Source organism: Phycicoccus sp. Soil748 (assembly GCF_001428025.1).
Taxonomy (GTDB): domain Bacteria; phylum Actinomycetota; class Actinomycetes; order Actinomycetales; family Dermatophilaceae; genus Pedococcus.
In genome coordinates, this window is the sequence record NZ_LMSC01000007.1 from 636,839 (window position 1) to 680,664 (window position 43,826).

A 43,826-nucleotide genomic window follows, 5' to 3' on the forward strand; every position below is an offset into this window, starting at 1 on the left:
CATCGAGGGTGTCGCGGCGGTGGCCCACGAGGCCGGGGTGCCGCTCGTCGTCGACAACACCATCGCGACGCCCTACCTCATCCGCCCGCTCGAGTGGGGCGCCGACGTCGTCGTCCACTCGGCGACGAAGTACCTCGGGGGACACGGCACGTCGATCGCCGGCGTCATCGTCGACGGCGGCACCTTCGACTACGCCGCCGACCGGGAGAAGTTCCCCAACTACAACACCCCCGAGGAGAGCTACCACGGGCTCGTGTTCGCCCGGGACCTCGGCGTCGGCAGCCCGCTCGGGGCGAACCTCGCGTTCATCCTCAAGGCCCGCGTGCAGCTGCTGCGCGACCTCGGGCCCGCGGTCGCGCCGTTCAACGCGTTCCTCATCGCCCAGGGCATCGAGACCCTCAGCCTGCGGCTGGACCGCCACCTCGAGAACACGCACAAGGTCGCCGCGTTCCTCCAGGCGCACGACCAGGTCGAGAAGGTCGTGTGGGCCTCGCTGCCCGACCACGAGTCCTACGAGAAGGCGAAGAAGTACACCCCGCGCGGTGCCGGTGCGGTGCTGGCCTTCGAGATCGCCGGTGGGGTCGAGGCCGGCCGCCGCTTCGTCGAGGCGCTCGACCTGCACAGCCACGTCGCCAACATCGGCGACGTGCGCTCCCTGGCCATCCACCCCGCCTCGACGACGCACTCGCAGGGCCCTGACAGCGACCGCCTGGCGGCGGGGGTCACGCCCGGGCTGGTGCGGCTCGCCGTCGGCATCGAGCACAGTGACGACATCCTCGCCGACCTCGAGCGGGGCTTCATCGCCGCGAAGGGCGCCTGACAGCCCGTCCCGGGGAGTCGCCAGTCCACCTGCGCGGCGCCCGCGGCCCCTACCCGGTCACCCGGAGGAGGCCGTGGGCGCCGCGCTCGGCGTCGACCATGACGTGCGACAGGAAGGGGTAGTGGCCGGCCTGGGAGAACGTCAGCTCCACGAATCCCCCCTGGGCGGGTTGCAGTGCCAGGGCCTGCGCACCACCGACCGTGCCCGGTGAGCCGGGCCGGGTGAGGTAGCTGCCCTCGAGGAACACCGTGTCGAACTGGGATCCCACGACGTGGAACGAGCTCGGCCGGTTGGGTCCTGCGTCGAGGACCCACACGCGCACCCGCTCGCCGACGCGTGCCGGCAGCTGGTCGTGGTCGTACTGGTTCGCGAAACCGTTGAACACCACGGCATCCGGCCGCTCGGCCGCGACCTTTGCCGGGTCGGCGGTCCCGCTCACGAGGAGGAGTCCGCCGACCCCGAGCAGGGCGGGCGCGGCATACCCGTCAGGTCGGCGCAGGGCGACAGCCCGCTCCAGCGCGACCAGGGTGCCCACGAAGCCCAGCACGAGCAACGGTCCGTGCACGACGGGGAGCCGCTGGGAGAGCGGCAGGGCCGGGGCGCCGAGCAGCCGTAGCCCGGCGTCGATCCCCAGGAGCAGGGCCAGGCCCGCCGGGAGGAGGAAGGGCAGCCGGCGCCAGCTCACGGCTGGTCGCCGCCGGTGCGGGCCGTGGCTCCGGTGAGGTGGAGGAGGCAGGCGCCGGGCTCGGCGAACGGCACGAGCGAGGTTTCGTCGCTGTGGGTGTCCCAGGTCTCGAGCGCGCCCCGCACGATGCCGAGATGCACCGAGCAGACCACCTCCGGCTCCTCGCGGGCCGCGGCGATGAGGGGACACTGGCGCAGCCGCACGGTCTGGACGCGGCTGTCGGCGGTGGGGTCGAACCCCAGGCCGGTGAGGAGGTCGACCACCTCGCGTCGCGCGCCGGCGGGGGAGGAGGGTGGAGTGCGCTCGCCGGCCAGCTGCTCGCCCCACACCCGGCCCGCCTCGACGGCGTCGTCGCGCGGGTGGAGGCTCGTGCGGGCCAGCTGCATGGCGAGGGCCGTTGCGAGACCGGCGTACTCGCGCACCACCGGCTGCTGGAGCTCGGTGGCCGCGTAGAGCCACGCGGGCCGTCCCCGGCCCAAGGACTCGGCGCGCTCGCGCGTCGCCAGGCCGGCGTCGACCAGGGCGTCAAGGTGCTCGCGCACCGTGTTGGTGTGCTGGCCCGAGCTCGCCGCCAGGGCAGCCGCCGTGACCGGATCTCGGTGCGCAGCCAGCAGCTCGAGCACCACCCCGGCGGCGCGGCTCGGAGCCGTGCCCGCAGTGGCCGACGCGGAGGCCGGACGTGGACCCAGTCCGGGGGTCGAAGAGCGTTCCTCGAGGGTGGTTGGAATATTCACGGAAATGAGTGTATTAAATAATCAGACGCCCTGCCACAGGGCAGGACCGCACCGGGAGGACATCGTGGACACCCTCGTCATCGCATCGACCGAGCAGGACGCCTCCGCCGTCGAGGCGGTCAGGACCCATCACACCGAGATGGCCGGCACGCTGACGGCGCTGGCTCGCCGGGTGGCCTCGGCCCCGGACCCCGCGACGGCGCTCGCCGCCCGCGACGACCTCGTGCAGTGGTCCGAGCACGACCTCGTGCCGCACGCCCTCGCCGAGGAGAAGGCGATGTACCCGCTGGCCCACCGCGATGAACGGGCCCGCCTGCTCATCGACGCGATGCTCGCCGAGCACCAGCTGATCCTCGGGCTCGTCGAAGGGCTGAAGGCAGCCGGGTCGCAGGTCGACGCCGCCGCCGAGGCCCGCGCGCTGGCGGTGACCTTCGAGAGCCACCTCGCCAAGGAGAACGAGCAGGTGCTGCCGCTGCTGGCCTCCACGCCGGAGGTCTCGCTCGCGGGCGCACTCGAGGGCATGCACGAGCTGCTGGGCGGGCACGACCACCACGACGACACCGGCGACCACGGGCACGGCCACGGCCAGGGGGAGGCCGCGGAGGGTGCCGGCTCGCGCGAGGGCGGCTGTGGTGGAGCGTGCTCCTGCGGCGAGACCGACGGTGCCGAGCTGCCCGAGCTCGACGCCCGGACCGTGCCGCACGCCATCCGCCACGCGACCATCTTCGGCGCCCTCGACGCCGTCCGGACCGGCTCAGGCATGGTGCTCGTCGCGCCCCACGACCCGGTGCCGTTGCTGAAGCAGCTCGAGGACCGCGCGCCGGGGGCCTTCGCCGTGGACTACCTCGAGCGCGGACCGGAGTCCTGGCGCCTGCGGTTCACCCGCGTCGCCTGACGCCTCCTGCCGAGGCCCCCGAACCGGCCGGGCATGGTCACCCCCTGGACCGTGCCCGGCCACTCGCACCCACCTCCGCGTGGGACGGTCGCAGGCGCCAGGCTGGGAAGTGGGCTGAGGCGGAGCGAAGCGAGGACCCCGGGACCGTGTCGGCCCCGGGGTCCTCGCTCTCCCGTGTCAGCGCAGCTTGACGATCGACCCGGTGCCGGTCGGCATGCCCTGGTCGTCCATCGGCGCCATCGTGGCGGCGTACAGGTGGCCGTTGCCGTACTCGACGGCGAGGGCGCCGGGCAGCTCGGCGGCCAGGCTCTTGTGCCCGTTGCGGACCGGGGTGACCTTGCCACCGAAGAGCTCGGCGACGTAGAGCGTGCCGTCCGGTCCCTGGGTCACGCTGGTCGCGCCGGCGAACCCGGTGGCCACGCGGGTGGCGTCGCCGTTCCACGGGTTCACCTTGTAGACCGAGCCGCGCGCGCCGGCCGACGGGTCCTCGGGACCGCCGGGCAGCGTCGAGACGTAGAGCATGCCGTCCCTGCCCACCTCGACGTCGGTCGGCACCGGCTCGAACTTGTAGCGCTGTCCCGCGCAGTCCGGGATGCCGTTGGCGTCGGCGAACTCCGTGCTGACGAGCAGCGGCTGGGGCGGCAGCAGCGACAGCAGCGACATGTGGCCGTTGTCGTCGACCTTGACCAGGTCGTTGCCACCGGCGTCCGCGACGACCCAGGCGCCGTTCCACCGGGTCACCGCGTAGGCGTGCGAGTCCACCCGGCCGGTGTACCCGGCGTCCTCACCGAGCGCGCCGTTGGCGCAGGACGGGTCCTTGAAGCCGTAGTGCACCTTCTGGTCGGGGTTCCGCTTGGCCTCGAAGTCGGACAGCTTGGCTACCATGGTCTTGCTCCCGCGCTTGACGGTCAGCGTGGCCGCGCCGGTGGTGTAGTCGAGCGTGGTGTAGGCCAGCGCGTTGTCGGTCTTGGCCACCCCCGACACCTCGCCGGGCATAGGCCCGGTCGCCATCGTCGTGAGGGAGCCGTCGCCGTTGACCCTCGAGACGGTGCTGGTCCCGCCGTCCGCGACGTAGAGGCGGCCGTCGTTCGTGGCCAGGTGGAACGGTGCGATGACCTCGGAGTTGAGGACCTTGGGGGTCCAGGGGGCGCGGGCTGAGCCCGCGTGGGCGGACGCGGCCGGTGCGGCGACGAGGGCAGCCGCGGACGCGACCGCGACGGCTGTGGACCAACGACTGGAGCGCATGGTGGTGGGTCTCCTCCCAGGATCAGCCCCGTGGTGCGTCACAGGGCACTGTCAGCCACGCTAGGGACGCGTCGATCCGGGCGGGTACAGCAATGGGGTGACCGGGGCACGGGCGTCGGTGGTCCACCCGACGTAGGCACCCGGCCAGGAGCAGCGGGCTCGAGCCGTGCACCCGTCCGAGTTGCGGTGGCGGCGGGGTCAGCCGCGGCCGGGGCGCGTCAGGTCGGCGTACGTCGCCCGGTCCCACGTGTGCTTGAAGTTGGGGTCGGGGTGGCGCCACCCCTCGCCGTACAGGCGCTCGAGGTAGACGAGCGGGTTGCGCGGCAGGGGCACGGGCACCCCGAGCAGGCGGCCCTCGGAGGCCGGGAACATCAGGTCCCGGTCGAGGGCGCCGCGGGTCCCGGGGTACCAGCTGATGGTGTCGCCCTCGAAGAGGCCGACGAAGACGTCGACCTGCTTGGAACCGTTGCGCCGGACCTGGCGGTGCGCGGTGAAGTTGCCGGTGACGGTGTAGCCGAGCGGGCGCAGGCACTGCTCGACCAGCGCCAGGCCCTCGCCGAGCGTCCCCGCCTCGTGCGGGTCGAACCCGATGATGATGTCGAGGTCGTCGTCGTGGGGGATGAGGTCGCCGTCGCGCACGACGCACAGGGCCGCACCGAAGCCGAAGCAGACCTGCGGCGTCAGGGAGGCCAGCGCCTCGGCGACCTTCGCGGCGAACTCGACGTAGGTGACCTTCTCGGTCTCGTCCCAGAACCGGAAGCAGCGCTGCGGGCCGTGCACGGTCCACTCGAGCTCGCGGTCGGCAAGCAGGCCCGAGGTGACGGCCGCCCGGAAGGCGCTGCGGTCCGCCGTGCTGATCTCGGTGTGGGCGTCCAGCGCCTGCCGCGCGTCGGCGTACGCGCCCTCGAAGGTCTGGGCGAGCAGGGGGAGCAGGGCGGTGATGGTGGGGTCGCCGCCGAGCTCGGTACGGTGCGTGAGCAGTCGGCGCAGCTCACCCGCGCGGGCCGCGTGGTCGTAGGCCACGAGCCAGGTGCCGCCGGTCTGCAGGAGCACGCGCAGGCCGCGGGCCCGCACCGCGGTGGGTCCGTCGACGTTGCGCAGGCGCAGGCGCTCGATGTCGATGGGGGAGTCGAAGACCAGCTCGAGCCAGGCCGGCTCGTCGGCACCGGTGTGGACGACGGTCCCGGTCGGGTGCTCGAAGTCGAGCAGCCTCTGCAGCTCGAACCGCTCGCCGTACGACTTGTACCAGGAGCTCACCTCGACGCGGGCGCGGGCAGTGCGCCCGTCGTCGGGGGCGTCGACGCCGATGCCCTGCAGGTGCAGGAACTGGCCGGGCGGCAGCTCGACCCTGATGCGTTCGACCCCGTGCCGGCGCACGGCCAGCTCGAGGACGCCGCCCGGGGCGAGGAACTCGAGGTCGGGGAAGAGGGTGCGCGCGGACAGGATGACGTCGTCCAGCGCGCCGAGGGCGCGGTCGTCGACCATGGGTCAGCGGCGGGTGAACAGCTCGCGGGCGCAGTACGCGTCGTCCTGCTTGTACTTCGCGAAGCCGAAACCCTCCGCGGCGTAGGTGACCTCGAACCCGCTGGCGAGGGCGTTGGCCTGGAAGCTCGACGGGGCGACGAAGCGGCGGTAGTGGGCGTCCGTCACCTTGGCCCCGCTCTGGTCGCGGACCGTGCGGTACTCCACGGCCAGCATGTCGCCGGGGGAGGTCAGCGCCGTCGCGAGGGCGAAGAACTCCTTCTCCTCCTCGTCGGTGATGGCGTGGACGAAGAAGCGGGCGTAGATCATCAGGGGTCGGTCCTGCCCGCCGTCGGCGCGCAGCCGGCCCGGCAGCTCCGGGTCGTCGATGCTCGACTGGAGGAAGCGGGCGTCGACACCGAGGGCCTCGGCGAGGGTCTGGCAGGCCTTGACCGCCGACTCCGACCCGTCGACACCAGTCACGTCGTGGCCGTAGGAGGCGAAGAAGATGGAGTCCCGGCCGTTGCCGCAGCCCAGCTCGACGACGCGGGACGGCCCGGAGAGCTCGCCGGCGACGAAGGTCGCGAACTGGGACGGCAGCGGCCTGGCCACCGACGAGCGCGTGGCGTAGTAGTCGTTCCAGTAGCCCGTGCGGTCGCCGGGGGCCGCTGCTGCGGTGGAGGGGTGGGAAGCAGTCATGTCGAGGAGGACCTGTCTTCGGGTGGCCGAGCGTTCACCGGGAGTTCATGTCCGGGACACCCTAGACGAACCGGCGTCGCGCGCGTGGTATCCGCGTGTCCGCGCGTGAGGGGTCGTCGTGGGCGCACCTGAGGGGACGGCTGTCGGGGTGCGTGAGGGCGGCCCCGGGCGCTCCGGTGCGCCCCCGGCCCGCACGTATGCTGACGTGGTGTCCAGCCCCGCCCCCGACTCCCCGCGGCGGAGGGGGCGCAGGAGCCGCCCCGGAGGCAGGGGCGACCACCGGGCATCCGGTCGGCCGACGAGTCGTCCCCCCAGGCGGCCGGACATCCCGGTGCCCCCGCTCAACTACCCCGAGCAGCTGCCGGTCGTCGCGCGCAAGGACGACATCGCTGCCGCCATCCGCGACCACCAGGTCGTCATCGTCGCGGGCGAGACGGGCTCGGGGAAGACCACCCAGCTGCCGAAGATCTGCCTCGAGGTCGGGCGCGGCCGGGAGGGGCTGGTCGGCCACACCCAGCCCCGGCGCATCGCGGCCCGGTCGGTAGCCGAGCGCATCGCCGAGGAGCTCGAGGTCGACCTCGGCACGGCGGTCGGCTACCAGGTGCGGTTCACCGACGAGAGCAGCGACGACACCCTCGTCAAGGTGATGACCGACGGCATCCTGCTCAACGAGATGCAGCGCGACCGGCTGCTGCGCAAGTACGACACGATCATCATCGACGAGGCGCACGAGCGCAGCCTCAACATCGACTTCATCCTCGGCTACCTCAAGCAGCTGCTCCCGCGCCGCCCCGACCTCAAGGTCGTCATCACCTCGGCCACCATCGACCCCGAGCGCTTCGCCGAGCACTTCGCCGACGCACGCACGGGGGAGCCGGCGCCGATCATCGAGGTGTCGGGGCGCACCTACCCGGTCGAGCTGCGCTACCGGCCGCTCGTCGACCCGGACCGTCCCGACGACACCGAGCGGGACCAGGTGACCGGCGTCTGCGAGGCGGTCGAGGAGCTGTGGACCGAGAACCGCGAGGGCGACATCCTCGTGTTCCTCTCCGGGGAGCGGGAGATCCGCGACACCGCCGACGCGCTGTCGTCGATGGGCCTGCCGCAGACCGAGGTCCTGCCGCTCTACGCGCGCCTGTCCGCCGCCGAGCAGCACCGCGTCTTCGGCCGAGCCACGGGCCGGCGCATCGTCCTGGCCACCAACGTCGCCGAGACGTCGCTGACCGTGCCCGGCATCCGGTACGTCGTCGACGCGGGCACGGCACGCATCTCCCGATACAGCCAGCGCACCAAGGTGCAGCGGCTGCCCATCGAGCCGGTGTCGCAGGCCAGCGCCAACCAGCGGGCCGGCCGGTGCGGGCGCGTGGCCGACGGCATCTGCATCCGCCTCTACTCGGAGGAGGACTACGACAGCCGTCCCGAGTTCACGGAGCCGGAGATCCAGCGCACGAGCCTCGCCGCCGTCATCCTGCAGATGACGTCGCTGGGGCTGGGCGACGTGTCGCGCTTCCCGTTCGTCGACGCCCCCGACCCGCGCCAGGTGGCCGACGGTGTACGGCTGCTCGAGGAGCTCCAGGCGTTCGACAGCGAGGACGGCGCCGGCGAAGGGGCGGACGGGGCCACGCGCGACCGGCCGCGGAGGGGACGTGGGCGCGGCCGTCAGCTGACGCCGTACGGCCGCTCGCTCGCCCGGCTGCCCGTGGACCCGCGGCTCGGCCGCATGCTCATCGAGGCGGGCCGCCTCGGGTGCACCCGCGAGGTGCTCGTCGTCGTCGCCGCCCTGTCGATGCAGGACCCGCGCGAGCGGCCGGCCGACAAGCAGACGCAGGCCGACCAGTCGCACGCGAGGTTCAAGGACGAGCACTCAGACTTCGTGTCGCTGCTCAACCTCTGGGGCTACCTCAAGGAGCAGCAGAAGGCGTTGTCGCACAGTGCCTTCCGCCGCATGTGCCGCACGGAGTTCCTGCACTACCTGCGGGTGCGCGAGTGGCAGGACCTGCACAGCCAGCTGCGCAAGGCGTGCCAGGACGTCGGCATCGACCCCAGGCAGGCGACGGCCGCGCCGGGGGAGGCCCCGAACGCCGACCTCGTCCACCAGGCCCTGCTCGCCGGCCTGCTGTCACACATCGGGTTGCGCGACGAGGCCAAGCGCGACTACCTGGGCGCTCGGGGCGCCCGGTTCTCCATCTCGCCGGGGTCGACCCTGTTCCGGCGGCAGCCGGCGTTCGTCATGTCGGCCGAGCTCGTGGAGACCACACGACTGTGGGCCCGCACCAACGCGCGCATCGACCCCGTGTGGGCCGAGCGGCTGGCCCCGCACCTGGTCAAGCGCACCTACTCGGAGCCGCGCTGGTCACGCAAGCAGGGGGCCGCGCAGGCGACCGAGCGCGTCACCCTGTACGGCGTGCCGCTGGTCGCTGCGCGCACCGTCAGCTACGCGCGCATCAACCCCGAGGAGTCGCGCGAGCTGTTCATCCGCCACGCGCTCGTCGAGGGCGACTGGGACACCCACCACGCCTTCTTCCGCGCCAACCAGGCTCTCCTGCAACGGTTGTCGGAGCTGGAGGAGCGCGCCCGGCGCCGCGACATCGTCGTCGACGACGAGGACCTCGTCACGTTCTACGAGCAGCGCGTGCCGGCCGAGGTCGTCTCGCAGCGGCACTTCGACCGTTGGTGGAAGGACGCCCGCAAGCAGACGCCCGACCTGCTCACCTTCACCGAGGAGCTGCTGACCCGCGACAGCGCCGACGAGGTGTCGGCCAGCGACTACCCGCGGGTGTGGCGCCAGGGCGGCCTCGAGCTCGCCGTGACCTACCAGTTCGAGCCGGGCGCAGCCGCCGACGGCGTCACCGTGCACATCCCGCTGCAGGTCCTCAACCAGGTCGTCGACGAGGGGTTCGACTGGCAGGTGCCGGGCCTGCGGGCCGACCTCGCGACGGCGCTCATCCGCGCGCTGCCCAAGGCGACCCGTCGCCACTTCGTCCCCGCGCCCGACCATGCGGCGACCGCCCTGGCCGACGTCCAGCCCGGGGGAGGGCGACGCCTCGACGAGGAGCTGGCCCGGGTGCTGCACGCGCAGACCGGCACCCGCATCCCGCCGGAGGACTGGGGCGTCGAGCGGGTCGCCGACCACCTGCGCATCACCTTCAGCGTCGAGGACGACCGCGGACGCGTCGTCGGCAGTGGCAAGGACCTAGCTGTCCTGCAGGAGCAGCTCGCCGGCCAGGTGCAGCGTCGCATGTCACGAGCCAGCGCCTCCGTGGAGCGAAAAGGGTTGGTGCGGTGGGACTTCGGGCACCTGCCGGAGACCTTCGAGGCGCGGTCCGGGGGCCAGGTCGTGCACGGCTACCCCGCGCTCGTGGACCGCGGGACGTCCGTCGACCTGCAGGTGCTGGCGGGGGAGCGGGAGGCCCACGCCGCGACGGTCCTCGGGGTGCGGCGGCTGCTGCTGCTCAACACGACCGCGCCGTGGAAGCGAGTCCTTGCCCGGCTCTCGAACACCCAGAAGCTGGTGCTCGCCGACAACCCGCACGGATCGGTGTCGGCGCTGCTCGAGGACTGCCTCGCCTGTGCCGTCGACGCGATCGTCGCCCAGCACCCAGGAGGCGCCACCGCTGTCCGCGACGAGGCGCCCTTCGAGGAGGTGCTCGCGGCGGTGCGCACCCACGTCGCCACCCGGGTGCTGCAGGTCGTGGACGAGGTGGAGCCCGTGCTCGCCGCTGCCCGCGAGGTCAGGGCCGAGCTCGCCCGGCTCACGGCACCCGCGACCACCGCGCTCACTGCGGACGTCCGGGCCCAGCTCGACAGCCTCGTCTACCCGGGCTTCGTCGCCGACACGGGCCTGGACCACCTCGGGCACCTGCGCCGCTACCTGCGCGCCATGGTGCAGCGCCTGCAGAAGTCGACGTCCTCGCCCGCGGCGCTGGCGCGCGACGCCGCCAGCCAGGAGGTCGTGGACCGCGTGGAGGTCGCGTACGCCGACCTGCTCGACTCCCTGCCGCCGGTGGACCGCCGCTCCGGCCCCGTGCGCGCCGTGGGGTGGATGGTGGAGGAGCTGCGGGTGAGTCTGTTCGCCAACGGGCTCGGCACCGCATACCCCGTGTCGGAGAAGCGGATCCGCGCCGCCATCGCGGCCCTCGACGCCTGACTCGACCCTCACAACGCGTTTGGGGGCGCCGGGGTGACGTATGGGTCACTCCGGCGCCCCCAAAGCGGGTAGGGCAGCTCGGTCAGGCGAGGTGCACGTTCTCGTGGCCCTCGGTCGACAGCTTCGCGTGCTTGACGTTGAGGAACGCGAAGGTGATCGCGGCCGCGACGAGGATCATCGAGGCGCCGACGAGGTAGGCGCGGCCCGACCCGTAGGTCTGCGCCTGCAGGCCGATGAGGGCCTTGGCCTGGCCGATCTGCTCGGGCGTCATACCACCCGCAGCGGCCTTGGCCTGCAGGGCACCGCCGAGCTCGCCGGCCCGGTCGGCCAGCGCGCTGGCGAAGACGGTGCTGAGCGTGGCCAGGCCGAGCGAGCCACCCACCTGCTGCATGGTGTTGAGCACCGCTGAGGCGACACCGGAGTCCTCCTGCGCGACTCCCGCCACCGCGGTGAGCGTCATGGGCACGAACACCAGGCCCATGCCGAACGCCATGACGACGATGAACGGCAGCAGGTGACCCGCGTAGGAGCTGTCGACCTGGAGGCGCGAGAACCCGAACATCGCGGCCGAGGCGAGCACTGCACCAGTGCCGGAGATCCAGCGGGGGTCGACGCGCGTCATCAGGGCAGAGGCGACCTGCGCGGCGATGACGATGCCGAAGGAGAACGGCAGGAACGCGAACCCGGCCTTGAGCGGCGAGTACCCGAGGACCTGCTGGATGTAGAGGCCGAGGAAGTAGAACATCGAGAACATCGCCGCGCCGACGACCAGCATGACGACGAACGACGTGCCGCGGGTGCGGTCCTGGAGGATGCGGACCGGCAGCAGCGGGTGCTCCGAGCGCGACTCGACGAGCATGAAGACCCCGAGCAGGACGACACCGGCGATGAGCGTGCCGACGGTGACCGCGTCGCTCCACGAGGTGCTCGCGGCGTGGGTCAGGCCGTAGACGAGGGAGGCGAGGCCCAGGGTGCCGGTGACGGCGCCGGGGACGTCGAGGGTGCCGCGTCCGCGCTCGGACTCCTTCAGCACGCGCGGGGCGAGGAAGACCACGAGCAGGCCGATCGGGACGTTGATGAAGAACGTCCAGCGCCAGGAGGCCTCGGTCAGGGCGCCACCGAGGATGAGGCCGATCGCGGCACCGGCACCGGACATCGCGGCATACACGCCCATGGCGCGGTTGCGCGCCTGGCCGGCCGGGAAGGTCGTGGTGATCAGGGCCAGCGCGGTCGGCGACGCGAGGGCTGCGCCGACTCCCTGGAGGGCGCGGGCGCCGAGCAGGATGGCCTCGGTCTGGGCGATGCCGCCGAGCAGGGAGGCGAGGGCGAAGACGATGACGCCGGTCATGAAGACCTTGCGACGGCCGAAGAGGTCGCCGAGGCGCCCGCCGAGCAGCAGCAGCCCGCCGAACGCGAGGGTGTAGGCGTTGACGACCCAGGACAGGTTGTCCGGGGTGAAGCCGAGGTCCTTCTGCAGGTGCGGCAGGGCGATGTTCACGATGGTGCCGTCGAGCACGACCATGAGCTGGGCGGCGCTGATGACCGTCAGGGCCAGGCCGAGGCGCTGCGGTGCCTTCGACGGCGCCGGCACGCTCTCGGGCGTCGAGGCGTGCTCGAGCGCAGAGGTGGAAGACATGGGTGTCCTAGGTGTGTGGGTGGAGCGGGATGAGTGGGGTTGGGGCCGGGTCGGGTCGTGCGGGCCCCGTACGGGTCGGGTGGTTCAGTCGCGCTGCACCGTGGCCGCGCATGCCGGGAGGACGACGCTGTCCACCAGGGTGACGAGGCGGTCCTGCGACGGGTGCGACCCCGTGAGCATCGCCTCGTGGATCGAGATGGCCGGCAGCAGGCGCGCCAGCAGGTCGAGGTCGGCCCCGGGGCCGACCTCACCGCGCTGCTGGGCAGCGCGGAAGACGTGGACGGCCGCAGCCATCTTGGGGGCGATGAGCCGCGTCATGATCGCGTCGTGGAGCTCGCGGTCGCGGTGCATCGCGTTCATCAGCGACCCGAAGACCTTGACCGGCTGGTCGTCGGCGAGACCACCCTTGGCGCAGGCCTGGGAGATGAGGTCGCCGCGCAGGGTCCCGGTGTCGGGGAAGCGGTCGGCCTCGACGCCGAGCATGAGCTCGAGGGCGTCGACGACCAGGTCGACCTTCGCAGGCCAGCGGCGGTACAGGGTCGCCTTGGACGCCTTGGCGGCACCGGCCACCGCGTCGAAGCTGAGCTTGTCGTAGCCGAGCTCGACGAGGGTCTCCAGCGTCGCCTCGAGGATCTCGCGCTCCCGCTCGCCCTCGACGCGTGGCCGAGAGCGCACGGGCTCCTCGGTCGCGGAGGAGGTGGTGGCGGAGGGGGGAGTCACGGGAGGCCTTCTGTCGATGGTACGAAACTGTTTCGTTTCATCCGAACCATACGACGCGGCCCGGCATTCCCGCAACGCAGTTCGGGACCTACCGTCCCCGGTGGATCCGGCCGCAGGAATCCCCTGTCATGCTGAGGCGTTGGGACTGTGGAACGACCGAGAACCACCACCGCTGGAGTCATCGTGCTGAACCCATCCGAGCTCTACCACTTCGAGACCGACACCGACCCGCAGGAGCTGCGCGCGTCCGTCATGCTCGTCGCGCTGGGCGGCTTCATGGACGCCGGCCACACCCAGCGCCTCCTCACCGACCACCTCCTGGCCTCGGGGGAGTCCACCGTGGTGGCGTCCTTCGACGCGGACCAGCTCGTCGACTACCGCGCCCGCCGCCCCGCGATGGTGTTCGACGCCAACCGGTGGATCAGCTACGACGACCCGTGCCTCGCCCTGCACCGGCTCACCGACCGTGACGGCACGCCGTACCTGCTCCTCACCGGTCCCGAGCCCGACTTCCAGTGGGAGCGCGTGGTCGAGGCGGTCCGCCAGCTCGTCGTGCTCCTCGGCGTCGACCTGGTCGTGTCGGCCCACGGCATCCCCATGGCCGTGCCCCACACGCGCCCCATCGGGCTCACCTCGCACGCCACCGACCCGCGGCTGGTTCCCTTCCAGGACAACCCGTTCGGCCGCGTCGAGGTCCCCGGCAGCCTGGCCTCGCTGCTGGAGCTGCGGCTCGGCGAGTCGGGTCACGACGCCCTCGGCTTCGCGGTGCACGTGCCCCACTACCTCGCCCAGGCGGAGTTCGCGGACGGTGCCGTCACCGCGCTCAACGCGGTCGTGGCGGCCACCGGCCTCGACCTGCCGACCGACGACCTCGTGGCCCAGGCGGGGCTCAACCGGGCCGAGATCGCGCGCGAGATCGAGGGGTCGGAGGAGGTCTCGCAGGTGATCGCCGCCCTCGAGCGCCAGTACGACACCTTCAGCGAGGGACGTCAGAAGCCGAGCCTGCTGGCCACCGACGTGAGCGAGCTGCCGTCGGCCGAGGAGATCGGCGCCGAGTTCGAGCAGTTCCTGCGCGACGTGTCCGACGAGGGCCCGTCGGCCGGTCCGGCTGGTCCCACCGCCTGACCCCGTCCGCACACACCGGAGCCGGGCCGCCCTGACGGGTGGCCCGGCTCCGTGTCGTGGTGGTCCCGGCTCAGACCTTGGCGTGCCTCGCCCGGGCGAAGCTGTAGAGGCCGAACGCGGCGAAGCCGAGCGCCATCACGACGAGCAGCGTCGTGCCGAACGGCTGGTCGCGCAGCGACTTCAGGGCGCCGTCGAGGCCGCTGGCCTCCTTGGCCTTCTTGTGCAGGCCCGCGGCGACGAACAGGATGCCGACGATGGCGAGGGCGACGCCCTTGGCGATGTAGCCGACCTGTCCGGCCCGGGTGGCCCAGGTGCCGGGGTGGCTCTCCAGGTCCTGCAGGAACTTCTTCTTCGCGCCCTTGTAGACGTGGTACGCACCGACACCGATGACGACGAGCCCGACGATGACCACGAGGATCCGGCCGCCCGGCTTCTGCAGCAGGCTTGCGGTGAAGTCGATGCTCTGGCTGCGGCTGTTGCTGCTCGACTTGCCGCGGGCGAAGCCGAACGCCGACCAGGCCAGCGCGAGGTAGACGACGGCCTTGCCGCCGGCCTTGGCCCGACCGCCCCAGGCGTCCGCGTCGTCACCGGGGTGGCCGACGATGGCGTCCGCGACCTGCCACAGGGCCAGCCCGACGAACCCGACGACGCCGATCCACAGGAGCGCCTTGCCGAGGCCGTTGCCCGCCAGCGAGGCCAGGGCGCCGCTCTGGTCGGCGTTCTTCCCACCCCCGCCGAACGCGACCTGCAGCGCGATCCACCCGATCAGCAGGTGGAGCAGGCCGCTCGTGGCGTAGCCGACCCGGGCGAGGCCCTCGATGGCCGGGTGGTCCGAGGCCTCCGAGGCCGCCTGCTTGACGTCGTTGCCATCCATGGGGGACACCTAACCACCAAACGGCGCAGGTCACGGCCGCTCGGCCGAAGGTCCGCACAATCCTTGCCGCCAGTCCGGCCAGCGGTGCGGCCGCCGGTCCAGGCCGTCCGGTCCAGGCCGTCCGGTCCAGGTCGTCCGGTCCAGGTCGTCAGTCCTTGGCCTCGGACCACCGGTGGATGACCGAGGCGTCGGCGACGAACCGGACCTGCGTCGAACCCGTCCACCGGCGGGCGCTGTCCTCCAGGGCGGTCGCCACCCGCCGCATNGCGTGCTCCTGCGGCACGTGGACGAGCAGCTCGTCGTGCAGGCACAGCACGATCTGCGCGCCGAGGTCGCGGGTCGTCGCGCGGACCGTCGCAGCCCAGGCCTTGAACAGCTCGGCCGCGCTGCCCTGGATGACCGCGTTGCGCGCGAACCTGCCCCGCGCCGCGTCGTACGCCGCTGCGCCCTCGGCCGGCACGTCGGCCAGGACCGTGTCGAGCCGGATGAGGCGGCCGCCATAGGTGCGCAACGGTTCTCGACGCACCCCTGCGGCATACGCCTGGTCGAGGAAGCCCATCGCGACCGGGTACGCGCGCTCGAGCCCCTTGAGCGCCTCGCCCGCGGCGCCGCTGCGCTGGCCGTACATCGCCGCGAGGACGGCGACCTTCGCGACGGGGCGCTCGACGCCGAGGGTGGCGGCCACCGGGGCGTAGAGGTCGTCGGCGCGGGTCGCGGCGGCGAACGCGCGGTCGCCGGCGACGACGGCGAGCACCCGTGGCTCGATCTGGCCGAGGTCGGCGCGGACGAGGACGTGACCCGGGTGGGCGGCCACCGCCGGCCGCAGCGCCGTAGGGAGGTTGTGCAGCCCGTTCTGCGCCGTCATGCGTCCGGCGGCACCGTCGCAGGCCGACCAGCCGCCGCGGAGCCGGTCGTCGGGACCGACGTGGGCGTCGAGCCAGTGGTGGCCGTAGGTCGTCGCGATGCGCTCGGCCTTGCGCCACTCGAGCAGGGCCCCGACGACGGGGTGGGTGTCGCGGAACGGCTCGAGCACCCACTTGCGCGTGTTGGGGACGACGACGCCGACCGAGGCCAGGAGCTCGCGGACCTGCACCGGGTTGCGCAGGTCGGTGGACCCTCGTCCCGGCGTGTGCGCCAGGACGGCGGCGTCACGCTCGGCGCGGATCCGCCTGGCGTCCGCCTCGTCGACGGGGCGGCGCCCCGCGCTCGCGGTGATGAGCTGCTCGGCTGCCGCCCGGTCGATGGGCAGCCCGTCCCTCTCCAGCTCCACGCAGAGGTAGGCCGCGGCGGACTCCGAGTGGGCCGCGGCGAGGCTGCGCGGCCCCACGTCCGAGAGTGCGGCCGCCTGCGCCACGGCACAGTCGAGGGCCGCCTGTCCCCAGGCCAGGAGCGCGTCGTCGGTGGGGCGCCAGGACGTGGTGCCGGCGTCCGCGACGAGGTAGCCGTCCGGCCGGACGACGGCGTCGCCGGGCGCGTCGTCCGCGGCGTGGAAGTCGAAGAGGTCGCCCCGCGACGGAGCCGGTATCCCGCCGGGGTCGAGCCCCTGCGCCGTGGCCCACGCGAGCGGCGGGGCAGCCTCCCACCCGCCGGCGAGCAGGCGGTGGGCCTCGGCGACGTCCCAGCACCGGGCGACCGGCACCCCCGCGGCGACCAGGGCCACCGCGTCCCGCGCCGCCGCCCACCACACCAGCCGCGCACCGGAGGCGGCGAGCGCGCCCGCCCTCGCGACGGCCTGCTGCGTCGGCAGGCACTCGCGGACCCCGTCACCCACGACGGCGGTCCGGCCGTCCGGGGCCGCGACGACGGCGACAAGGGGCTGTGGCATGGCAGGGCCATCCTGTCAGGCGGTCCCGACGGGCCGCCGTCCCGTACGCGGTCATGACGGCTCGCCGTCCGCGTCCCGGCGCGTCCCGGGCCCCGGCGCGGGCAGTGAACAAGTGAAGGGTCGCCAAGGCCCCCTTGGCCGACGGGATCGGGCACAGTGCCAAGACGTGCCCCACCGCAGGGTACTGGCAGCAAACCCCCACACCAGGAGGACAAACCATGACCTATCGCCCCCACCGCCTGCGCGGCGTGGCGTTCGCCGCGTCGGGCGCCCTGCTCGCGGCCACGATGATGGTCGCCGGGACGGCGGCCGCGTCGACGACCGCCCAGGACGCCTCGACCCCCGTGCCGGTGTCGACCCCCGACGGCTACCTCGTGAGCTACGTCGTCAACGCCAAGGTCGCCAACCCCGGCCAGACCCGCCTCGTCGAGCGCGCCGTGCAGGCCTCCGGTGGGGTGGTGGTGCAGTCGTGGCCCGAGATCGGCGTGGTCGTGGCCCACTCCGACCGCCAGGCCTTCCGCGCCGACGTGGTCAGGAACGGCGGCAACGCCGTCGAGTCCGTGGGAGCGACCCGCACCGCCGCCGTCAGCGAGGGCACGCCCACCGACCTCAGCTCGTCCTGGGGCAGGGGCGCCTCCGGCTACCAGAAGGGGCACGCCAAGCCCGCGAACGGTGACCTCTCCACCGGCGACGCCCGCCTCGACGCCGTGGTCGCCGACCCGCGCGAGGGCGAGCAGTGGGACAACGCCCAGATCAAGGCCGACCAGGCCCACCGCGTCACCGACGGGTCGCGGGACGTCCTCGTCGGCGTGCTCGACAGCGGCATCGAGGCCAGCCACCCCGACCTCGCCGCCAACGTCGACGCCGCCGACTCGGTCAACTGCACCGCCGCCGGCCGTCCCGACCTGACGGCGGGCGCCTGGTACCCCACCACCTCGGGGCACGGCACCCACGTCGCCGGCACCATCGCCGCGGCCCGCAACGGCGTCGGCATCGTCGGGGTCGCCCCGAACGTGCGCCTCGCCTCGGTCAAGGTCGTCAACGACAACGGCTTCATCTACCCGGAGTACGCCATCTGCGGCTTCGTGTGGGCCGGCCTGCACAAGATGGACGTGACCAACAACAGCTACTACATCGACCCGATGGAGTTCTGGTGCGACGACCAGCCCGACCAGGCTGCGGTGCGCACCTCGGTCGAGCGGGCCGTGAGCTGGTCCACCAAGCAGGGTGTCGTGCACGCCGCGGCCGCCGGCAACTCCGCCAAGGACCTGGCCAACAAGGCGACCGACACCGCGAGCCCCAACGACACCACGCCGATCGCGCGCTCGATCAACAACGGCTGCAAGGACATCCCGACCGAGCTGCCGGGTGTCGTGACGGTCTCGGCCACGACGCAGTCCACCTCGTTGGCGTCGTTCTCCAACCGCGGTCTCGGCGTGATCGACGTGGCTGCCCCGGGCCGGTCGATCCTGTCGACCTACCCGGGCGGCACCTACGCCAAGCTCAGCGGGACCTCGATGGCCTCGCCGCACGTCGCGGGGGTCCTGGCCCTGATGAAGTCGTCGCACCCGTCGTGGACGCCGGCCCAGCTCATCGACGCCCTGCGCGCCCAGGCCGACGACCACGCCTGCGCACCGGCCGAGAACAACGGCGGCCCGGCCTGCACCGGCCCCGTCACGGACAACAGCTACTACGGCGAGGGCATCGTCGACGCCCTCGACGCGGTGGGCTGAGCTCCCGGATCGTCACCCCGTAGGACGCGAAGCCGCGGTCCCCGAGAGGGGGCCGCGGCTTCGTGGTGCCCGGGCGCCGTATCCATAAGTGGGAGCGGTCAGCGAGCGAGAAGTGTTGCTACGACTGCGACTTCAGCGCAACCTGGCGCTTGATCCGGTTGAGCATCCCCACCATGCCGCGCAGACGCAGCGGCGAGACCGCCTCGCCGAGGGAGAACTGGTACGGCGCGACCTCGGGTACCGCGAGCACCTCCTCGACGGTCAGCCCGTCGAGCCCCTCGTGCAGGATGCCCGCGAAGCCGCGCGTGGTGGGTGCCTCCGGCGGCGCGGAGAAGAAGAGGTGCACCGGGCGTCGACCCGGCTCGTCGGCGGGCTCGTCGGCGACCTCGACGGCCAGGAAGATGGGCGACTGGCACTCGTGCACCTGCTCCATCGCGTCGAGCGACCCGGCATACCGCTCCGGCAGCTCGGGGAGGCCCTCGCTGAACTCGAGCAGCAGCTGCAGCCGCTCGGGGGCGGTCAGCTCGGCGAAGTCGTCGGCGATCTCGCGCAGCGCGGCCGGCAGCTCGACGGTGTCGGTCACTTCGGGGCTCCCTGCTCGACCGGCACGCGCACCGAGTTGCCCCACTCGGTCCACGACCCGTCGTAGTTGCGGACGTCCTTGAACCCGAGCAGGTGGGTGAGGACGAACCAGGTGTGCGACGAGCGCTCACCGATGCGGCAGTAGGCGATCGTGGCGTCAGAGGGGGTCAGGCCCTGCTCGGTGAGGTAGATGGCCTCGAGGTCCTCGCGGGACTTGAAGGTGCCGTCGTCGTTGGCCGCGCGGGCCCACGGGACCGACCGGGCGCCGGGGATGTGGCCGCCACGCATCGCCCCCTCCTGCGGGTAGTCGGGCATGTGCAGCAGCTCACCGCTGTACTCGCCGGGGGAGCGGACGTCGACGAGCGCGCCGCCGAGGTGGGCGAGGACGTCCTCCTTGAAGGCCCGGATGGGGGCGTCGTCGCGCTCGACGACCGGGTAGGGAGCGCGGGCGGAGGTGTCGACCGCCGGCACCTCCCTGGTCAGCTCGCGGCCCTCGGCGACCCACTTGGCGCGGCCGCCGTCGAGCAGGCGCACGTCCTCGTGGCCGAACAGGCTCATCACCCACAGGGCGTAGGCGGCCCACCAGTTGTTCTTGTCGCCGTAGATGACCACGGTGGTGTCGCGGCCGACGCCGCGGGCGGTCATCACGGCGGCGAACTGCTCGGGGTCGGCGTAGTCGCGGACCACCGCGTCGTTGAGGTCCTGGTGCCAGTCGAGCTTGAGGGCCCCGGGGATGTGCCCGGTGTCGTAGAGCAGGACGTCCTCGTCGGACTCGAGCACGACGATGCCGTCGGGGGCACCGACACGGTCCGCCTCGATCTGGCCCGCGAGCCACTCGGTCGACACCAGGCGCTCGGGGTGCGCGTAGCCGTCGGAGGAGCTGGTGGTCGGGTCGGTGTGCTCAGCCATGCACCCAAGGCTAAACCTGCTGGTCACGCCCCCCTCTGGCAGGATGGCGCGGGAGGGTGGCCGGCCGGTCGCCCCGGGCGACGACGGCAGGGAGAGACGCGTGGGTTTCCTCGGGTTGGGCACGGACGACGCGCAGGTCAAGCCGGCCTCGGCGCTCGAGCAGGCCAGGGCGGGACGCGAGGACACCGGCGTGATCTCCGGCGCCGTCACGGGCCTCGTGGAGCAGCTGCTCGACCTCGGGATCGACGGCAAGGGCCCCTTCGACTCGGCCCAGAAGGTCGCCGACGTCAAGCGCGCCGAGCGGCCCGACGCGGAGAACGCCGTCGATGCCGTCGTCCAGGCCCACCTCAAGCTCGCTGCCGCCGGTGGCTTCGTCACAGGGCTCGGCGGGTTCATCACGCTGCCGGTCGCGCTGCCGGTCAACGTCCTCGAGTTCTACGTCGTCGCGACGCGCACGGTGGCGGCGATCGCCTCGTTGCGCGGCTACGACATCAAGCAGCCCGAGATCCGCTCGGCGGTCCTGCTCACCCTCGTCGGCGCCGACGCCGACGACCTGCTCAAGAAGGCCGGGGTGATGAGCACGGGGCGGTTGTCCAACCTCGCGGCCCAGCGCCTGCCCGGGCCGGCGCTCATGGTCGTCAACAAGGCCGTCGGCTTCCGGCTGCTGTCGACCGCGGGCAAGAAGACGCTCACGCGGTTCGGCAAGGGCGTGCCGGTCATCGGCGGTGTCGTCGGTGCAGGCCTCGACACCTACCTGCTCAAGCGGATCGCCGACCACGCCCGGCACGAGTTCCCGCCCCGCGCGACCGGGTACTGACCCGCCGGGCGAACGGAGACCCGCGGCCGGACCGCTCGCGCCGCGGTGGGAACCCGGCAACCGGGCAACCGGGGAACCGGGGAACCGCGGGAATCGCCGGGACGTCCACGTCGTTGGAACCCTGTTCGGGTGCACCCGCACCCGCACCACCGGAACTGAGGAGACGACCATGGCCGTGAACCGCTGGGGAGCCCTGCGCACCATCGCCTCGGCCCTGCGCACCGCGCTGCGCCCGGGCACCCCGTCGATGGGGGAGCGCGCGGCCAGCGTGCCGCGCCTGCTGCGCGCCACCTTCCGCGGCGAGTACACAGGGACCACCCGCGGGCGCCTGCTGATGATCGCCGCCGCCGTCGCGTACGTGGTGTCGCCCATCGACGTCGTGCCCGAGGCGTTCCTGTCCGTGCTCGGCCTGGCCGATGACGCGGTCGTGGCTTCGTGGATCGCCGCCGCCCTCGTCAACGAGACCGAGTCGTTCCTGCGCTGGGAGCGGACCGGAAGCCCCCTCTCCTCCGATTCCTTCGGCGGCTCGAGGGGCCGGCGGCGTGGGGCCGGGCGCACCGTGCCCGGCCACGTCGTGCGCTGAGTCCAGCCGCGTCCCTGAGTCCAGCCGCGTCGTGCGCTGAGTCCAGCCGCGTCGTGCGCTGACAGCATGCGCGGGTTGTCCACAGAGGCGCCGGCTCGCTGGGCTGGTCCACAGCCCTGAGCCAGGGGTCTCGTCCACCGCCACCGGAGTCGCGACGGTGGCTGCATGGAACCCATCAGGCTCGCTGGCCCCGCCGACGTCCTCGCCGTGCTGCCCTACCAGCTCGGCTACCACCCGAGCGACTCGTTGGTCCTCTGCGCACTGAGGGGCGGGCGCTTCGGGATGATCGAGCGGATCGACCTGCCGCCTCCCGAGCACCTCGACGAGGCGTGCACCTCGGTGGTGGCGCCCATGGTCCGCGAGGACCCGGACGGCGTGCTGCTGGTGGGCTACGAGACCGAGCATGGTGCCTCGAGGGCGTTGTCCGACGCGGTGCGTGACGCCTTGGGCGACGCCGGCATCAGCGTCATCGACCGGATGGTGGTCCGCGACGGGTGCTGGTCCGCGCCGGACTGCCGTTCGGGGTGCTGCCCCGGGGACGACGAGGCGCAGCCGGTGCCGCGCGACGTCCCGGCGCTCGCGGACTTCGTGGGACTGGAGGTGGCGCCGTTGAGCGCCCGGGACGACCTGGCGGCCCTGGTGCGCGGCGACGGCCACCTCGTGCCCGAGGTCGCAGCCCTGGTCGCTGACGCGGAGGGTGAGCGCGCCGCGGCCAGGCCGGACGGGCTCGGGCCGCGGGCAGTGGCCGTGCACCGACTTCGCCGACTCTCCACCTGGGCGGTCGTCCTCGACGTCGGGGTGGGAGCCAGAGCGGTGGAGTCGCTCACGGCGCGGGAGGTCGCCGACCTCGTCGACAGCCTGCTCGACGTCGGGCTGAGGGATGCCGTCATCGCCTGGCTCTGTCCGGGGACCCTCCCGCTCGAGCTGCTCCCGGACGACCTCGCCGACGCGGTGGCCACCAGCCTTCCTGCGCCGGTGTGGGCCGACCGTGCGGGCGGCGACGGCGCGTCGGTGGTCGCGGGCCGGCGGCTGCTGGCGCGGCTGCAGTGGGTGGTGCGATCGGTGCCCGACGACCTCGCCGCGCCGGTGCTGACGGTCCTGGCCAACTACGCGTGGTGGCTCGGCGACGGCGCGCTGACCCGGGTGGCGCTCGACCGGGCGCTGGAGCACGAGCCCGGCTACCGTCTCGCGCGGCTGCTCGAACGGATGGTCGACCTCGGGCTGCGCTCGCCGACGGAACCGGTGGGGCCGTCGACGGGCGTGCCCGCCTGACGGGGTGGTCCGGGTCTCGGTCGGCGTCCAGGGGGGCCACCAGGGGGTGTCCTGAGGTGGGCCTCAGGACAGGTCAGAGAGAGGCGCTCCAGAGGAGCGGTCCAGTGTCCGGACGCGCCGGACGCCCGGGGGAGCGGCTCGTATGATGGGCCCAGGTGATGAGTCCCAGTGCCAAGCCCCGGCTTGCTGGGCGGCAACCCTCCTCGCGGTGGGGTGCCCCGGGTGAGGACCTGGCCGACCCTGTTCTGGGCGGCAAGCGCGATGCCCCAGGAGCACCACCATGACGACGACCTCCCGTCCGCCGACGACCTCTGGCGCCTGGCGACAGGGCGACCCTCCGGGACGGCGCCAGTTCGTCGGCCTGGGGGCGGTCGAGCTCGAGCGCGGCGGGGTGCTGCCCGACGTCACCGTGGCCTACGAGACGTGGGGCGAGCTCAACGCCGCCGGTGACAACGCCATCCTCGTCGAGCACGCGCTCACCGGCGACGCGCACGTCGTCGGCGAGGCGGGTCCGGGCCACCCGACGCCGGGGTGGTGGGACGGCCTGGTCGGGCCGGGGCGCCCGCTCGACACCGACCGGTGGTTCGTCGTCGCCTCCAACGTCCTCGGCGGCTGCCAGGGCACGACGGGTCCGTCGTCCGCGGCGCCGGACGGCCGGGCGTGGGGGAGCAGGTTCCCGTTCGTCACCGTCCGCGACCAGGTGCAGGTCGAGACCCTCCTCGCCGACCGGCTGGGTATCGAGCGGTGGCACCTCGTGCTGGGCGGATCGATGGGCGGCATGAGGGCCCTGGAGTGGGCCGTCACCCACCCCTCGCGGGTGGACCGGGCCGTGGTGCTCGCCAGCACAGCCTACGCGACTGCGGAGCAGATCGCCTGGTGCCAGGCCCAGCTGCTGGCCATCCGGTCCGACCCGCACTACCGGGGGGGCGACTACTACGACGAGCTCGCGGGCCCGGACGCCGGCCTGGGCATCGCGCGCCGGATCGCCCACGTGACCTACCGCAGCGAGCTCGAGCTGCACGAGCGGTTCGGTCGCGAGCCCCAGGGTGAGGAGGAGCCGCTGGGCGGGAGCGGGCGCTATGCCGTCGAGTCCTACCTCGACCACCACGCGGGCAAGCTCGCGGGCCGTTTCGACGCCAACTCCTACCTCGTCCTCACCGAGGCGATGAACTCACACGACGTCGGCCGTGGGCGCGGCGGCGTGGACGCCGCCCTGGCCCGCGTGACCGCCGACGTGGTCGTGGTGGCCGTCGACTCCGACCGGCTCTACCCACCGCGGCTCTCCCGGGAGATCAGCGACGGCGTCGCCGGGGCCACGCTGCACACCGTGCGGTCCGACTACGGCCACGACGGGTTCCTCATCGAGCTCGACCAGGTGGGCGCCGTCATCGAGCGCGTGCTCACCTCTCCTGCCTGACCTCGGGTTTTCCGATAGCGTCTGTGCCGCGCGGCCCCTGCCGCGGACGTCGACGAACGAGGAGGTTCCCGTGGCCATCGTTGTGGGGTATGTCCCGACGAAGGAAGGGCGTGCGGCGCTGCGGCGCGCGGCGGACGAGTCGCTGTTGCGCAAGTCCAAGCTCATCGTCATCAACTCCCAGCGTGGTGGGCGGGACTTCGACGCGCAGGAGGCGCAGCGCTTCGAGACCGAGCTGACGCGCATCCAGTCCGAGCTCGACGGCGAGGGTCTCGAGCACGAGGTGCGCCAGCTGGTGCGCGGCAACGAGCCCGCCGAGGACCTCATCGCCGTCGCCGAGGAAGAGCAGGCGGAGTTCATCGTCATCGGCCTGCGCCGGCGCACGCCGGTCGGCAAGCTCATCCTGGGCTCCAACGCGCAGCGCATCCTGCTCGACGCGTCGTGCCCCGTGCTGGCGGTCAAGGCCGACGCCTGAGCGGTTCCGCGCCGATTTCGAGCACGGATGCAAGTTTGCGGGGCATCTCGTTTTACAATGTCCGGAACGAGGTCGCGCAAGGGTCAGCAACGCGCGGTCCCGGCAATACTTCCGCTCCCGCAGTTGTTGTCCCAGGCGTGTCCGATCACGCCTGTGATGGCGTGCGCCGTGCCGCGATCCCGCGACGAAAGGTAGTCCGTGTCGCCTGTGTCCAAGAAGGCTGCGAGCCCCGCTCCGTCTCTCCCCGCCGAGTTCTCCCACCCTGCGCTGCAGCAGCTGCTCATGCAGGGCCGCACCAACGGCTCTGTCGACAGTGGTGCGCTGCGTGAGGCCCTCGAGGGCGCCGAGGTGGCTCCCAAGCGGATGAAGGCGGTCCTGCGCTCCCTGGACGAGCAGGGCATCACGGTCACCCTCGACGCCGCCACCGCCAGCCGCGCCGTCGCAGCGACCACCACGCGGCGTACCGCCACGGCCACGGCCAAGAAGGCCGCCAAGCCGGCTGCGAAGAAGGCCGCTGCGGGCACCCCGGCCGCCAACGCCGACGCGCCGACAGCCAAGACCGCTGCGAAGTCCGCCGCCAAGCCGGCCACCAAGACCGTGGCCAAGGCGACCACGACGAAGAAGGCGGCAGCTGCCGCGGCCGAGCCCGCCAAGCCCGCCACGAAGAAGGCTGCGGCCAAGGCGACCGCGGCCAAGGCCGGCCCCCAGGACGACCAGGTCAAGGGTGGGGCCGACGACGCCGACGAGGAGGACGCCGAGCCCACCGACGTCGTCGAGTCCGAGCTCGAGGACGTCGTGGTCGAGGACGAGACCGAGGACGCCACCAAGAAGGACACCGAGGAGGACGAGTCCTCCTCCGGGTTCGTGCTGCGCGACGACGACGAGGACGACGCCCCGGTCCAGCAGGTCGTGACCGCCGGCGCCACCGCCGACCCGGTCAAGGACTACCTCAAGCAGATCGGCAAGGTCGCCCTCCTCAACGCCGAGCAGGAGGTCGAGCTCGCCAAGCGCATCGAGGCCGGCCTGTTCGCCGAGGAGCGCCTCAACTCCGGCGACAAGATCGACATGAAGCTCAAGCGCGAGCTGTGGTGGATCGCCCAGGACGGCAAGAAGGCCAAGAACCACCTGCTCGAGGCCAACCTGCGCCTCGTGGTCTCCCTCGCCAAGCGCTACACCGGTCGCGGCATGCTCTTCCTCGACCTCATCCAGGAGGGCAACCTCGGCCTGATCCGTGCGGTCGAGAAGTTCGACTACACCAAGGGCTACAAGTTCTCGACGTACGCGACGTGGTGGATCCGCCAGGCGATCACCCGCGCCATGGCCGACCAGGCCCGCACCATCCGCATCCCGGTGCACATGGTCGAGGTCATCAACAAGCTGGCCCGCGTGCAGCGCCAGATGCTGCAGGACCTCGGGCGCGAGCCCACGCCGGAGGAGCTCGCCAAGGAGCTCGACATGACCCCGGAGAAGGTCGTCGAGGTCCAGAAGTACGGTCGCGAGCCCATCTCCCTGCACACGCCCCTCGGCGAGGACGGCGACAGCGAGTTCGGTGACCTCATCGAGGACTCCGAGGCCGTCGTGCCCGCCGACGCCGTGAGCTTCACGCTCCTGCAGGAGCAGCTGCACTCGGTGCTCGACACCCTCTCCGAGCGTGAGGCCGGTGTGGTCTCGATGCGCTTCGGCCTCACCGACGGACAGCCGAAGACCCTCGACGAGATCGGCAAGGTCTACGGCGTGACCCGCGAGCGGATCCGCCAGATCGAGTCCAAGACGATGAGCAAGCTGCGCCACCCGAGCCGCTCGCAGGTGCTGCGCGACTACCTCGACTGAGCCGGTCGCGCCGGGTGCCCGGCGCAGCGAAGCCAGCAGAACAGGTCAGGCGCCCCTCGGGGCGCCTGACCTGTTCCACGTCCAGCCGCAGCCACGGTCGCGGCCGCAGTCACGGTCGCGGCCGCAGTCACGGTCGCAGTCGCCGGCCGGTCTAGAGGTCGCGGCGGGTGACCAGGCCCAGGGCGAAGGCACGCTCGACGAGCTTCGCCCGCTTCTGGTTCTGGGGGAGGTCCTCGATGTGGAACTTCTGGAAGAGCGTGCGCAGCTGGGTCTTGACCGCGTCGACGCTCAGGAAGAGCTCGCCGGCGATCTGCAGGTTGGACGCCGGCGTGGCATACGCGCCCTCCTGCTTGTAGGGCCGGCACAGCGAGGTGAGGATGTTGCGCTGGGTGGGTGACAGCGACGCGGTCGTGAGGACCTCGGCCTGGACGCTGGTGAGCTGGGAGGTGCCGGCGCGGATGTCGCGGAAGCTGAACGAGGTGTCGCCCACCACGAAGGTGTCGCCGTCGTGCAGCCGTCGCCGACCGCTGACCCGCTCACCGTTGAGGAACGTGCCGTTGCGGGAGAGGCCGTCGTCCACGACCGTCCAGTGCTGTCCCACCCGGACCAGCTCGGCGTGCACGCGCGAGACGCTCTCGTCCCAGGGCACGCGCAGGTCGCACCCCGACCCGCGGCCGATGGTCACCGAGGTCACCGGCTCGAGGGAGACCACCTGCAGCGACCCCTCGTCGTCGCGGTAGAACAGGGCACAGCCCTGCGCCCACCCGACGTCGCCCAACCCCTGGGCCGGTGCGCCTGCGGTGGTTCCCCTGTCCGGTTCCGGCTCGTGCTCCATGAGACACCTCCCACGCCGTCCACGGTAGACCGCGGCTCCCGCCTCAGCACGCGGTTCCTCCAACCATCCCCAAGGCGGTCACCGGCGTGGAGCGGTCCAGCACGGTGCGCGCCGCGGCGACGTCGTCGGTGATCAGGGCGTCCACACCGAGGGACGCCACCTCGGCGAGCTCGGCACCGTTGACGGTCCACGCCGTGACGGAGATGCCGCGGTGGTGCGCCATCCGGACGACGTGCGGGGACTGGCGCAGCATGCGCAGGCTCAGGTGGGCCTCGTCGTGCCCCGCGTCGACGACCCGGCGCAGGACCGCCACCGCGGACTCGCCCTCGTGGCCCAGCAGCGCGGTGCGCAGCCGGCTGCCGAACACGGTCCGGCGGACGGCCCCGAGCAGGAGCGCGTCGAACGACGAGACCGTCACCCCCATCGACGTGCTGAGCGGGACGAGCAGGGCCGCCAGCGCGCGGGCGGTCCGGAACGCAGCCACCTGGTCGTCGACCGGCTTGGCCTCGACGACCACGTCGGTGGTGCCCCGGTCTGCGAGGGCGGACAGCACCTCGGACAGGGTGGCGAGCCGGCCGTGTGGGGTCGCGGCCCGGGCCACCAGCTCGGCTGCGGTGGTCCGGGCCACGACGAGCTCGCGACCGAGCGCCGTGGCGACCACCGCGTCGTGGCTGCAGACCAGGACACCGTCGGCGCTCAGGCGCACGTCGACCTCCACGCCGTCCGCGCCGTGGGCCATCGCACCCAGCACCGCGCCGACCGAGTTCTCGCGGCAGGTGGGGGAGCTGCTGCCGCGGTGACCGAGGACCAGCGGTGGTGCTCCCGGCGTCCGGCGCCGGTGCAGCGACGTGGTCCGGACCTGCGAGCGACCCCGCCCGCGCACCCCGGTCGACCAGGCCGACGTCCAGGCCGTCGACAAGGCCGACGACCGGGCCCGCGATCCGGCCAGCGATCCGGCCGGCGACCCGGCCGGCGACGGAGCCCCGCGACGTACGGCGTCACGGGAGGGAGCCGGCGAGGGCCGGGAGGCCACCACGCTGAGACCGGGCCTTCGCGGTGCTGTGTCCACGCTGCTCACCACTTCCTCGTCCGAGCGGCCGGCTGGCCGCACCACCGACCTTGCCCCGGGGTGCGGGCACCCGGAACGCACCGCAGGGGTGGCCCGGCCACGACGCAGGGGTGGGCCGGCCACACCCAGGGTGGACGCCGCCGGGCCTGTCGACCAGGCCACCCACCAGGCCGCCCATCAGGCCGCCCACCAGGCCGCCCACCAAGGGGTGGGAGCAGGCACACCTGCAGCGGCGGCGGCCCAGCCCTGGGGTGTCTGGGGAGGCGCGCTCGCAGGGGCCAGAGTCGGAGCACAGGCCAGCAAGGCCGACCCGACCACCCGGAGAAAGAGGCTCAGATGTCTGGTTCAGGCAGGAGCAGCACGGCAGTGCGAGGCAGCGTGTCCTCGGTCATGCAGACCGTCAAGGGACCGGCGCTCACCTCCCCGGCCCGGCTCTGCTTCATCGTCGAGGAGAAGTACGAGAACGACGTGATGCCGTCCGTCGTCGCTGACGTGCTCTCCAGCTGGGGACACGAGGTGGACGTCCTGCGTCCCCACGCGATGCTCGCCGACATCTCCGGCCTCACCGCGAGCCACGGCGCCTACGACGCCTACGTGCTCAAGACCGTGTCCTCGGGCCCCGGGCTGAGCATCCTCGAGGCCGTCGGTGCGGCCGGGCTGCGCACGGTGAACGACTACCGGGCCATCCGCCTCGCCCGCGACAAGGTCGTGGCGGCGAGCGTGGCCCGTGCTGCTGGAATCCCTTTCCCCGCAACGTTCTTCGCCTCACGGTCGGACCTGCTGCACCAGGTGCCCCGTGGACTGTTCCCGCTGGTGGTCAAGCCGAACAACGGGAGCTCGTGCGAGCGGATCGTGCGGGTCGACAGCCCCGAGCAGCTCGACGAGGTCGACCTCGACGACAGCGGCTACCTGCTGGTCCAGCCCTACCTGCCCAACCCGGGGCACGACGTCAAGCTCTACAACACCGGTGACGAGGTCTTCGCCGCCGTCCGCCAGTCGCCGCTGCACCGCTCGACGGAGGTGGTCGAGGAGCTGGTCCCCGTCACCCCCGAGCTGCGTGCCCTGACCCTGGCCGTCGGCGAGGCGTTCGGCCTCGACATCTACGGCCTCGACGTCGTGCAGACCCGCCACGGCTGGGTCGTCCTGGACGTCAACGACTTCCCGAGCTTCGGCGGCGTCCCGGACGTGGCCCGCAAGCTCGCGCGCACCGTACTGCGCCTGGCTCGCCGCTCCGCGGCCGCAGCCCAGGACTCCGCACCCGTGTCGAACCTGATGGAGGCGTCAGCATGAGGATCTGCCTGTTGGCCGGGCCGAGCACCAGCCCGGTCCTCACCTCGGTGATGGAGGTGCTCGCCGAGCGCCACACCGTCACCACGAAGGACGTCGAGTCGTCCGCCCCGGTGGCGGACGACGAGCCCGGCGGCGTCGCCGACCTGTACCTGCTGAAGTCGCGGTCGGCGCGGGCGAGGACGATCGCCCGCCGAGCGCAGCAGCGGGGAGCGCTGGTGGTCAACAGCCCGGAGGCCACCGAGGCAGCGCTCGACCGGTGGGAGATGGCCGACCGGCTCGAGGCCCACGGCGTGCCCTCCCCAAGGTCGTGGCGCTGTGCCACGCTGGAGGAGATGTCCCTGGAGGCCGAGGCCGGCACGCTGCCGTGGCCGCTGGTCGTCAAGAGCCGCACCAGCCGCCGAGGTGACCTCGTGCGCCTCGTGCGCGACGTGCAGGAGCTGCGTGCACTGCTGCCCCAGTGGGGCCAGGAGCCCGTCATCGCCCAGGAGTACATCGACAACGACGGCTACGACGTCAAGTTCTGGTTCATCGGCGGACACCTCTCGGCAGCGCGACGCGCCGCGGCGCTGGAGGTGTGCGACAAGTCCCAGGACGTCGCGCTCGGCGCGTCCGACCTCCCGGCAGCCTGGTCCCACGCGGCCTCTGCGGCAGGAGCAGCCCTCGGCCTCGACCTCTTCGGCGCAGACGTCGTGGTCAAGGACGGCCGGCCCTTTGTCATCGACGTCAACGCCTTCCCGGGCTTCCAGGGGGCGCACCGCCCCGTGGAGAGCCTGGTCGCCCACCTCGAGTCCCTCGACACCACCAGGAGGATCGCGTCATGACCACCACCACCAACACCTCGTGGCCCACGCCGGTCGGCGTCGCCGCCCTGCTCGACGACGTGCTGCACACCGACCCGGCCCACCCGCGTCCGGCACTGCGCTACCTGCGGCGCAAGCCGGGGCGAGGGCTGGTGGCGGTGTACGGCGACGCCAGGGAGGAGATGTACACGGTCACCGTCGACGAGACCGCCGCAGCGGGGCACCAGGCCGCGGCGGGGCACCAGGCGGCCGCACCAGGACACGAAAAGGCCACGACAGGAAGGGTTTCCGCGGTGAGTGTCACCGCCGATCCCACCTACCTCGCCGACGCGGACGGCAGCGTCGTGCACATCGACCGGCTGGGCGTGACGATCCAGCGCTTCCCCCACGACGAGCGCCTGCCCGGTCTGGAAGCGGCCGTGCACCCGGTCCCCGGAGATCCGGTGTGGACGGCCCTGGCCGCAGTGCTCAGCGCCGACGGATCCGAGGAGGTCGAGCTGCGAGCGGTGTCGGCAGTTCCGTTGCGCTACAAGCCGGGCGACCGTTGCGTGCTCCGCTACCGGCTGGAGGGACAGGGCTCCGCCGGAGGGCGGGTCACGGGCTCGGTCATCGGCAAGCTCTACCGCACCGTCGAGCAGGCCCACGACGCCACGACCCTGGCGGAGCGGCTGTGGTCGCTGCAGGGCGACCGGCCGTGGGCCCCGCGCCCGCTGGGGTCGGTCGACCCGCTGCCGCTGGTGCTGACCGAGGACCTCGGCAGTGCCTCGGACACGCCACCCACGGTGATGGGCACCGAGGTGGTCCGGATGGGGGCGGTCTCGGCCCACGCGGCGGTCGAGGCTGCTGCCGCGGCGCTCGCCGACCTCCACCTCGGTGGCACCGCCCAGCCCGAGACCCCGCAGCGCACCGGCGCCCAGGAGGCGGTCAAGGCCGTCAACCGAGCGGCCACCATCGGGCGGTACGTGCCCGAGCTCGCGGACCGGGCGGCAGCTCTGGGGCGCGCCGTCGGCGCCGCGCTGGAGAGCTCGACACCGCAAGGGTTCCGGCCCTCCCACGGCTCCTACAAGCCGAGCCAGCTGCTCCACCGCGACGGTGCGGTGCTCCTCGTCGACTTCGACCAGTTCTGCCTGGCCGACCCGGCCCTGGACCTCGGCTACTTCCTGGCCTACCTGCGTCCTCCCGGCCTCTGGTACCACCGCGCGGGCACCCGCGCGTGGTTCGAGGACGCCGCGGCGACCTTCCTGACGGGCTACGCGTCGGCGGCGCGGGCTCGGGGGATGGGCCAGGACGAGCTCGACGGGGCCCTGCGTCGCAGCCACGTCTACGAGGCGGCCCTGCTGCTCAAGATCGCGGCGCGGCGGCCCAACCGGCTGCACAGCGCCCGTCCGGGGGAGGTCCGTGCGCTGCTCGAGGAGGTCGCCGCCTGCCTCGATGAGGGCGCGGCGGTCGACAAGGCTTCGGCAGGCCGGCAGGGGTGACTGCAGGTCGGTATGGGGCAGGGCCCCTCAGCCGAGCAGCTTCACCGTGCCGAGCATGCGGTCGAAGAGCTGTCGTTGCTTGTCGACCTGCTGTGGCGGCGCGAGGAACGTCAGGACCAGCGTGCCCTTCGACGGCACCACCACGACGTCGAAGATCGCGTGGAGCGTGGTGTCGGGAGCCTGGACGTCCTTCAGGTCGCCCTCCAGCACGTAGCCGCGCAGCGTCCCGATCGTGGTGGGGGTCGGCGACGACAGCCCGCTGACGCTCGAGTTCTGCAGGCTCTGGCCGATCCAGTCCTGCAGGACGGTGCCGGTCGGTTCCAGCGGCGTCGTGCTGGATGTGGCGTAGAGGCCGATGGCGTCGGAGGGCGAGCTCCTGATGACATCGCGCGCGGCGCCCCAGCCGCCCTGTCCGGTGAACACGTCGGCGAGCTGGCTGGCCCTCGGCGCGAGCATGAACTCGTTGCCACTCGACGCCTTGCCCCAGGTGTCCGGGTGGTCGATGGAGAACCCGACGGCGGAGTCCTGGCTCGAGGCCGTGAACGTGATGAGCGCCTCCGGCTGCCTGGACCGCACGAGGTATGCCGCCGACGCGGCCACGAGCGCGAGCACCACGAGCAGCGCGGCGGGGAGCAGCCACCGGCGCCGCCCCCCGGTTGACCTCGCCGCTGACCCCCCGGCGGATCGGCGGGGACGCTGGGTGGCCGGCTCCGTGACAACTGCCTCGGCCGGGTCGCGCTCGGGTGCCTCGGCGTACGAGTCGTCGTAGGCGTCATGGTCCCCGTCCTGGTCCCCGTCCTGGTCGCCGTACTGGTCGCCGTACTGGTTCGCTTCCTGGGCCACGTCCTGGTCCACGGCGTCGTACCCCGGGAGGCCGCCGGTCTCGTCCGGGGCCTCCGGCGCCGCATACGCGTCGTCGCCGGGTCGGGGCCAGCGAGGTGGCTCCATCGCCCCGGGCGGCAGCGACGGGTGGGAGACCCAGCCCCGGGTGGCATCAGGGTCGACCGGGGGCGGGGGCGCCGTCTCGACGGGGAGCGGGGAGCCCGCCCGCTCCCTGGGCAGGCCGGCGAGGTCGGCGCCGGTGGCGCGGCGGTGCCGGGCCGCGGGGCGGGCCGAGGCGCTGTCGAGGCCGGCGAAGTCGGTGCCGGCCTCCAGCGCCTGCTCGAGGTCGCGCATGAGGTCGCTGCAGGAGTCGTAGCGGTCCTCGGGCGCCTTGGCCATGGCCCGGTTCACCACGTCGTCGACGGCGGGGGACAGGTCGGGGCGGGCGGCCGTGACGGGCGGAGGAGCCTCCACGAGGTGGGCCCACAGGACCGCGGCGTCGTCGTCACGGTTGAACGGCAGCTGGCCGGTGAGGCACTCGTACAGCACGCACCCGAGCGCGTAGGTGTCGGTCGCCGGGCTGAGCGGGCCGCCCTGGATCTGCTCCGGTGACACGTAGTCGACGGTCCCGAGGAAGTGCCCGGTGTCGGTGAGCGACCCCGACAGAGACGACGTGCGCTTCGTGAGGCCGAAGTCCGTCAGGTAGACGTGGTCGGGGCGGGCGTGGCCCGAGTGCTCGACCACCGAGCTCACGAGGATGTTGCCGGGCTTCACGTCCCGGTGGACGAGTCCGAGGAGGTGGGCGGCGTCCAGGGCGTCCCCGATCTGCACGAACAGCCGCAGCAGGCGGGCCTGGGACAGGCGCTGTTCGTGCGCGAGCACCGCCTTGAGGTCGCTGCCCGGGACGTAGCGCATGGCGATGAACAGGTGCCCGTCCGACTCGCCGGCCTCGTAGATGGGCACGATGTTGGGGTGGTCGAGCGAGGCCGCCAACCGGGACTCGCGGATGAACCGCTGCTGGAAGTGCTGGTTCTGGGCCAGGACCGGCGCGAGGAGCTTGAGCGCCACCTTGCGACCCAGGCGACTGTCCTCGGCCCGGTAGACGACGGCCATGCCTCCGCGGCCGATGACGGACTCGATGCGGTAGCCGGCGATCTCGGCGCCCGGCGCGAACTCCATCACGGGCTTCCCTGGCCCCCGGCCGGCGCGCCGCAGCGGCCGCAGAATCGGTGCCCTGCCGCGAGCCGTGCCCCGCAGGACGTGCAGAACCTCGCCGCCTGCGACGCTGCGGCCCCGGCGGCCGGGGCCCCACCCGTGAGCTGGTGGCCGGCCGAGGGGTTGCTGTTCACGGCCCGTTGGGCGGTCGACGGCTGGTCCGTCGTGACCCGGCTCGGTGCGGGACGCTGCCTCGGGGAGCCGGTGGCCGTGGAGGGCGAGGGCGCGGGGGAGACCGAGGCGGAGACCGACGGGGTATGGCGCGCGGCCCCCGGGCCCGGCGCGGTGCTCGTCCCGGCAGGTGCACCGGGTGCACCGGGTGTGCCGGGTGCCCCGGGCGCGACGCCGGCGCGGGAGGCGGCTGCGGGGCCACGGTCGTCGGTGTGCCGGCCGTGGGGTGAGGCGGCCCGCCCGGGCGCCACCCCGCCGGCGACGGGGGGCGCCGGGGGAGCGGCACCGGAGCGCGCCGGCGCGGCCTGGGGTTCGTCACCGCGCCCCCTCCGACGTTGCCGCAGGGCCACGCCGACGACGATCAGGGCCAGGAGGGCTGCCGCCACGAGTGCGGCCACCACGAGCGGGGTCCGCGACGACCCGGCCGAGCTCGACGTGGTGCTCGGCGTCGCGACGGTCGCCGGCGGGCTGCCGTGCCCCTTGGCGACCATGTCGTTGGCGATGGCCAGGTCTGCCGTGGCCAGGGCATGGCCGCGGAACTGCTTGAGGGTGTTCTTCAGGCCGGGGATCGAGGCGGCGTACTCCTTGTTCTTGAAGTGGTGCATCGCCGCCTCGAACTGGGCGTCGGTGAGGCCGGGCCGGTTCTCCACCCCGGCGTTGGCCAGGACCTTGAGGATGGTGGTGGCACCGACCAGGGTCGGCACAGCCTGGCCGGGGGCCGCGGGCCCGGGGATCAGGCCGATGACCTGGCCGCCGGAGGTGCCGCCGTCGACCACCGGCCCGCCCTCGATGCCGTGGCCCAGCTGCTGCTTGAGCATGACCGAGCCCTCGGCCTCGTCGGGCTTGAGGCCGACGGACTTCAGGACGGGGCCACCCGGCTGGGCGAAGTGCTGGGGGATGTCGTGCTGGCCCGTGGGGTTGGTGTTCTTCGGGTCGGGGGTCGCCGACACCGGCCCCGGGACGCCGACGAAGCCCAGCACGTCCATGGCGTAGTCCGTGGGCAGTGGCGGGGCGAGCCGCACGGTGGGGACGCCGTTGGAGCGCACGCGCAGGAGGCCGACCTCCTTGGTGGACTGGGCGAGGAGCGGGTCGGCGGAGAGGTTGCCGTCCTTGGCCTGCGAGACGACGTACGGGTGGACGGTGAACTGCAGGCTGGTGCGGAAGACGCAGCCCCCGGCGTCCTGCAGGCTGACGTGGGGCGGGTAGCAGGCCTGCAGGCGTTGCTCGATCCGGTTGGTCCTCGGGCCGATGTGGCGCCGGGCGAAGGGGTCGCCGGTCAGCCGCGCCTGCCTCGGGTAGCGCCTGGCGAACGCCTGGTTGACCGCGTACACCTCACCGCGGACCAGGTTCTGGGAGAGCAGCGCCCCGGTGGTGACCACGGTGCCGTTCGGGTCGACGAAGAAGCCGCTGGCCGTGTCCAGCACGGGGGCCGAGGTGGACTCGAAGACGTGGACGTGGACGCCGTGCTTGTCCGGGAACTGGTCGTGCTCGATCAGGGTCACCTCGGCGTGGGCCCGGGCCTCGATGAACACCACCGCAGGGGCCGCGCGCTCGATGGGCGTGGGGTGCGTGTGCGCCTGGGCGGCAGGAACGCTGAGCGCCAGCAGCCCGAGCGAGCAGGCAAGGGCCATCGGCAGCAGCCGGTGACGTTGGTGAGAAGACATACTTGCTCCGCACGACCGAGACGACGGGCAGTCGTTGTGCGCGGCAACCCCTTTGCCATCCATGGAAGACCTCCCTGTCTGCGCCTGTCAATCGCCTGTGAGTGCGTGCCGACCCCGTCGGTCCGCATTTGTCCGGGTCTGGGCCGCGGGCCTCCGGGAGCCCGCAGCGGCCTCGTCCAGAAGGTCGAGGGCCAGCGCGACCCGGTCCGGCTTGAGCTGCAGCCAGCTGCGCAGCGCGAGGTCGGCCAGGAAGGCGGCGTGGTAGAGGTCCACCCGTCGCGCGAGCGCCTCTCCGTCGAGGTCGGGGCGCGCTGCGGCGTAGTCGGCGAGGAAACCCTGCTGCAGCTCACGGACCAGCGGGGCGCCGCGAGAGCCGTCGAGCCCGAGGGCCCTGCGGGCCGCCAGGGCCAGGTGTGCGGTGAGGTGGCCGAGGTCCAGGGCGGGCTCGGCGACGCAGGCCGAGTCGAGGTCGAAGAGGCTGTGGATCGGGCCGTCCAGCAGGACCTCGGACGGAGTGAGGTCGCCGTGCGCGAGGACCGGCGGCAGGCCCGACGACCCGGCGGCCGCGGAGCGCAGCGACGCGAGGTGAGATGCCAGTGTGCCCGCCAGTTCCGGGGCGACCTGCGCGAGCGTCTCCGTGCCTGCTGCGAGCCGGTCGACCTCCCCCGAGAGCGTCCGCGGGCGCGACGCGCCGACCTCGCGCGGGTCGACGGCGCCCGGTACGGGGCGGTGCAGGGCGGCGGCCACGCGGGCCAGGCCGCGCAGCGCCTCCGGTGCACCCTGTTCAGCAGCCGCCTGGCCCTGGGCGTGGGCTCGGACCAGGCCGGGGAGCCGTGGGCTGCCGGGGAGGGCCTCCGACACGAGGAGCCTGCTGTCGGGCAGGTATCCGAGCACGCGAGGGAGCAGGAACGGCTGGGTCCGCAGGCCCATGCCGTCCATGCCGCCCACCCCGCCGAGGCTCCGCTGCAGTGCCGCCACCGTCGGGCCGACGGCACCACCCCGGTCGTCGTCGAAGACCTTGCCGTAGGCGACCTGGCGCAGCGTGCGGCCACTCGGCTGCACCCGCCACCACAGCTCGTAGCGCAGGACCGCCTGCCGCCCGACCGTGTGCTTGACGACCTCGGTGCGGAGGCCCGCCATCTCCAGGCCGGACGCAGCCTTGGGGAGGACGGGTTCGAGGACCGCACGAGCCAGCTCCTCGTCGGCTGCCACCAGAAGCCCCGGCAGCTCGGGGTCGACGGGAAAGGCGTGCAGCACCAGTCCCGCCCGAGGCAGGACGTGGACCGCGTCGCCGAACGGTCCCAGGCGGCCGAGCCGGGGTGCCGACCGCGCCAGGGCAGCGGCCCTGTCGCCGTACTCGACCGCGCGGTCGGCGGAGGCGAAGACGCGCCCGCCCACCAGCACCTCCTGGTCGGCGGACGAGCGCTCCGACCGCACCGCCGCGCGGTACCGCACGGTGGCTCCGTGGGGGAGGCCCAGCACCACCTTGTCCACCACGCACGACTGCAGGACCCAGCCCTCGCGCAACATCCGGCCGAGGTGACGGGCCACGGCGGCCGCGTCGACGGCTTCACCCAGCCCGGGGAGCCGCGCGGAGAGCGCGGGGGTCCGCAGCGGGTCCAGCTCGGGGTGCACCGGCCGCACGACGGAGGGCACCGGACGACGCCAGCCGGTGAGCTCCTGGTACTCCTGCGGTGACGCGGGGCGAGGCACGGCGTCGAGCAGGCTGGCGTCGAACGCGGCGCGGGTGACCTCGTCCTCGCGTGCCGGTCCCCGCCCGACCGCCAGGACGGCGGCCTCGCGATGGAGCTCGACGGGCGCCGCGGGCTCGAGCCGCTCGAGCCGCTCGACGGGTCCGACGGGTTCGGCGCCGCCGGGCGCCGCCTCCGCCATGGCGACCCCGAACTGGCTGGCGTAGAGCTCGGCGTACAGGCCCCCACCGGCCAGCAGGTCAGCCGGTGTGCCCTCCTCCAGGACGCGCCCGCCGGAGAGCACGATGATGCGGTCGACGCCACGGATCAGGTTGAGGTCGTGCGACACGATCAACGCCGAGCGCCCTTGCAGCAGCGTGCTGAGCGCCTCGGCGACGCCGGCCGAGGCCTTGGCGTCCAGCCCGGTCGTCGGTTCGTCGAGGATGAGGATCGGGGTGTCGCGGATGAAGGCGCGCGCGATGGCCAGCCGCTGCCGCTGGCCGCCCGACAGCGTGCCCGCCCTCTCGCCGAGCACCGTGTCGTAGCCCTGCGGGAGCGTCCTGATGAAGTCGTCGGCCTGCGCCTGGACCGCGGCCCGCACGACGTCGCGCATCGTGGCGCCGTCCCGCCCGTAGGCGATGTTCTCCGCCACCGTGCCGCGCAGCAGGATCGTCTCCTGCAGCACCATGCTGATCTGTGCCCGCAACGAGTCGATGGTGAACTGACGGATGTCGTGGCCGTCGAGCAGCACCGCCCCGGCCTGGGGGTCGTACAGCCTGGGCAGCAGCTGGGCGATGGTGCTCTTGCCGGCACCGCTGTGACCCACGAGCGCGACGGCCTCGCCGGGGTCGACGGTGAAGCTGACCGAGCGGAGGGTGAGCCGGGTCGATTCGCCGTCCTCGTCGTCCTCGCCTGCGCCGCCCTGGTCCACCTGGGGCTGGTATGCGAAGCTCACGTCGCGGAACTCCATGGCCCCGGTCAGCAGCGGTGCCTCCGCCGCGGCAGGCAGGTCCTGGACCGCCGGCTCCCGCTCGAGCACCTCCGCCACCCGTTCCACGCTCGCGTAGACCTTGGCGACGCTGTTCCACTCCTTGATGATCCGACGGGTCGGCTTGAACATCCCCTGGATGAGCAGGATGAACGTCACGAGGTCGCCCGCGCTGATCGAGTCCGACCGCACGAGCCGTGCCCCGAAGAGGATGACCAGGGCGATGACGGCGGCCTCGAGGATGGCGACGGTGAAGCCGAACACCGCCTCGAGCCGGGCGGTGCGCAGGATGGCGTCCTTGGCCGAGCTGCTCTCGCGGGCGAACTTCTCCTGCTCCTGGCGTGCCCTGCCATAGGTCTGGACCAGGCTGATCGTCGTGAGCATCTCCTGCGCGGTCGAGGCGAGGTCGCCCTCGCGGGCGCGCAGCGTCTTGGTGGACGCCTTGATCCGCCGGGCGAAGAAGCTCGACACCGCCGCCAGCGCCGGGACGATCGCCACGGCCAGCAGCGCGATCCGCCAGGACTGGGAGAACAGGAACGCCACGCTGCCGACGAGCAGCAGGGCGCTGCCGAGGAGGTCCTTGACGGACTCCACGACGAACTCCTCCAGGACCTGCACGTCGTTGGTGATGCGGGTCAGGACGTCGCCAGTGCTGCGCCGCAGGTGGTAGGCGAGGGAGAGTCGCTGCAGGTGCGCGTAGAGGGCCGCGCGGACGTTGTAGCCCAGGGCGCGACCGGTCTTGGCCAGGGAGACGTCGCAGAGGGACTCGGCCGCGCTGCTCGTCGCGGTCACGACCACGATCGCCACGGCCAGGACCGCGATGCCCGCGCCCCGGGGTGCCCGGAGCCCGAAGAGGATGGGTGCGTGGTCGTCCTTGAGCAGGGTCACGACCGACCCGATCAGCTTGGGGACCGCGATGACGGTGACGGCCTCGACGAGCATGAGGACCAGGGCACCGACGAACCGCGTCCGCTCGCCACCGGCGAACCGGCGGAAGATGGCGAGGGTCCGCCGGGAGTCGCCGTGGCGGTTGGTGCTGGTCACGTGGGCAGCCCGTCGATGTCGTCGGCCATGGCGGCCGCGGTCGGGTAGCGCTCGCCGGGGTCGGGGTGGATGGCCCGGCCCACGACCGCACGTTCGCGGGTGCTCAGCCCGGCATCCGGTTCCGGCCTGGTCCGCAGGAACATCCGCGCGGCCACCATCGGGTCGGCGGAGGTCAGGGCGGGGTAGAGGCCGAACCCCGTGAGCGCGATGTGCAGCGTGACACCGAGCGCCCAGATGTCGCTGTGGCGCCCGGCAGGCGCACCCCGCATGAGCGCAGGGTCCACGAACTCGAGGTCGCGCGCGTCGCCCCGGGTGCCCAGCCCGGTCAGGTGCTCCCCGGGTGACAGCACCTGGGCCACTGCCGGCTCGGCCAGCACCGCCCTGCGCAGCGCGAGCAGGATGTTCGCGGGGCGCACCCCGCGGTGGACGATGCCTGCCTCGTGCAGGGCGTGGACAGCGCGCGCGGCACGGCCCACCGCCTCCACGCGCTCGCGTCGTCCGACCTCACGGGTCGGCGAGGCCAACGACCCGAAGGGCTCGAACTCCATGGAGCAGAACGCAGTCCGCCCTTCGAGTCCCGCCTCGTGGAGCCGGACGAGCAAGGGAGAGGCGAGGTCGGCGAAGGCGTGCAGCCGCTCGACCATCAGCGCGAAGCCGTCCTCGGCAGCGTCCGCCGAGAAGACCTTGACGGCCACGGGGGCGTGGTCGACGTCCAGGCGGGCCGGCGGCGTCGCCAGGAACACCTGCCCGTGGACGCCGCGGCCGACCTCGCGGACGAAGACGTAGTCGCCGATGCCTTCCACACGAACTCCTTCCCGGCGTGGCCCTCGGTGTGCCTAGCTCAGCTGGTAACGGTCGAAGAGGACCTCGCGTCGGCCCAGGCGCAGCCGGTCCCCGGGCGCGAGCGGCACACCCGGGTCTGAGGGGACGAGCACCCACGGGCCGGCCGAGCCCGACCGGCTCACGTAGGTGCCGTTGGCGGAGCCACGGTCGACCACCGCGACCCGCCACCCCGACAGCCGGATCTCGGCGTGGACCCGGGAGGTGCTCTGCTCGCGGTCCCGCAGGACGACGGGGCGGGCACGGCCCGAGCTGACCTCGGGCGCCTGGCCCGGCTCGCGGCCCAGCACGACGTCGTCGGTCACGGTGAAGACGCGCCCGTCGTCGGTGATGAGGATGCCCAGTGGCGGCCGTGGCCTGGTCTCGCGTGGACCGTCGCGGTCCAGAGGCGCCCCGCAGGCCTGGCACTCCTCGAGGTCCGGACTGTTGAAAGCCCCACAGCGACAGACGATCCCGGAGACGAGCACAGGGGTCGGGGGCCCCGGCGCGGACGTGGCCGGCGTGCTGCCGAAGGGCGGGGAGACCGCGGGTGAGGCGCCGCCCACGGGCAGGGGTGACCGCGCTCGTGCCGGGTCGGGGGCTCGGGGCGCGAGGCTGACGACATGGGCGCGGGGGGCGGTCCGGAGCACCGTCATCGCCCGCCCGCCCGGTGGCGTGTCGGTGCCCGTGGACGCCCGGCCGACCCCTGGCGTCGCCTCGACGCCCGGTCGGTGCAGCGTCACGCCGGCGCCCGGGACCTGACCATCGAGCAGGTCGAGGAGCAGGGCGCCCGGACCCGCGTGCGGGCCGGCCTCGTCGGTGTCGTCGGGGGCGTCGGTGCCTCGCACCGAGAGGCTGCTGAAGGTCGCCGGCAGGGACCGCTGCACCCATGCCCCCGTCCGCGCGCCCGTGAAGGAGCCCGGGTCCTGGTCGTCCACGGCCACCTGTACCGCGCCGTACGCCATCACGTGGACGTGGTCCCCCTGGGCTGCCAGGCAGGCGAAGGCGGGCACGCGGCTGCTGCCGGACCCGCTGACGAGGTCGCCCAGCAGGCGCAGTACGTCCTCACCACCGGGCGCGCCGTGGTGCGTGCACAGTCCCACCAGCTCGGCCAGCAGGTCCTGCTGGGAGCCGTCGACGGCCGGCACGACCAGCAGGAGGCCCCCCCGGCGCAGGACCAGACCCTGGCCGGGGAGCACCTCCACCCGGCCGAACAGGCTTGGTGCTGTGGGACGTTCGTGGTCGAGCACCGGCGTGAGGTCAGTCATCGTGGCTCCGCGGACGCCCGTCGAGGGCACGGTCGAGGTTCACCGCCGCGCTGATGAGTGCCAGGTGGGTGAACGCCTGGGGGAAGTTGCCCAGCGCCTCCCCGGAGGGGCCGATCTCCTCCGCGTAGAGGCCGAGGTGGTTGGCGTAGGTGAGCATCTTCTCGAAGGTGTGCCGCGCCTGGTCCAGCCTTCCGGCGCGGCTCAGCGCCTCGACGTACCAGAACGAGCAGAGGTTGAAGGTGCCCTCGGCCTCGGTGAACCCGTCGGTGCCGTCGTTGCGGTAGCGGTGCACGAGGCTGTCCGTCACGAGCTCCTCCTCGATCCGCTCGAGGGTGGCCAGGAACCTCGGGTCGCGCGGGCCGGTGAACTTGACGAGCGGCATGGCGAGGGCGCCGGCATCGAGGGTGTGGCTGCCGGGGTACTGGACGTAGGCGCGCCGGGCCGGGTCCCACGCGCCCTGCTGCACGTGCAGGTAGGCGCCGTCGGCGGCGGACCGCCAGCGCTCGAGCGGCGCGGGCAGCCCACGCCGGCGGGCGATCTGGATGCCACGCTCGAACGCGACCCAGGTCATGACCGAGGAGTAGGTGAAGCGCTGCCGGGGGCCCCGGACCTCCCACACGCCGTGGTCCGGCTCCTCCCAGTGGTCCTGGAGCCAGTCGAGCTGGCGGCACAGCGCCTGCCACAGCTCGTAGGAGATCGGGTCGCCGTACCGGTCGTAGCCCCAGACAGAGTCCATGAGCTCGCCGTAGATGTCGAGCTGCAGCTGGTGGGCGGCGCCGTTGCCGATGCGGACGGGTCGCGAGCCGCGGTAGCCGCACAGGTGGTCCAGCGGCTCCTCGACGGGGGCCGGCGCGCCGTCGATGCTGTAGAGGATCTGCAGGCCCTCCCCGGACGGCGCCTCCGTGCAGCGGTCCTCGAGCCACGCCATGAAGGCGGCGGCCTCCTCCGTGAAGCCGAGACGCATCAGGGCGTAGATGCTGAACGCGGCGTCCCTGACCCAGGTGAACCGGTAGTCCCAATTGCGGGTCCCGCCGATCGCCTCCGGGAGGGACGTGGTGGCGGCCGCCACGAGCGCGCCGGTCGGCTGGTGCACGAGCAGCTTGAGCGTGAGGGCAGAGCGCTCGACCATCTCGCGGTAGCGCCCCCGGTAGCGCGACTTGCGGACCCACTGCTGCCAGTAGGCGAGCGTGGCCGAGAGGAGGGCCTCGACCTGGATGAGCTGGAGGGGATGGGTCGACCCGTGCCGGGACAGCTCCAGCGCCAGGGTCTGCCCCTCGGCCAGCACCGGCCGGGCGACTGCAGCGCGGCCCTCGGCCGCCAGCGGGACGGTCGAGCGCAGCACGAGCTGGCCTGCGGCCGAGGAGAAGAAGGCGCCGGCGCCCTCGACGATGTCGACCTCGGTCCGGGCCCGGCCGTAGTCGAACGCGGGCGCGCACCGGATGTCGACCTCGACCTGTCCCCGGACCGCGCGCACGACCCGCACCAGGTGCATCGTGCCCGGGTCGGCGTGCTTGACCTCGCGGGGCACCATGAAGTCGACGACCTCGCCGACCGAGCTCTCCCCGAGGAACCGCGTGACGAGCACGTTGGAGTCCGGCAGGTACATCTGCTTGGTGCGGGTGGCGCCCTCGCACCGGACCGTGAAGCGACCTCCCCGCTCGGGGTCGAGCAGGGCGGCGAAGACCGACGGGGAGTCGAAGCGCGGCAGGCACAGCCAGTCGATGTCGCCCTGCGTCGACACCAGCGCCGCCGTCTGCAGGTCGCCGATGACCCCGTGGTCCTCGATCGCGACATGCGGCGGCGCCGGAGCAGGTGATGGTCCGCTGACACCCATGCGCACCGCCTCCAGCAGGCCCGGGCCCGCCGCGTAGCTGACTGCTGATGATAACGCCGCGCCGCGGCCGGGCGGCTCGGCGAAAGGACGCACGGACTGCGACAGCACCCTCACCCAAAGGACGGAAGGGCGCGCTCGACCCGCGGCGCTCGACCGCGGCGCGAGGGGGCGGTGCTCCACCGCGGCGCGAGGGGGCGGTGGGCCCACACCTTGGGTGTCTCCCCGAGCAGGTGGCCCGACCGGACACTCGACTCCAACGCCGCGGGAACGGCCGGCGGTGAGGAGCGAAGGAGCAACCCATGGGATCCGTGCGTGTCGCCATCGTCGGCGTCGGCAACTGCGCCAGCTCGCTGGTGC

The 43,826-nt window shown here is 72.9% G+C and carries 33 protein-coding genes, 1 pseudogene and 1 riboswitch; of the genes and pseudogenes, 14 read left to right on the forward strand and 20 right to left on the reverse strand.

The annotated features are described in order from the left end of the window. Positions 1-820, forward strand: an 820-nt coding sequence (locus ASG70_RS19955; protein WP_235531446.1) for a PLP-dependent transferase, incomplete at its 5' end; no start/stop codon positions are given. Between the two features lie 49 nt (positions 821-869). Here ASG70_RS19955 and ASG70_RS20395 read toward each other — a convergent pair. Both ASG70_RS20395 and ASG70_RS10775 read right to left on the reverse strand, forming a co-directional pair. Further along, complete coding sequence (locus ASG70_RS20395; protein WP_056883782.1) at positions 870-1,505, reverse strand: hypothetical protein; 636 nt, start codon at positions 1,503-1,505, stop codon at positions 870-872. Next, positions 1,502-2,239: a metalloregulator ArsR/SmtB family transcription factor gene (locus ASG70_RS10775; RefSeq protein WP_200949242.1), complete on the reverse strand. Its 738-nt coding sequence runs from the start codon at positions 2,237-2,239 to the stop codon at positions 1,502-1,504. Before ASG70_RS10775 ends, ASG70_RS20395 begins: the two co-directional genes overlap by 4 nt. Positions 2,240-2,303: 64 nt before the next feature. Between ASG70_RS10775 and ASG70_RS20400 the strand changes: the two genes are divergently transcribed. Next, the gene (locus ASG70_RS20400) at positions 2,304-3,134 is read left to right on the forward strand and encodes a DUF2249 domain-containing protein (protein WP_056883784.1); all 831 of its coding nucleotides are present in this window, start codon (positions 2,304-2,306) and stop codon (positions 3,132-3,134) included. A gap of 177 nt (positions 3,135-3,311) precedes the next feature. Here the strand turns inward: ASG70_RS20400 and ASG70_RS10785 are convergent, their stop codons facing one another. The 3 genes from ASG70_RS10785 to ASG70_RS10795 form a co-directional block, all read right to left on the reverse strand. Continuing rightward, entirely contained in the window at positions 3,312-4,379 is a 1,068-nt protein-coding gene (locus ASG70_RS10785) for a ScyD/ScyE family protein (protein WP_056883785.1), read from the reverse strand. Between the two features lie 198 nt (positions 4,380-4,577). Continuing rightward, a complete protein-coding gene (locus ASG70_RS10790) occupies positions 4,578-5,864 on the reverse strand; it encodes a hypothetical protein (protein WP_056883786.1) in 1,287 nt (428 codons plus the stop codon). Positions 5,865-5,867: 3 nt separating this feature from the next. Then, positions 5,868-6,539 (reverse strand): bifunctional 2-polyprenyl-6-hydroxyphenol methylase/3-demethylubiquinol 3-O-methyltransferase UbiG, encoded by a 672-nt coding sequence (locus ASG70_RS10795; RefSeq protein ID WP_056883787.1) that lies wholly within the window; start codon positions 6,537-6,539, stop codon positions 5,868-5,870. 331 nt (positions 6,540-6,870) lie between these two features. On the opposite strand from ASG70_RS10795, the gene hrpA reads away from it, so the two are divergent. Beyond that, positions 6,871-10,686 carry an ATP-dependent RNA helicase HrpA gene (gene hrpA / locus ASG70_RS10800; RefSeq protein WP_056883788.1) on the forward strand — a complete coding sequence of 1,272 codons (3,816 nt, stop codon included), beginning with the start codon at positions 6,871-6,873 and terminating at the stop codon, positions 10,684-10,686. Between the two features lie 82 nt (positions 10,687-10,768). On the opposite strand, the gene ASG70_RS10805 is transcribed toward hrpA, so the two are convergent. Next, positions 10,769-12,322 carry an MFS transporter gene (locus ASG70_RS10805; RefSeq protein ID WP_056883789.1) on the reverse strand — a complete coding sequence of 518 codons (1,554 nt, stop codon included), beginning with the start codon at positions 12,320-12,322 and terminating at the stop codon, positions 10,769-10,771. A gap of 84 nt (positions 12,323-12,406) precedes the next feature. Further along, positions 12,407-13,042 (reverse strand): TetR/AcrR family transcriptional regulator, encoded by a 636-nt coding sequence (locus ASG70_RS10810; RefSeq protein ID WP_056883790.1) that lies wholly within the window; start codon positions 13,040-13,042, stop codon positions 12,407-12,409. Positions 13,043-13,225: 183 nt separating this feature from the next. Between ASG70_RS10810 and ASG70_RS10815 the strand changes: the two genes are divergently transcribed. Beyond that, positions 13,226-14,167, forward strand: a complete 942-nt coding sequence (locus ASG70_RS10815; protein WP_056883791.1) for a PAC2 family protein — start codon at positions 13,226-13,228, stop codon at positions 14,165-14,167. A 70-nt stretch (positions 14,168-14,237) separates the two neighbouring features. Here ASG70_RS10815 and ASG70_RS10820 read toward each other — a convergent pair whose 3' ends face one another. The 3 genes and pseudogenes from ASG70_RS10820 to ASG70_RS10825 all read right to left on the reverse strand — a co-directional run. Beyond that, a complete protein-coding gene (locus tag ASG70_RS10820; RefSeq protein WP_082590481.1) occupies positions 14,238-15,041 on the reverse strand; it encodes a DUF1206 domain-containing protein in 804 nt (267 codons plus the stop codon). A gap of 148 nt (positions 15,042-15,189) precedes the next feature. Further along, on the reverse strand, positions 15,190-15,306 hold the full coding sequence (locus ASG70_RS19975; protein WP_235531479.1) for a hypothetical protein: 117 nt from the start codon (positions 15,304-15,306) through the stop codon (positions 15,190-15,192). Between the two features lies 1 nt (position 15,307). Continuing rightward, a pseudogene (locus ASG70_RS10825) lies at positions 15,308-16,866 on the reverse strand (DNA polymerase); the annotation flags it as partial. A 218-nt stretch (positions 16,867-17,084) separates the two neighbouring features. On the opposite strand from ASG70_RS10825, the gene ASG70_RS10830 reads away from it, so the two are divergent. After that, the gene (locus tag ASG70_RS10830; protein WP_056883793.1) at positions 17,085-18,599 is read left to right on the forward strand and encodes a S8 family serine peptidase; all 1,515 of its coding nucleotides are present in this window, start codon (positions 17,085-17,087) and stop codon (positions 18,597-18,599) included. 118 nt (positions 18,600-18,717) lie between these two features. Here the strand turns inward: ASG70_RS10830 and ASG70_RS10835 are convergent, their stop codons facing one another. Both ASG70_RS10835 and ASG70_RS10840 read right to left on the reverse strand, forming a co-directional pair. Then, the gene (locus tag ASG70_RS10835) at positions 18,718-19,182 is read right to left on the reverse strand and encodes a SufE family protein (RefSeq protein ID WP_056883794.1); all 465 of its coding nucleotides are present in this window, start codon (positions 19,180-19,182) and stop codon (positions 18,718-18,720) included. Continuing rightward, positions 19,179-20,090: a sulfurtransferase gene (locus ASG70_RS10840; RefSeq protein ID WP_056883795.1), complete on the reverse strand. Its 912-nt coding sequence runs from the start codon at positions 20,088-20,090 to the stop codon at positions 19,179-19,181. Before ASG70_RS10840 ends, ASG70_RS10835 begins: the two co-directional genes overlap by 4 nt. 100 nt (positions 20,091-20,190) lie before the next feature. Between ASG70_RS10840 and ASG70_RS10845 the strand changes: the two genes are divergently transcribed. The 6 genes from ASG70_RS10845 (at position 20,191) to ASG70_RS10870 (ending at position 26,481) form a co-directional block, all read left to right on the forward strand. Next, the gene (locus ASG70_RS10845; protein ID WP_056883796.1) at positions 20,191-20,907 is read left to right on the forward strand and encodes an EcsC family protein; all 717 of its coding nucleotides are present in this window, start codon (positions 20,191-20,193) and stop codon (positions 20,905-20,907) included. 169 nt (positions 20,908-21,076) lie between these two features. After that, positions 21,077-21,490, forward strand: a complete 414-nt coding sequence (locus ASG70_RS10850) for a YkvA family protein (protein WP_082590485.1) — start codon at positions 21,077-21,079, stop codon at positions 21,488-21,490. 165 nt (positions 21,491-21,655) lie between these two features. Continuing rightward, positions 21,656-22,762: a DUF4192 domain-containing protein gene (locus ASG70_RS10855; protein ID WP_056883797.1), complete on the forward strand. Its 1,107-nt coding sequence runs from the start codon at positions 21,656-21,658 to the stop codon at positions 22,760-22,762. 154 nt (positions 22,763-22,916) lie between these two features. Continuing rightward, positions 22,917-23,027: riboswitch (SAM riboswitch) on the forward strand. A gap of 15 nt (positions 23,028-23,042) precedes the next feature. Then, complete coding sequence (locus ASG70_RS10860; RefSeq protein WP_056883798.1) at positions 23,043-24,179, forward strand: homoserine O-acetyltransferase; 1,137 nt, start codon at positions 23,043-23,045, stop codon at positions 24,177-24,179. A gap of 70 nt (positions 24,180-24,249) precedes the next feature. Continuing rightward, the gene (locus ASG70_RS10865; protein WP_056883799.1) at positions 24,250-24,651 is read left to right on the forward strand and encodes a universal stress protein; all 402 of its coding nucleotides are present in this window, start codon (positions 24,250-24,252) and stop codon (positions 24,649-24,651) included. 198 nt (positions 24,652-24,849) lie between these two features. Further along, positions 24,850-26,481: an RNA polymerase sigma factor gene (locus tag ASG70_RS10870; protein ID WP_369818897.1), complete on the forward strand. Its 1,632-nt coding sequence runs from the start codon at positions 24,850-24,852 to the stop codon at positions 26,479-26,481. Positions 26,482-26,632: 151 nt separating this feature from the next. Here ASG70_RS10870 and ASG70_RS10875 read toward each other — a convergent pair whose 3' ends face one another. Beyond that, a complete protein-coding gene (locus tag ASG70_RS10875) occupies positions 26,633-27,316 on the reverse strand; it encodes an FHA domain-containing protein (protein ID WP_082590487.1) in 684 nt (227 codons plus the stop codon). A 43-nt stretch (positions 27,317-27,359) separates the two neighbouring features. Beyond that, positions 27,360-28,394, reverse strand: coding sequence for a glycerophosphodiester phosphodiesterase (locus ASG70_RS10880; RefSeq protein ID WP_156399935.1), 1,035 nt, complete (start codon positions 28,392-28,394; stop codon positions 27,360-27,362). A 357-nt stretch (positions 28,395-28,751) separates the two neighbouring features. Here ASG70_RS10880 and ASG70_RS10885 point away from each other — a divergent pair, with 357 nt between their 5' ends. From ASG70_RS10885 to ASG70_RS10895, 3 genes are read left to right on the forward strand one after another with little or no spacing between them, the layout of a single operon-like run. Beyond that, on the forward strand, positions 28,752-29,675 hold the full coding sequence (locus ASG70_RS10885; protein ID WP_056883802.1) for a RimK family alpha-L-glutamate ligase: 924 nt from the start codon (positions 28,752-28,754) through the stop codon (positions 29,673-29,675). Further along, positions 29,672-30,496, forward strand: coding sequence for a RimK family alpha-L-glutamate ligase (locus tag ASG70_RS10890; RefSeq protein WP_056883803.1), 825 nt, complete (start codon positions 29,672-29,674; stop codon positions 30,494-30,496). Before ASG70_RS10885 ends, ASG70_RS10890 begins: the two co-directional genes overlap by 4 nt. Beyond that, positions 30,493-31,953 (forward strand): phosphotransferase family protein, encoded by a 1,461-nt coding sequence (locus ASG70_RS10895; protein ID WP_056883804.1) that lies wholly within the window; start codon positions 30,493-30,495, stop codon positions 31,951-31,953. Before ASG70_RS10890 ends, ASG70_RS10895 begins: the two co-directional genes overlap by 4 nt. A 27-nt stretch (positions 31,954-31,980) precedes the next feature. Here ASG70_RS10895 and ASG70_RS19670 read toward each other — a convergent pair whose 3' ends face one another. From ASG70_RS19670 to ASG70_RS10930, 6 genes are all read right to left on the reverse strand, one after another. After that, positions 31,981-33,954: a serine/threonine-protein kinase gene (locus ASG70_RS19670; RefSeq protein ID WP_200949244.1), complete on the reverse strand. Its 1,974-nt coding sequence runs from the start codon at positions 33,952-33,954 to the stop codon at positions 31,981-31,983. After that, a complete protein-coding gene (locus tag ASG70_RS10910; RefSeq protein ID WP_156399936.1) occupies positions 33,954-35,825 on the reverse strand; it encodes a zinc ribbon domain-containing protein in 1,872 nt (623 codons plus the stop codon). Before ASG70_RS10910 ends, ASG70_RS19670 begins: the two co-directional genes overlap by 1 nt. A gap of 87 nt (positions 35,826-35,912) precedes the next feature. Further along, the gene (locus ASG70_RS10915; RefSeq protein WP_056883807.1) at positions 35,913-39,548 is read right to left on the reverse strand and encodes an ABC transporter transmembrane domain-containing protein; all 3,636 of its coding nucleotides are present in this window, start codon (positions 39,546-39,548) and stop codon (positions 35,913-35,915) included. Further along, the gene (locus tag ASG70_RS10920; RefSeq protein ID WP_056883808.1) at positions 39,545-40,351 is read right to left on the reverse strand and encodes a protein kinase; all 807 of its coding nucleotides are present in this window, start codon (positions 40,349-40,351) and stop codon (positions 39,545-39,547) included. Before ASG70_RS10920 ends, ASG70_RS10915 begins: the two co-directional genes overlap by 4 nt. A 33-nt stretch (positions 40,352-40,384) precedes the next feature. After that, complete coding sequence (locus ASG70_RS10925) at positions 40,385-41,635, reverse strand: FHA domain-containing protein (RefSeq protein ID WP_156399937.1); 1,251 nt, start codon at positions 41,633-41,635, stop codon at positions 40,385-40,387. Continuing rightward, entirely contained in the window at positions 41,628-43,583 is a 1,956-nt protein-coding gene (locus ASG70_RS10930; protein ID WP_235531447.1) for a glycoside hydrolase family 15 protein, read from the reverse strand. Before ASG70_RS10930 ends, ASG70_RS10925 begins: the two co-directional genes overlap by 8 nt. Positions 43,584-43,826: the final 243 nt, after the last annotated feature.

Bases quoted from the DNA above. Each gene is read 5' to 3' on its own strand.
- ASG70_RS10820 (WP_082590481.1), bottom strand. From the start codon at position 15,041: ATGGATGGCAACGACGTCAAGCAGGCGGCCTCGGAGGCCTCGGACCAC.
- ASG70_RS10895 (WP_056883804.1), top strand. From the start codon at position 30,493: ATGACCACCACCACCAACACCTCGTGGCCCACGCCGGTCGGCGTCGCC.
- ASG70_RS10890 (WP_056883803.1), top strand. From the start codon at position 29,672: ATGAGGATCTGCCTGTTGGCCGGGCCGAGCACCAGCCCGGTCCTCACC.
- ASG70_RS10805 (WP_056883789.1), bottom strand. From the start codon at position 12,322: ATGTCTTCCACCTCTGCGCTCGAGCACGCCTCGACGCCCGAGAGCGTG.
- ASG70_RS10830 (WP_056883793.1), top strand. From the start codon at position 17,085: ATGACCTATCGCCCCCACCGCCTGCGCGGCGTGGCGTTCGCCGCGTCG.
- ASG70_RS19975 (WP_235531479.1), bottom strand. From the start codon at position 15,306: ATGCGGCGGGTGGCGACCGCCCTGGAGGACAGCGCCCGCCGGTGGACG.
- ASG70_RS10795 (WP_056883787.1), bottom strand. From the start codon at position 6,539: ATGACTGCTTCCCACCCCTCCACCGCAGCAGCGGCCCCCGGCGACCGC.
- ASG70_RS10840 (WP_056883795.1), bottom strand. From the start codon at position 20,090: ATGGCTGAGCACACCGACCCGACCACCAGCTCCTCCGACGGCTACGCG.
- ASG70_RS10860 (WP_056883798.1), top strand. From the start codon at position 23,043: ATGACGACGACCTCCCGTCCGCCGACGACCTCTGGCGCCTGGCGACAG.
- ASG70_RS10855 (WP_056883797.1), top strand. From the start codon at position 21,656: ATGGAACCCATCAGGCTCGCTGGCCCCGCCGACGTCCTCGCCGTGCTG.
- ASG70_RS19670 (WP_200949244.1), bottom strand. From the start codon at position 33,954: ATGGAGTTCGCGCCGGGCGCCGAGATCGCCGGCTACCGCATCGAGTCC.
- ASG70_RS10910 (WP_156399936.1), bottom strand. From the start codon at position 35,825: ATGTCTTCTCACCAACGTCACCGGCTGCTGCCGATGGCCCTTGCCTGC.
- ASG70_RS10850 (WP_082590485.1), top strand. From the start codon at position 21,077: ATGGCCGTGAACCGCTGGGGAGCCCTGCGCACCATCGCCTCGGCCCTG.
- ASG70_RS10790 (WP_056883786.1), bottom strand. From the start codon at position 5,864: ATGGTCGACGACCGCGCCCTCGGCGCGCTGGACGACGTCATCCTGTCC.
- ASG70_RS10785 (WP_056883785.1), bottom strand. From the start codon at position 4,379: ATGCGCTCCAGTCGTTGGTCCACAGCCGTCGCGGTCGCGTCCGCGGCT.
- ASG70_RS10875 (WP_082590487.1), bottom strand. From the start codon at position 27,316: ATGGAGCACGAGCCGGAACCGGACAGGGGAACCACCGCAGGCGCACCG.
- ASG70_RS10925 (WP_156399937.1), bottom strand. From the start codon at position 41,635: ATGACTGACCTCACGCCGGTGCTCGACCACGAACGTCCCACAGCACCA.